The sequence below is a fragment of the Streptomyces sp. NPDC018947 genome, assembly GCF_044390505.1.
In the GTDB taxonomy this organism is placed as follows: domain Bacteria; phylum Actinomycetota; class Actinomycetes; order Streptomycetales; family Streptomycetaceae; genus Streptomyces.
Window position 1 is genome coordinate 1 of record NZ_JBIRZD010000024.1, and the last position, 56,126, is coordinate 56,126.

Here is a 56,126-nt window from a genome sequence, read left to right on the forward strand (position 1 = left end):
GTCCAGGCCCAGAAGGTCAGCGCGGCGCAGTTCGGTCAGCAGGGCGGCATGCAGACGCGGCCAGACGCCGGCCTCGGTCCAGTCCCGCAGCCGGCGCCAGGCCGTCACCCCGGAGCAGCCCACGGTCTCGGCCGGAACATCGCGCCAAGCGACACCAGTCCGCAGCACATACATGACGCCCGCGAGGGCCGCTCGGTCCGGAACCCGAAGTCGACCCGGGTGGCGACGGCGCCGTTCGGGAACGGACGGCAACAGCGGAGCCACCCGCTCCCACAAGTCATCTGGAACAAGATCAGCACGCACTCGGAACACCCTGCCGATCAAGATCACCGAGCACAAGATCCACAGCTCAACTCATTCTGAAACGATCAGTAAGTCGTTCCTGAGCGGCGCGTCCCGCCTGGTAGCCCTGGGCGGCACGACCGACGAGCCGGAGGAGTGGTTCGGCCTGTACGAGTCGTGCGACGACGTCACCGCAGCACCCCGCCCGCACAGTGGTCGACGTCTCACCGGCTGACCTGCGGTCCCACCGGACGTAAGGCCCACGCCGTCTGCAGGGTGCCCGCTCGCCTGCGCCGCGCCCCCTCGGCCGCCCCACGGCCCCGCGCCCGGACTGACCGGGAGGTGAGGTGACGTGGTTCTCTGGCCCGATCCACGTCACCTCACCTGTCAGCGCCGCCAGCATCCTCGGCCTGACCGCCCGGAGGCCGCCCTCGCCGACTGATCAAGGCGGCGACGATCGTCCCGGCAGCCGTGATGACGGCCGGGACGGTGACCACGACGATGGTCTGCATGAGGTTCCCCCTCCGATCTCAGGGCGCGGTGTTGCGCTCCGAACGGCATCTTGCACGCTCCGGCGAGATACCGGGGGACGCTCCCTGTTCAGTTATTTGCCCAGGTCAGGGCGTAGAAGATGGGTTGATCGGGCGGCGTTTCCTGGTGGAAATCCCCGCAGATTCCGTACAGGGATGAGCCCCTTTTCCGCACGGGTCCGGGACGGCGGAGGACGTGACCAGCCCGGACACGGAGGAGCGTCGTCGGCGGCCGCCGTGCCGTCCTACGAGGTTTCGGTGGCCGCCGCTGCATGGTTCCGGTCCGGGCATGCCCTGTGGTTCCGGGCCCGCCTTTCCCGCCCAAACTTTTTTGAGCGACGTAGCTCACAGCGCGACGCAAACGGCGGCCGCTTACGGTCCGCGCCCATGGTCACGACTGCCGCACGCCCCCGTACCCGGCTCGCTGGCCTCGCCGCCCGCGCGCTGAACATCGTCGACAGCGGGCTGTGCACCTGCACCTCGGCCGCCCCTGCCCCCCGCGCCTCGCCGCGCTCCGCAGCCCCGGCCCTGTCCTGCGCCCGCAGGGCAGGGCCGGGGCGCACGCCCACCCCGCCCCATCGCACAGCGCCCGGACCGGACTGGACCGTTCTCGGTACCGGTTCCGGTTCCGGTCGGGCTTGTGCCGCTAACTGGTTGCTGTCGCATGCTGCGTTCAGCCGGAGTGCCCCTGCACGAACCCTCTTCTCGTGTGGCGTGTGCGCCTGGCGCCGCTGGGTGAGAGCAGCGGCCACCGTGACCCCCTCGGTCGGCCGCGCCGCCCGGCACTACCGGGCCGCGCCGGGTGCAGCCCCCTCCCAGCCCGCGCGCGGCCCGGCCCCGCCCCGGCCTCTCCCGCCCTCACGGCACCCCACCGGGGACTGCGGACGCCTGCCGGGCCGTCCCGAGCAACCTCTACTAGAGGAGCACTCGTTGGCTTCCACCGACAACCCCCTGTACGACTGCGTCGAGGAGTTCCGGACGACCGCCCACTTCCTCAAGGCCATGTCAGCCCAGCCGTACGACACGGCGGGCATCGATCAGTGGACTGTCGTCTTTGCCGACCTCGGCCATGACCTGATCATCCTCGGCACGCTGCCAACACCCCATGAGCAGGAAACCACTGACGAAGACCTGTCCATCTTCCTCGAGGACAACGGCATGTCCTCCTACCGGGTGACCGCCCCCGACGCGGCCACCGCCGAGCACATCGCCCGCAGCCACTTCAAGACCGAGCGGGCCGACACCGAGCCGTGGACCGACACCGTGCCCATCGTCACCCCCGGCACGACGATCCCGCCGCAGCACTGACCCACACCAACATCCACACGCTCGAGGCCCACCCGCCCACCGGGGTGGGCCTTTCGCGTCCGTCGACCCGGCCGCGCACCGCCAAGGCACCTCGCTCCCGGCCGGGTGTTGCGGGGCTTGCCTCCGGCTGGGGGAGTGTCGGGGTGCCGGAAGGCGCTCCCGCCCCCTCACCCGGGTGCGGTCGAGCCCCCGGCCGCCGGACCGCCCCTCCCCCCGGGGCGGTCCGGCACCCGCCATCGGCCCGCTGAAGGGAACCCCTACTCATGCGCACCTACGCCACCGCCCAGCACACCGGAACCGACCCCGGCCAGTGCGACGCCACCGCCGTCCGCACCTCCCCGGACGGAACCCGCGCGTACGTTCTCCTGGACGGCATCGGCCGACGCGAGACAACCCATCGATGGGCCCTCGGCGCCGCCCGGCAGATCGCCCGAACCGCCGCCCACCGGGGCAGCGCGGAGTCCGGACTGCGGCACGTGTACAACCTGTGCCGACAAGACGCCATCCACTACGGATACAGCGACAAGGCGGCGGCCGTGGTCGCCGTCAAAGCCCCCGGCAAGCCGTTGACGGTCGCCTGGTGCGGCGACTCCCGCGCGTACCTGATGGAGCGCGGGATCGCAGTGCGCCTCACCGACGACCACAACAAGCGCCGCGTCTACCCCCCCACCGCCACCTATCCGTACGGCGGCAACCGGAACCACATCACCTCGTTCCTCGGCTCCGACGCCACCGACGAGGACAGACAGCGCCAGTACGGCCACCCCGCGATCGAGACCACCACCCGGAACATCACCGGCCCCTGCCGCCTGCTGCTCGCCTCGGACGGCGCGTACGAGCCCCACGAGGACCCCCGACACTGCCTGTTCACCGAGTGCGACGGCGACGACCTGATTCGCACCGTCCGGGACCTGGTGAACCTGGCTGTCGACGCCGCCGTCAAGACCACCCGCGCCCTGGACCCGAACCAGGTCTACGCGGACAACGCGACCGCCCTCCTGGCCGACCTGGCCCCTTGACCACCCGCCGCCGCATACTCCGCATCCGCGAACCGGCCCTGTTCTGCACCCACAGGCGGGGCCCTCCGCGTCCGCGCTCCGCCCTGGCCGCCGGGCCACGCCCAGCCCAGTCCCGCTCTTCCGGTTGCTGCTCTAACCCCCGGCACCCGGAAGAAGCAGCCCATGCACCCGATCCCTCATCTGCTACTGCACGCCCGCCAATTGAGATGACCTTGGAACGAACCGAGAACCACTCAAGAACCCCCTTCGCCTGCACCAACGCGGCCGACCGGAACAGTCACACCGACTCGGCAACTCTTGGCAAGCCGGCGACCCGAGTGTGTTCGGTCCTGCCCTGCCGAGGTGGTAGCGGCTGCATGGACTGGCCGCGCAGCAGGTCTTTACGATCACTCGGTACGGTCGGGGATGGGGGCAGGGATGCGTGAGGATACCGTGGACGCGAGGGTCGTAGCGGTGCGGCTGGCGGAAGGTGCGCCCCTGTGCAGCGCGCTCGATGTCACCGACCCTGACCACTGGCTCGCCCTGGACACAGCAGTGCGTGACGTGGCCTGGTACCACTCGCACCTTCTGCCGCAGTGGGAGCACACCGCCCCGCTGCCTGCCGATCTGACCCAATTCGGCGAGTCTCGGCTCGCCCTTGCCCTCTGCCACCGCGACGGACGCATCCGCCAGGAGGCGGTGCCGTGCGCGGCCCGGTACCCAGGCCTGCTGCAACTGATCGTCATCCGCTGCACCGACTGGGCCGGCCCCGTACGCCAACGCGCCCGGCAACTCCTGCGCGAGACCCTTCACGCGGACACTGCCGTCACCCTCGCGCCCTTGCTCCTGCGCGTCGGCCGCAGAGACAGAGGCGCCTTCGGCATCGAGCTGCTCGAAGAGGTCCTGCGCCGGGCACCCCGCGAGCAGCTCACAGCCCTCCTGTCTTGCCCCGACCGCATCGCACGGCGATTCGCCTACCGGCTGGCCGTCGAGACCGGGCTGCTCCACCCCGCCGAACTGGCCCGCGCAGCCGCACAGGACAAGGACACCGTGATCCAGGACCTGTGCGCCACAGCAGCGCTCACCGCCCTGTCCGACGTGCAGACGTCCGAAGACGTCCTGCCGCCGCTGCTGACCGCACGCAATCCGCGCACCCGCTCGGCCGGCGTGACCGCACTGCGCCGCGCGGAACGCCCACAACAGGCAAAGCCTTTCCTCAGCGACCGGTCCGCACTGGTACGCGCCTGCGCCCGGTACGTCGTACGACAGCACGGAGGCGACCCGGCGGCCTGGTACCGGCAGCAGTGCACGAGGCCCGACACTCCCCTCGTGCCGCCCGGTGCGGTCATCGGGCTGGCCGAGTGCGGGGACTGCGCGGATGCGGGACTGCTGTGGCCGCTGCTGGCGCACCCGGCGCCCGGAGTACGAGCGGCGGCGGTAGCCGGACTGCGGACACTGGACTGCGCGTGCGCCGAGCGTGTGCGGCCGCTCCTCGACGACCCCGCCGCCGGGGTCGTGCGCGAGACCGCCCTCGCCCTGCTGCCGTCGGCGAAGGCTCTGCCCGTCGACTGGCTGCTGGAACGCGTCGGCTCCGAGCGGCCGCGGCACGTCCGCCTCGCTGCCTTCCGGCTGCTCGCTGCGCACGACGGGGCCGTGGCACGACAAGCGGCCGTCGGGCTCCTGAAAGACCCGGACGCGAAGCTGCGCACCTGGGCACAGCAGTCCCTCCAGCGCTGATGTACGAACCCTGCACGGGAAAAAGTGCGACGCGGCTGCTGAACAAGCTCGCGGAGCTCTACCCCGCGCCCCACTGCCGCTTCAGCCACGATGCCGGCCAGCATCCCGGCCGCCCCCGCTTCTGCCGATCCTGCCGAGCAGGTCGCACTGCGCCCAGAGACGGTGCACGGAAGGAAGCCCGGGCCGCGGGCCGCTGGCAGTCGTCGACGTCGATGTCGAGGACGGGCAGGTGCTGGCGTACTGCACCGGCGGTGCCCGCCAGGAATATGCCGACCCTGATGGAGTGGACGCTGAGAGAGTCCGCAGCGCAGGCGTGCCCGCACGAGGAGAGCTTGCCGGCCCGAGGCCAGCCGTCGCCAGCGGGTGTTCGGCGACTCCTTCTTCGTGCGTCCCGGGCGGGTCACGGCCGGAAGGCGGGCACCTGCTGGAACACTTTCTCCAGCAGGTCCTCGGTCGGCTTCCACGGCCCGAGCTGCCCGGAGGCGGGGACCGGCAGCGGCAGCTCCTGAACGTCCTGGAGGACCAGGTGCCAGGCGCCGACCTGCGCCCACGGCGCGCAGGGCTCGGAGCCCTCGAGGTCCTGGTGGCAGTCGACCAGGCGGGCGACGCCGATCACGGCTCCGGTGGGCAGCTCGCGGCCGCGGATCGTGCGGGCGATCAGCGGGACACGCAGGGCGGGCCGGTCGATCCGCCGGCCTGCGTGCAGGAGCATCCAGCCGCGCCAGCTCCAGGGCTTGGGGCGGTTCTCGATGCCCTTGGCACCGGTCAGGATGCAGGTGGCGTGGGGCTGCTGGACGCTGATGCCGCGGATCCAGTCGCCCTCGGGCAGGTCGTTGGCCGTGCCTGTGCCGGTCAACGGCGCGGTGGCGGTGGTCAGTCGGGGTGCGCGTTGCCCCTGGGGGGCCTGTCCGCGCGGGGCGGAGTCCATACTGAGGTCTCCCTCTCGTCTCGTACGGGGTGGGTGACCCGCGACGGTCGACGTGGTTTCCAGGCCGATGACGGCCGTCCCGGGGCGTAGAACTAGCGGGTCGAAGGCGTTGATGCGGAGCGAGCCGCGCGGGGTCGGCAGCCCGAGCCCCGCCTCGGCCGCCGCCGTGTCCCCGGCGGTCTGCCTTGGCTCAGAGTCCGGTCCGGCTTGGAGCCGGGTTCGGGGCGGGTGGCCGTCCGCGCTGCTTCATGCGGCTGCCCGTGAGGTCTCCCGTGGGGCTGCTGTCCTGAGGACTGTGAAGGACGGCCCGCAGCCGAGCCCCGATCCAGGCGCCGACCCCGGGGGAGACGGCGTTGCCGAAGCCGTCGACCTGGTCTTTGGCACTGCCCCAGACCTTGAAGGTGCCGCGGTAGTCGTTGATGTCGACGTCGAAGCCGCAGCCGCGGCCGATCTCGTGCGCCGCCATCATCCGGTAGAAGCAGTCCTCAAGCGGCAGTTCCGCGAGCGTTGCCTGCCACTGGGCCATGAGCAGCGCGGTGGTGTCGCGGGGGGTGATGGTGCCGAGCGGGTCCGTGACCGGGTGAGGCGCGGTCTCGTCCCCCATGGGGCCGTTCTGCTTGTACCAGCCGGCCGCTGTCAGCACGGCCGGGATCTGCTCCGCAGTGACGGTGGGCATCGCCTCCTTGTGCATCGCGGGCAGCGTGTTCTTCTGGTACGGGATGACACCAGAGGACAAGACGGCGAGGGTCTCCGGTCCGACCTGGGTGGGCAGCGGTTCCCCGGCGCCGCGCGCCGCGCCCTGGAAGTTGTCCACCGCGAGCGCCATCGCCGGGACGGTCAATGCGTCAGCGGCGCCCTGGGCCCACAGCGGCTGGACGACCGGCCCGTTCGACGGAACCGCGGTCTCCTGCGGGCTGGTCTGCGTTGCCATCGGCTGCGGCAGACACGCCCCTGAGCCGTGCACACCCTTCGCTGGCGTGAGGATCGCGGGGAGGTCGGCGAAGCGGCGTCGGCACCGTTCGGCGCGTGCCATCGACGACCGCGCGAGCGGACCGACGAAGCCGTCCGCGAAGGTTCTGACCGGCTTGTCACCGATGCGCGTGCCCAGATCGGTGAGGTCCAGGGCTGTCAGTGACGGGGTCGTCGGCGGGACGACCGGGCGGCGGCAGGACGGGCACCGGTACTCGTACTGTTTGCCGTACATCACGGTGCCGGAAGCCGGGATGCCGGTCTTCCACGTCCACACCGCCTCGACGTCCTTGTCGCAGGGATGGCAGCGCGACACCGGCCGGTGCTCCAGGTCGGGCGCGGGCAGCGACCTGTCCCAGAACACCCAGTAGCCGCGGTCACGGGACTGCGGCACCCCGAAGAACTGGCTGTTGAGGTACAGCACCTTGTGGTCGTAGCCGAGCAGGTCGAACTGCTTGAGCCACCACCGGTAGGTCGAACCGTCCCCGACCTTCTTCCGGCCGGGCAGCGCCGTTCCCCAGGACGTGAGCTGGGTCGTGCACTCGACGAGGATCAGCCGCGGGCGGTGCTGCTGTGCGTAGTGCAAGACACAGTTCGCGGTGGCCCGGTCCCGCTCCGAGCGGGTGACCTGCGCTTCGTAGTCGGGGTCCTCCAGCTCGAACAAGGTCGCGCCCTGCTCGTAGGCCCGGATCGTGTTGGCGAGTGAGTGGTTGATGCAGCTCACGCCCGCGGCCAGCAGGTCGGCTGGGGGAAGGTCCCGGGCGGAGCGATAGTCGGCGGCCTCGGGATCGACCAGGTCAGCGATCCAGTGCTCGGCGTCGGGATGGTTGGCCTCGTGGACCTCCACCTTGTACGCGTTGTGGTTTGCGGCCATGATCGTGGTGAAGCCCGCGTCCTCGATGCCCTTGGTGAGGCCGCCGAATCCGGAGAACAGGTCGACCGCAACGTATTCGTCGTGTCGGAAGCGTCGCTGTCGGGTCGCTGGCCGGTGCGTCGCGGTGCGGGGCTTCTTTCGGGATGGGCCGGGCATCAGAAGGCGACCTCTCGGTGAGCGGCACGGGTGCTTGGGTAGCCGCCGCAGCGGGCGCAGGTGACGCGGACGGCTGGCGCAGGGTGGGACGGCCGATCGGTCGGCCTGCGTCCAGCAGGGGCCAACCGCCAGGACCGGGGCTGAGGGCGGCCACTGAGGCCGCCGGCCCGGTCACCCTTGGGCAGAGTCACGGTACTCATGCGGCTCGCCCCCACAGGCTTGTGCCCGGGCGGCCGGCCCGGCGTCCGTTCACGGACGGCACCGTGACGTGCGCGGCGGTGGCGACGACCGCGCGACCGGAGTGCTTGCCGTCGTACAGGGCAGCGTCGGCCGCCCTCTGCAACGCCGACAGATCGCGTACGCCGACCGTGTCCGGGCTCGCCGCACCGACGGAGGCGGCGACATCGACGGAGCGGACGTCGTCCAGAGCGACCGGCGTGTGCAGCATCCGCATCAGCTGCGCCAGGCGCTGCTCCCGGCGCGTGGCGGGGGGCTCCAGGACCACGGCGAACTCATCGCCCCCGAGGCGGCCGGCGGCGGCGCGCGGGCCCGCCCACGCGGTGAGCCGGGCGCCGAACGCGGAGAGCACGGTGTCCCCGGCCGGGTGCCCGAAGCCGTCGTTCACGGCCTTGAAGTGGTCGGCGTCGACCATGACCACGGCCACGCCGTCACCGTGTCGGGACAGGAGCCGGCGGGCGCGTGCGGTGTAGGCGTCGCGGCGCAGCAGGCCGGTCAGCGGATCCTTACGGGTGGCGGCGAGCTGCCTGTGCAGAGCGACGGCGTGGACGGCCCAGCCGGTCAACGGCAGGGCGGCGGTGGTCAGTAAGAGTGCGCGCTGCCCGATTCGGGCCCGGGTGTGCAGGACGGAGTCCATACTGGGGGTCTCCCTCTCGTCTCGTACGGGGTGGGTAGGCCCGGGGCAGGCGAACTGGTTTGGACGCCGTTGTGCGCCTGTCCCGGGGCGGAGCTACAGCGAGAAGTCGCTGTGGGTGGTCCAGCTGTGGGCTCTTCCAGGGGCTGGCCTTCGCGGCGGGCCACTCCAGCTGCCAGCCGGGCCTCAGCCCGCGCGCTCCCCAGCTGTCGGGCTGCTTGCCGGGGATTTCGAGTCCGGCCGTGTGCGCGGCGAGCGCGGCGTCGTACACCTCGTGCGCGCGGCGCAGGGCCGTGGTGAGGGAGTCCGCCTCGCCGGTGAAGACGTGCAGACCCCGGCGGTCCGGGTTGGCCGTGTCGTGTATTGGGACGTCTACCTCGTAGAACTCGCGGTTTGGCATGACGACCCACTCCTTCCTTGCCTGGTGCGTGAGGGGCCACCGCGCCGTCCCGGCCTCGGTGGCTGGGGCCGCGTGGAAGCCCGTCGCGGTCGCGGCGGAGGTGGTGCCGCCGTTCCGGCCCAGAAGGCGGGCCGGAACGGCGCGCGGGTTCAGCCCTGGTCGGCGGACCGGTAGCGCTTGGTCTGCCGGAGGATCTGGTTGCGCTTGACGTCGAGGGCGTCGGCGATGTCTTGCTGCGCGCCGTGGCGGCTCTGGAGGCTGTCGATCAACCGCATCCGCGCAGCGATGGACCGCATCTTGGCCGGCCACCCCGAGCACTCCAACCGCGCCCTGACCGTCATCGCTCTCGCGCTCGAGGCCCAAGTCCCCCGCAACGCGCTCACCCAGCGGCACACCGACCTGAAGGCCGAGTTCTACGAGCAGGTACGGGCCCGGGGAGGCACGCCGGACAGCGAGCGGCGTCTGCGCCAGCAGCTCCGGCGGCTCAAGGAGCTCAGGGCAGCCGACGCAAAGGAGATCACCCAGCTCAAAGCTGACCTCGAGGCGCTGGCGGGTGCCTTGCATCAGGCCACGGTGAAGAACGGTCGCCTGCGCCATGAACTGGCGGATCGCGCTTCATTGGGCCGCACGCTCCCGGTGCAGGCGCCCTTTCTCAAGTAGCCTCCGACATCGGCCTGGACTCGTTCCTGGCTCAAGGAGTTCGTTGTCGACCCGGAGCTGAAGGCGCTGCTCGACGAGGGCATCAAGCTCGACACGGAGAACTACCGCCTCCTGGTCAACCCCACCAGCCGCCACGAGATCGGCGGCCCGATGAGTGACGTCGGCCTGACCGGCCGCAAGATCATCATCGACTTCTACGGCGGCCCGGCCCGCCACGGCGGCGGCGCCTTCTCCGGCAAGGACTCGTCCAAGGTCGACCGCTCCGCCGCGTACGCGATGCGCTGGGTCGCCAAGAACATGGTCGCCGCGGGTCTCGCCACCCGCTGCGCGGTCCAGGTGGCGTACGCCATCAGCAAGGCCAAGCCGGTCGGTCTGTTCGTCGAGACCTTCGACACCGCCAAGGTAGAAGGGGCCCCCGGGCTGCACTACATCACGCTGAACCGCTCGACAGCGACACTCGAAATCCACCGCAACGCAGTGAACTCAAGAAGCACGCTCTCGCGGCTCCCCGCCGAGTGCACGTCGAGGTCGCCTGCCCGGGTAGCCGGGGCGGCGACCTCCCCGTCATTTGTCATCGACCGAGATGCCGAGGATGGCGAGGAAGGCGGTGGCCGCAGGCGTGCTGTTGTCGCGGCTCCAGATGATGTACTCGACGCGGGTCGGTGCGTCGGTGACCTCGATGGTGATGACGCCGCTGAGTTGAGCCACGTAGGCGGAGGGGAGCATGGCGACGCCGAGGCCCTGTCCGACCAGTCGCGCCAGGAAGTCTGCGTTGGTCACCTCGAAGGCGACGTCGCGGTGGACACCGGCGGCCGAGAAGGCCAGGTCGGACTGGACACGTCCGGCTGTCTTGGCCGGCAGGTCCACGAACACCTCGGAGGACAGCCTGCGCAGGTCGACCGCCGACTCCTGGGCCAGCGGATGGTCCGGCCCCACCACCGCGACCAGCCGGTCACGGGCGAGTTCGCGGGAGTTGACGCCTTCGGGACGCACCGTCGTCGGCAGTCCGAGGAAGGCCACCTCGATGCCTCCCAACTTCACCTGCTCGACCAGTCCGTCGCTCGCGCCCACACTCAGGCTGATGCGCACGTTCGGATACTGCTGGTGGAAGTCGCGCAGGGCGCCCGGGATATCGACTGCGGCGACGGACGGGATGACGCCCACGGCGAGCCGTCCGCGTACCTCGCCGACGGCTGCGGCGACCTCGTTGGCCGCACGCTCGGCGGCATCCAGACACTGCCGAGCTGCGGGAAGGAAGGCCGCACCGGCCGGCGTCAGCCGTACCCGGCGGCTGGTGCGCTCGAAGAGTCTCGCGCCCAGTTCCTTTTCGAGGCGGGCGACTTGGTGGCTGAGGGCGGACTGGACGACCAGACACCGTTCGGCGGCCCGGGTGAAGCTGTTCGTCTCGGCAACGGCAACCACGTAGCGCATCTGTTGGAGCTCCATACATCTATCGTTGACCACGATAGATGAGCTGACAAGCATGTGTTGGACTCATTGATGGCTGCGGACTGAGACTGTGCGTGTGCCAAAGTCCAGCTGCCGCACCGCGGGCTTTCTGACGGGCCCCGCATCGGTGCTCCTTGGGGAATTCCGCCCTCGCCCGTTCTCACGGTGCTCTCTCCCGAGCTTGAGCAAGCTGGCGGCAACCAGAGTTCAATCGAGAGGACGAGCCGGTCATGAGTCTTACTCCGCCGAGGTCGCAGACGGTCACCGTCGCCGACATGTGGGTCGATCCGCGCTGTCCGTGGGCATGGATCACCTCCCGCTGGTTGCTGGAAGTCGAACAGGTCCGCCCTGTCGAAGCGCGCTTCCACGTGATGAGCCTTTCGGTGCTCAACGAGGGACGGGAAGTGCCGGAGAAGTACAGGAGGGGCATGATCGAGGGCTGGGGGCCGGTGCGGGTCTGCATCGCGGCCCAGCAGAAGGTCGGTTCCGAGGTGCTGCGTCCGCTCTACAGCGCCATGGGAACCCGCATTCATCTCGAGCAGGCCGGACTGGGGCGGGAGATGATGCTCGCGGCCCTTGCCGATGCCGATCTGCCGGCCCACCTGATTGAGGCGGCGGACACGACGGACTACGACGAGGCGCTGCGCGTCAGTCACCACGCCGGCATGGACCCAGTCGGCTCCGAGGTCGGCACCCCTGTCATCCATGTTCCCGGCCCCGACAGCGAGCCCGTCGCCTTCTTCGGACCGGTGATCAGCCCCACTCCGCGCGGCGAGGCCGCTGGACGCCTCTGGGACGGTGTCCTTTCCGTGGCGGGCACCGACGGCTTCTTCGAGATCAAGCGCACCCGCACCCGCGAAGCCATCTTCGACTGAGTTACGTGGGCGGCCTGTCGCCGCACTACCCGGCTGCCGCTCCTTCCCGACGACTGTCTGGTCGCGGGACCGACCTCCTTCATCAAGGAATCAGTTGAACGTGAACGCATTTGTCCTGCCTTTCATCAGCGATGCCGATGACAGGTGTCCCGGTAGGGGAGGCGGCGCGACATGAAGAGCGGGCGGCAACTTCTCACCGCCGGTGTGACAGCACTGGCGCCGGCGGTCTGGGGCAGCACCTATCTGGTGACAACCGAGTGGCTGCCGCCGGATCGTCCCCTGCTGGCCACCACCGTGCGGGCGCTTCCAGGGGGCCTGTTTCTGCTGGCCCTCGCGCGCACGCTGCCAACCGGGGCCTGGCTGTGGCGCACCCTGGTGCTCGGAACCCTGAACATCGGCGCATTCAACTTCCTGCTGTTCGTCGCGGCCTATCGACTTCCCGGTGGCATCGCGGCGGTGATCATGTCGGCGCAGCCGATGTTCGTACTCATCCTGGCGGCGTTGTTCATCGGCGACAGAATCCGGTTCCCCCATGTGGCGGCTTGTCTCCTCGGCGTGGTCGGTGTCGTGTTGCTCGTGTTCAGGGGAACGGTGGAACTCGACTACGTCGGTGTGGTGGCGGCGCTGGGCGGCGCGATGTGCATGGCCACCGGCATCACGCTGACCAAGCGGTGGGGGCGCCCGGACGGAGTGGGGCTGCTTCCCTTCACCTGCTGGCAACTCACCGTGGGCGGAGTGGTCTTGCTGCCGTTCACGCTGGCCATCGAGGGACTGCCGTCCAGCACCACGGGAACCAACCTCCTCGGGTTCGCCTATCTCGTCTCCCTCGGCGCTGTCATCAGTTACATGATCTGGTTCCGCGGGATAGAGAGGTTGCCGGCGCTGGCGGTTTCCTTCCTCGCCCTGGGCAGCCCGATCGTCGCAACAATCCTCGGATACGTCTTTCTCCACGAGACGTTGTCGATTTTTCAGCTGATCGGTGCCGTATCGATTCTCACGGCCATGCTGCTGGCGCAACCACGGCCGGCCAAGCCGCAAAAGCCCGGCACCCACGAGCCTCTTCACCGCGACGAAACCAGCGGTGCCCGAGCTAAGACGGCGCATTGATCCGGTGAAGAACTTTCGAGAAGTCCGTAAGCCTTACAGCCCGAATCTATAGGAGTGACGAAATGGTCACACAGCAGGAAATGATCCCTCAGGAAGAACGCCCGCCTTCGGCATTACGGGCATGGCTCGGTGTCTCCGCCATCACAGCCAGTCTGTTCGTCTTCCTCACCACTGAGCTGATGCCCGTCGGCCTGCTCACCCCGCTGAGCGACAGCCTGGACATCTCCGTGGGTGCCGCCGGGCTGATGGTCACGGCGCAGGGTGTCGCGGCGGGGTTGGGCGTACCCTTCATCGTGGCCTGGACCAGGCGTGTCAACCGGCGCATGCTGTTGTCGACACTCCTGGCGATCTTGGCCCTGGGTAACCTCATCACCGCCATCTCGCCGAACTATCCGCTCATCCTGACAACGCGTCTCATCATGGGGTTCGCCAGCGGTGTGTTCTGGGCGATCGGCGTGAGCATGGCCATGCGTATCGTGCCGGAGCGGCAGGCGACCAAGGCAGCCGCCGTCGTGATGTCTGGCATCTCGATCGCCACCGTGGTGGGCATCCCGCTGGGCACCATCATCGAGAGCTACACCGACTGGCGCACCACGTTCGTCATCTGGGCCGGTCTCAGCGTGCTGGTGTTCCTCGCGGTCGCTGCCACCATTCCGTCGCTTCCGTCAACGAACGCGGTTTCGGTCCGGGAAGTCTTCGAACTCCCGCTCAAGAACGTGCAGCTGCGTACGGTGCTGTTCATCGTCGTCTTCTTCGTGCTTGGCCATTTCGGGGCGTACACCTTCGTGCGGCCCTTCCTGGAAGACAGTGCATCGGCCACAGCCGCCTTCATCACCGTTGTGCTGATCATCTTCGGTATCGGAGGTGCCGTCGGGAACTTCGTCGCCGGATACACGGTGAACAAGAGCCTGCGGGGCACATTCATCGTCGGTGGCATGGGACTCATCGCGGCCCTGCTGTTGCTGCTCACGATCGGCGACGGGAAAGTGGGCGTGCTCGTCGCGCTGATCCTCTGGGGGCTGTCCTTCGGCGCCGTGCAGCTGAGCCAGGTCAACATGACCCTCGCTGCCGCGCCCGAGACCTTCGAAGCCGCGATGTCGCTCAATACCATGGCCTATAACACGTCCATCGCGCTCGGAGCGCTTCTGGGCGGACTGTTCGCCGACAATATGGGTGTCACCAGTGTCGTGTGGTTCGGCGTGGCGCTGACCGGGGCTTCGCTACTCCTCAGGCTCGGCACCGGCCGGAAAGCCGCGAACACGGTCTCCGCATGAACGCGTGGAGCACCACGCCGGACAGCAGTCCCTTCCTTGCGCTGAGCGGCGAGTACGTCGAGGTGGCGGGCGTTGGCGTTGCACCAGCGCAGAGTTGCGGATGTGGACGGTCATTGCCTCGGTACTCGCAGAGTCCGTCAACGTCCTTCGACACGTCCAGCGCACCATCGATTGTCTGGCTGCCGGAGAGACCGCCTCAGCTCAACACGCTGAACTTGACAGAGAAGTCGTCACTGACGACGCCGCGCAGGGCGTCGAGGGAGAGGACCTGGGAGGCCGACCAGGTGCGGGACAGCGTGGACTTGCCCGCACCTGAGGCGCCGATCAGCACGATCAGTCCATTCTCGGGCAGGTCCGGGTACAGCACCGAGGTCATGCGGTATCTCCTTGGGGGGCGAGGGCGCAGGCAGCCCAGTTCAGGCGCTGCCCAGCGTTGTCACTGAGCAGGGCGGCGGCCTCGTGCAGGGGGCAGGAAGCGTCACCGTCGCGGTCCGGCTCGAGCTGCTCCGCCCAGCGCGCGGCGGTGCTGACCACCTGCTCGAGCATCCAAGAGGCCGCCGGGGTGTCGATGCCCTCCTGGAGTTCGCGCAGGATCGCGGCGAGCTCGCGGGCGTCGACGTCGTCGGCGCGAAGGTCGTCCTCGATCTGCTGAAGGGCAAGCGAGGCGATGCCGACCGAGGCGCGGACGCGGTCAAGGCGTGTGCGGCTCATCGGCGGCCGCCGGGGCGGGTGGTGAGCCAGGTGGTGACCGCGGCGGCTCCGATGCCGATGGCGCGGTGCAGGGCCGCGCCCAGCTCCATCCACGCGCTGCCCGGCCCGGTGAGCTCCGAGGTGGCCTTGCCGTCGTCGTCGACGCGGGCGGCCTTGCAGTGCTCGGTGTAGCGGGTCTTGCCGGTCTTCTTCGCCAGCCACAGCAGTATGGCTCCGCGGTCGATCGCGGCGTGCGTGGAGGCGTTGATGGCCGCGCCGGCGAGCAACGCGGTGGGCGTGACGCGGTAGCCGAAGGCGCGGGTGATCGCGACGGTCGCCCCGAGCTGTACGGCGGTGTAGGACGCGACGTGGCAGGCCACGGCTCGCCTTCCGAGCGCGCTGGTGGTCATCGTCGGACGGGTGGAGTCCGGCGTGGCGGGGGGAGCCGTCGGCATGGAACAGGTCCTCGCCGTACAGGCGCTTGCGCATCGCCGTCTTGGATTCCTGGACCCAGTGCTCGCAGAGGGGGTGCAGCTCGCCGAAGGTGGCCAGCAGGGTGCCGAAGAGAGCAAGGCGCTCGGTGGAGCGGGACAGACGGGGCATGCTGGTGGTCTCCTGATCTCGAAGAGGTGAGGGAGCGGGGTGGCCGGCCCTTTGCCGATGCGCGACCACCCGGCAGCCCCGGCCCCGACCGGTGCGGCCGGGGCCGGGTCGTTAAGTACGGAGGTTCTTCCGGCCGGGCCTGGAAGGCCACCGCCCGCGCCCCGGCAGTCGGGCAGGAGCGGCGGGGGTGAGGCTTCAGCTCAATGCGGTGCCGATCGGGCGTCTCAGTTGCCGCTGCTTGTGTGGGCGGCGGCGGTGGTGCGGACGGCGGCGGCGAGTAGCACAGTCATCTCGCGGCCGTGGTCGACGACGTCCTCCAGGCGCTTGACGACCTCGCTCGGCAGGCCGCGGCTGCAGGCCCCGGCCAGGACGCCCTCCAGGTAGAGGACGTCGGCGAGGATCCGGCCGCGGGCGTCCAAGACGCCAGGCTGCACGGCCAGGGCTTCGGTGTTCTGCGCGGTGGCCAGCGCGGCGTGATCAGCGGCCTCGGTGTACGCGGCCTTGGACTGCTCAGTGAGCAGCGCGTCGACCGTGGTGGTGTCGCCGTAGGCACGGCGCCAGCCGAAGCGAGCGGCGGCAGCGTCCATCAGAGAGCGGCGAGAGGGGCACGGTGACCTCCGGGGAGGGCCTATCGCCTGGTCCGGGTGACCGGGCGGACACCGCACGACCCCGGCCCCAGGGAAGGGCGGCGGCCGGGGGCGCACGGAGAACGCCGGTCAGCGCTCCGGGAGGCGGCGCGCGTAGCAGGAGACGTAGTCGCTGTACTGGCTGCGCTCCACGCGCAGGATCCACCCGGGAGCGCCTGTCCCCGGTCTACCAGCGGATCCTGAAGTGCCAGGGGGAGGAAGCCGTATGAACACTTGGGAAGAACGTCTGGCGAGCGCGTCCACGTGCGAGCCACGCCGCCCCTTCGACGTGCCCGCCGGCCTGCGCCGCCTGGCCCAGGACGCCGGGTATCTCCCGGCTCCGGCACCGGCGCCAGTACCGGAACGGCCGGACTGCACATTGGCCCGTCGTCGGCTGACGGCTGGCACCTCTTGGAGCGTCACCCAGGCCGGCGCGGCCTCGCACGTGGAGTACCTCGCCGACATCGTCGGCACTCCCCGCACCGTCTTCGACGGCTGGACCGACGATCTGGACATCGACGGGATCCACGTTCTCGCCTGCTCCCTCTACCTCGCCAACCATCCCGAGAGCGCGCGGTTCTGGTGGGGGTTCGCCGCGGGCGCCGACCACGGCGCGGCCGCCTACTGCCTGTACCTCCAGCACCTCACCAACGGAGAGCTGAGGGAAGCGGACGCCTGGTGGGAGCGGGTCGAGGACGTCCTGGCCGACGCGGAGGGCGAGGACCTGAACGTCGGTGAGAGGGCGACGCTGATCGAGGTGCTGGAGAACTTCGCTGGTTACCGTGCCCACATCGGCGCCCACCGAGTGGTACCCATCGGCGGCTTGCGGGAAGAGGTCGACCACCTGGCCGACCAGTACGACGACGGCCTGCTGGGCCGACCCGACCGCCGCCTCGCGGACCGCCTGCGCGAACTCACCAGCCACTGACCTCACCCACCGCTGAAGGGAGCCTTCCGGGCACCATCCCCACCCGGGAGGCTCCCTTCAGCTATATCCCCAGAAGGGATCCGTTCTGTGACCACTTCTCCTGCTCCGTCGGACGATCAGCGGCCTTCCTCCCGGCGCCGCCCGTGGTCCCGGCCTCAGCGCCGCGCTGCTGCGGGGCACTTCGTGCGCGGTCTCGCCTACGGCAGCGGGCTGGCCATCGCCAGCCTGGTCAGCTACTGGATCCAGCAGATGGTGTGATCCCCAGGCGCTCGAATCGCCGGGTCCGGGTCAGTCGCCGGTCTCGTGGGGGAGACCGTCGTCCAGGACGATGCGGATGGTCTCGCCTTGTCCGGCGATGTCGGTGAGTTCGGCTGCGATGCGGTTGTAGGTGGTCATGGCCAGCGCCCAGTCGCCCTGCAGCGGGGTGGCGGTGGAGCGGGTGTTCCACAGCTCGATCAGCAGGGCGATGAGCGAGCGTCCGGACAGGACGGTGCGGACGCGGCCTTCCTTGAAGTCCTCGACCGAGGGCGGGGTGCGGAAGTGGCTGTGGTCGACGGCCAGGGCGGCGAGCCACTCCCAGGTGTCGCGGTGCGCGATCAGTTCGGCGGAGGCCACACCGGCGGCCTTCAGCAGCAGGACGCCGTGGGCGATGCGTGGGTCATCCGTGCCGACTGAGGCCTGCGGCGCGGCAGCGGAGGGCTGTCCGGCGGAGGGGCCGCTGCCCTGGTAGGCGGCCTCGATGGCGTTCTTCAGCGCGAGGTCCTGGTCCTCGCTCCCTGCCTCCGGCTGCGGCTGCGGCTGGTGCTCGGTGTTCTCCATGGTTCCCCCCTGGGATTTGGTGTCGGACGAGACGGGCGGATGCGCTATGGCAGGGGCGGGCGAGCCGTAGCCGGCCTCCGCCTTGAGCTCGGGTGACTGCGCAGTCCCCCCGGAATGCGCCTGCGTGTCCTCGCCGAGTTTGTCGCCTGCCCCTTCGGGCGGCGCGACGGAACGCAGGACGCCGGCAAGGTCCACGAGCTGCCGGAGTTCGCCCCTCGCCTCGTTCAGGTCGCTGATCATCCGGTCCTGGCGTCGGCGGACCTCCCGGTTCTCCTCGCGCAGTCCGGTGACGCCCGCCTGGATCTGTTCCAGGATCTTCAGGCGGCTCTGCGTGAGGTCACCGTGCAGTGCGGTCAGCCCGACAGTCGGATCGTCGAGACGGTCAAGCTGCTTGCGTACGGCCTCCAGTTCGTTCATCGCGTCACCGAACGCGTCTTTCCACCCCACGTGACCCCCTGATTACTCAGTGCATGTGACCGCCCTTATCTCCCCACGCAGGCCTGACGCGACGCGATCGTTTCCAGCCCTTCCCTGGCCATGACCGACCTCCACGCCACGAACGCTATTTGTACGCAGATTTGTACGCCAGAAGTGCCTGATTCGTACGGTTCTAGGGGTGGGGTGTGTGTGGGGTCAGGAGTGTTCCATCGCCGAGTTGTTCGACGCGTTGGTCGCGTCCCGTGCTCCGCTGCCGTCGGCGGTCACCGGCGCGCTGAAGGTGCGCCAGGCCACAGTGTCCGCCTGGGAGTCGACGAAGAAGCCGACTGAGCCGCGTGGCCCGGAGCGAGGCGTACGCGCGGCCCACCGTCCCGCTCGAAGTCTGGGCACGCCAGATCGGCGCCATCGACCTCACCCGGCCCGATGAGCAGGCCGAGCAACTCGCCCCCGAGCTGGCCGAAGCAATCGACCGGCTGGGGCAGGCAGCAGCTGTACCCCCAGCCCGGGGACCATCCCCGCGGGTGCGGGGAGCAGGCCGCCCGTCAGGTCCCCGATCCTGCCGAGCAGGGACCATCCCCGCGGGTGCGGGGAGCAGGCGCTTGCAGTCCTCCGCCACACGGCCGGCCTGGGGCCACCCCCGCGGGTGCGGGGAGCAGGTCGTCGTGGAGACCGACGAGGACGGGTCGGAGGGACCATCCCCGTGGCTGTGGGGAGCAGGCCGACCAGCCGTGATACCGGCAGACGGCCGCGGGACCATCCCCGCGGGTGCGGGGAGAAGTCGCGGAGTCCCGGAAAGGCGCAGGGGTCTTCGGGACCACGCCCGCGGGGCGGGGAGCAGGTGTGCACCAGGAGCGGCATCGACCTCGCGTCGGGACCATCCCCGCGGGTGCGGGGAGCAGACCGTCCTGAGGTAGGGCGTCCAGGAACGGGCGGGACCATCCCCGCGGGTGCGGGGAGCAGGCTGCCGTGGCGGAACGACGTCGCCCGGCCGGTGCACAGGGGACCATCCCCGCGGGTGCGGGGAGCAGCGGCCCTGTCAACGGAGTTGATTCGGCCGCATGGGACCATCCCCGCGGGTGCGGGGAGCAGGTTGCCAACGGGACGGGCAAGCCGGAGCCGGTGGGACCATCCCCGCGGGTGCGGGGAGCAGATGCCGATGGCGGTGTCGACCTTCACCCAGGCCGGACCATCCCCGCGGGTGCGGGGAGCAGAACCTGTCGGCCGTGAACTCCAGTCGGTGGACGGGACCATCCTCGCGGGTGCGGGGAGCAGGCCAGGTCGCGGTGGACGGCGGGAGCGGGCCGGGGACCATCCCCGCGGGCGCGGGGAGCAGCCTTCATCCTGAGACTTGAACTTCGGCTTATGGGGACCATCCCCGCGGGTGCGGGGAGCAGAGCCACACCGTGGCGCGGCTTCCCGGCACACCGGGACCATCCCCGCGGGTGCGGGAGCAGCCGCTCGAGCCGCTCCATCGACTTCAGGAGCCGGGACCATCCCCACGGGTGCGGGGAGCAGATGAGCACCTGCGCTGTCTCCTCATCGTTGGGTGGGGGCCATCCCCGCGGGGGCGGGGAGCAGGTGGCCGTCGCCGTCGTGATCGGCCTCGTCCTGGGACCATCCCCGCGGGTGCAGGGAGTAGCCGCAGGGCTTCAAGAGTGGCGCGAAGGTGCTGGGACCATCCCCGCGGGTGTGGGGAGCAGCACGGCGTCTTCTGATCACCGAGGCCGAGCCAGGGACCATCCCTGTGGGTGCGGGGAGCACGCGTTGGCAAGCATCATTCTGCAACCTGCATAGGGACCATCCCCGCGAGTGCGGGGAGCAGCGGTCGTCGACGTCGAGGTCGATGTCTGGCGGGGGACCATCCCTGCGGGCGCGGGGAGCAGGTCCTCGTTCTTGGCGAGGGCCTCCACCATGATGGGACCATTCCCGCGGGTGCGGGGAGCAGCCAACCTGGTTGCCGCGCTGCCGCCTCAGGCGGGGACCATCCCCGCGGGTACGGGGAGCAGACGACCAAGGTTATCGACAGCATCAGCAACCTGGGACCATCCCCGCAGGTGCGGGGAGCAGGCGGACGCTCTGACGGACGACCGTCGGGACCTGGGACCATCCCCGCGGGTGCGGGGAGCAGGTCGAGAAGCGGCTCGGCACCGTGGCGGGCATGGGACCATCCCCGCGGGTGCGGGGAGCAGCGCGGCATCAGCGCCTCGATGTTGCGCACGTAGGGACCATCCCCGCGGGTGCGGGGAGCAAGCCGATAAGGCCACCAAGGCTGAGCTGCAGACGGGACCATCCCCGCGGGTGCGGGGAGCAGTTCCGGGCGAACTCCCTCTCGGCTGCCGCGGTGGGACCATCCCCGCGGGTGCGGGGAGCAGGCCGCCAGTTAGGGCTTGCCGCCCTTCACGAGGGGACCCTCCCTCGGGCGGGGGAGCCTGACCGTCTTCTGCCGTCGACGGCTTACGCCTACTGGCCGGGGTGGACGGCCTGGACGCCAGTGCCGGCGTAGGCCTTGGGGGTCAGGGTCAGAAGAAAGCGCCCGGCGGGGTGGGCCGCGGATGGGCGGGCGGCGTGGATGGCGTGGACAGCGGCCCAGGAGTGCCCGAAGCGCAGCAGTTCGGTGGCAGTGACCGCTGCGTCGGTGTCGAACACCTCGATCCGGATGAACCGCAGCCCCTTGATGTAGCCCAGCAGCCCAGGCCGCTCCGCGTCACCGGCCGTCAGCGACAGCACCGGCGCATACAGATCACCGAGCCCGCCGGAGGCCTGCACGTAGAACGCGGCGACCGCCTCGTTGAACGGATCCTTCGGGTCGTACAGAGCAGCGGCGGCCGTGTGGTCCAAAACGACCGAGATCGCCGCCACTACGCGGCCGTCTGCGAACCGTGATGCGCACCGCCCAGGCGCTCCAGCAGCGCACGGGCCTTCGCCTCGGCCTCCGGACTCGGAGCGTTGCCGAGGGCGGAGGCGAGCTCGGCGCGGGCCAGCTCGGCACGCTCCGCGTACTCGGCCTGGGTCGGAGTCCCCTGAGCGAGGTCCTCCACCAGGCCGCGAATAGTGGTGCCGTGCTCGGCCGCCAGCTGCGCGAGCCTGTCCCGCGCCGCCGCGCTCACCTTGATGCTCGTCTCGTCTGCTGCCATGTTCCTCACTCTACCGCGCCCCTCTACTGCTGGTAGAGGAAACGTGGCCGTGCGGTGGTAGCCGTCACTGGCTGAGGTCAGGCAGTGATCACCCCTTGGCCCACGCTCGGGGCCGTGGGACCATCCCCGCGGGTGCGGGGAGGACTCCACCAGGTGGATACGCCCCGTGTGCTTGGGACCATCCCTGCGGGTACGGGGAGCAGAACGGGACTGCGCCGCCGGGCGGCGGCCGGGCGGGACCATCCCTGCGGGTGCGGGGAGCCGCGCGTCGCACAGGGCTTGGAAGACGACGCGGGGGGACCATCCCCGCGGGTGCGGGGAGCAGTTGTCCAAGCTCGTACGCACCGCCATTCACGCGGGACCATCCCCGCGGGTGCGGGGAGCAGACCCCGAAGGTGATCAATGCCTTCACGGGCCTGGGACCATCCCCGCGGGTGCGGGGAGCAGGCGATGAACCTCATCCTCCGCGACGGCAACGTGGGACCATCCCCGCGGGTGCGGGGAGCAGCACACCGGCTGGGCCATCAACATGGGCAGCCCGGGACCATCCCCGCGGGTGCGGGGAGCAGGCATTGGCGGACTCCAGGTTAAGAGTGCCCTGGGGACCATCCCCGCGGGTGCGGGGAGCAGCTATGCGGTCCGGCGGTTTCCCGGGTGCCACGGGGACCATCCCCGCGGGTGCGGGGAGCAGCGGAACAAAGCCGCCATCGAGGACGGACGCACGGGACCATCCCCGCGGGTGCGGGGAGCAGTCGCCCGCAACGACCTGGTTGGACGTCTCGACGGGACCATCCCCGCGGGTGCGGGGAGCAGTTCAGCTCGTGCATCGCCTCGGTGACCGTGATGGGACCATCCCCGCGGGTGCGGGGAGCAGTCACAGCGGGGCTCCTCCTCGATGTAGCGGGGGGGACCATCCCCGCGGGTGCGGGGAGCAGATTTCGTCACGTGACGAATCTGGAGCATGTCGAGGGACCATCCCCGCGGGTGCGGGGAGCAGACTGGGTGACCTGCGGGTTTATCGGTGTGGTAGGCGGTTTCCGAGCACTTTCCCTGATTCCCGCAAATAGGGCGCAAGCAGTTTTATGCGCATTAGCCTCTCCCGTAGCGTCGGCGTTTGGAGGCTCTGCTCCAGCCGGCTGGCGGGCCGGTTCGGGGTGTTGGGCGGGGGGCAGGTGTGTTCGGGTTGGGGCGGTGGATGAGGGTGACGCCGTCGTGGTCAGTCGGGTGCCAGGCATGGTCGTGGGTGCGGAAGGTGAATCCCTGTTCGTTGTTGGTGGTGTGTGCCAGGAGGGCGCGCCCTTGGCCTGCGTACTGCTGAACCTCTTCCCAGAGAACGTCGCGGATCCGGGCTGATGGGTTGCCCACGAATACGCCGGCGGAGATTTCCAGCATCCAGCGGGTGAGGAAGCCCCGTAGTCCGGCCGGGCAGTTGGTGAGGACGATGACGGTCACCAGAGCTCGCCCCCGTAGTCCTCGGGGCCGTCGTAGTTGACGCCGGAGACGACATGACGGTCGTGGTCGCTTTGGAGTGTGACGATGTCCTGGTCGCTGCTTGGATCGGGAGAGGTGCGTGTCTGCGGCAGCAGGAGGTGTTTGATGTCGTCGACGCACCGGTTCAGCAGGGACGTCTCGTTGATGCGGTCCCGCAGTGCACGGCGGGTGCGGGAGCCGATGTCCTCCTCGTCCTGCGCGGCCATGTCGAAGGCGAGCGGGATGCCGATTTCTGTCTTGTAGAGGTCGGCGATGTCCAGGACGAAGGACAGTTCGTGGCCGGAGTGGATGAAACCGAGGGCAGGGCTGCAGCCCAGGGAGGCGACGACGGCGTGGGCGATGCCGTACATGCACTGGGCGGCGGCGGTGATGGCCTGGTTGACGGAGTCGCCGCTGTTGAAGTCACCGGGGGTGAAGCGGCGGCCTCGCCAGGGGACGCCGGTGCGGGCTGCTTCGGCGCGGTAGCAGTCCTTGACCCGTCGTCCTTCGCGGCCGAGGAGCTCATGTCGGGTGAGGCCGGCCGGGTCTTCGTCCGGGAAGCGCAGCCGGTACATAGCGCGTGCCACCGTGAGGCGGCTGCGTGGGTTGGCCCACTGCCGGGCCTGGGCTTCCATGAGGGCGGAGGAGCGGCTGAGCGCACGGCCGGAGGCGTAATAGCGCACGCCGTGTTCACCGACCCAGCACACGGCCGCGCCGGTCTCGCCGAGCACGCTCATGGCCTGGTGGGTTATGCGTGTGCCGGGGCCGAGGAGGAGGGTGCCGATGGTCGCCGACGGGATGTGGGTGGTGCCTTCCGCGTCCTGGGCGGTGATGGCGTTGGCGTCGCGGTGGACCGTGCAGCGTTCCAGATAGACGAAGGACAGGCGTTCACCGGTGCGGGTGAGCTGCCTCGGGGTGAGTGCCGTACGCCGGGAGATCGTGCTCATGGTGTCTGCCGGGCGGGCGGGGCGAGGGTGAGGAGGCCGCAGCCGTAGGCACGGGCCCGGCCGGCGCCCTGGGTGAGGGTGCGGCGCAGGGCTTCGGGGTCGGTGACCTCGAGCCGTCCTTCGAAGGTGACGGCGACAACGGTGACCGGCTTGTCCCGTGGGCCGTCAGTGTTCCGGGTCTTGTTGAAGGAGAGGGACCGTGTGTCCCGTACGGTCAGCTCGTACCGGTCGCCGGGATGAGGCCGTTTGTGGTGGGTGGTGCCTTCTGGCAGGAGTCGCCGGTCCGCGGGTTTTTCGCAGACGCGGAAGCCGAGGCGTTGTTGGCGTTCTTCGTCGAGCAGCCAGCCCATCTGGTGAACGGGCGTCAGGTGGGCGGTCAGTTTGCGGGGTTCGCCCTCCTTGCGGCGGATGGTGTGCACGGGGTTCGCGGTCAGGCGGAACGCCCAGCGGTCACCGGTGGTCAGCCGGTCCAGGAGGGGGGCGTAGGGCCGGGTTTGCCAGCCGGGGTTTTCGGCGTCGGCGACGGCGGGCCATCCGGCCTGCTCGACCAGGTGCGTCAGGTCGGGACGGTCGGGGCTGACGATGTACAGCAGGACCTCGGCGCGGGCCTGCTGGTCCAGACGCCACAGCACCCGGGGTGCGCCGGGCGCCGGGCTGTCGGAGGGCAGGATGTGCGGGAACGATGACATGACGGCCGCGTGCATGGTCTGGGGTGAGGACAGCAGGCGTCGGGCTGTGGGCCGTGCGGTGTTGACCCGGAAGCGGGAGATGTACATCAGGTGCTCTCATCCTCCAGGACGTCGAGGGCGGCGAACGGATCGTGTGTGCTGTGCGGGCTGCCGCCGCCCGCCGGGTTCGGGGTGGGTACGGCGGTGGTGACGACGGTGCGCAGTGCGTGCCGGCGGTGCGCGGTGTTGAAGCTGACCGGCTGGTCGCGCAGAACGTCTGCCGTGCCAGGGTCCTCGCCGGTGGTCGATTCCCGCAGCACGGTCAGGGTCTGCGGGGTGGGGTGGCGTTTGCGGTACCAGGGGGACGCTTGCCAGGGCAGGCTTTTCAGGACGTCCTCGAGGCGGGTGTCCTGGTGCAGGCCGAGTTCGACCGGTTCGGAGGGCGGGCACGAGCGCCGCCCGAGGTAGGGCGGGTAGGCGGGGGTGCGCAGGGCGTCGTGCAGGCCGGCGAGGAGGGTGTGGTCGCCTTCGAGGGCGGCGACGAAGACGGCGTCGGCGAGGTAGAACCGTTCGGACAGCGGCATGGACGTGCCGGTGTCGCCGTGGTGGGCGGTGTGGAAGTCCCGGATCCGGGTGCCCGGCTGGTCGATGCGGACAGCGAATCTGAGGGCCGCCAGGGCAGCGAGGCGGGCGTCGTCGCCGCGTTCGATGCCGGCCGCCGCGGCGAGCAGGCCGACGACGCCGCTCTTGGTCGGGGCCGGTTCGGTGGTGCGGCAGGTGAAACGGGAGGAGGCCCCCCAGGACTGCAGGGGGCCTGCCAGGCGGAGGGCGAGCACGCTCATGCGGGCTTCTCCAGGCGTTCCGCGACGGCCTGGCCGACGGCGGTGGCGAGTTCGCGCAGCGTGCCGGTCTCGGTGCCGAGACCGGCAAGTTTCTGCGTGGCGGGGCCGACGCGCAGGACCCAGGTGAGGGTGCTCTCGGGGTCCGCGTAGGCGCGTTCGACGTCGGACGCATAGTCGGCGAGCCGGTCGGCGGCCTCGCGCAGGTGTCCGCCGCCGTGGCTGCGGACCGGGTCCTCGAAGGCGGCGACGTAGCTGATGGGCCGGGTGGTGCGGAGCCTGACGATGACGGCGTCGGGCTCGGTGTGGTGCCCGAAGGTGTTGATCTTCCCGGTGGGCAGGGATTCCGCAAAGGCGCGCACGAACGCCTCGACGGCGCGGCGCACGGGCTCGGTGCGCGGTTCGTCCTCGCGCAGGCCCTGGCCGAGGTTGGCGGCGAGCTGGTGCACGCCGAGGGCGGCGTAGCGGTAGAGGGTCGCCGAGTTGAAGTCGACGGTGCCGATCATTCCGGCACCGGTCTCCTCGTCGGTGTTCTCGTCGTCGACGGCGGTGTAGTAGTCGGACTCGGTCTCGACCCGGTGGACGCTGAGGGCGTGTGCGACCTGGACGGCGGCGTCGACGTTGATGTCGGCGATGTCGGCGACCATCCGGCCGAACAGGGCGATGTCCACGGAGTGGCGGGTGTCCGCGAGCTCCTTGGCGCGGGCCTTGTTCTCCTTGGTCTTCAGGAATGCCGTGATGTCGGCGGCCCCGTCGAGGGCGAGGCGGGCCAGGCCGTCGAGCTGCCGGGAACTGAGGAAGACCAGGTACTTGCTCTCGGGGGCCGGGGCAGGGCTGCCGTCCTTCTTCGCCTGGTCGGCCTTCCGCTTGGGGATTTCAGTCTTGAAGCCCGCTGCCTTGACGGTCTCGTCGGCGAGTTCCAGCGCCCTCTCCCGCCCGACGGACTCGTCGAGCCCGGTGATCCGGTCGGCCAGGAGCTCCACGATCTTCTTGGTCCGCACGCCCAGCTCGGCGGGGTCGAGCAGATGCTCGTCCCCGAAGTAGGTGCGGATGGCCCGCTTCCACGCCTGGCTGGAGACACGGGCGCGGGGGACCCCGCCGTAGACGGCTGTCTTGGGCGCGCCCGTGTCGTCCCGGTTGAGGTTGCTGGGCGGGACGGTCTGCAGGGCGTGCACGTCCAGGAAGATGCGGTTCACGAGGCGTCCTTGTCGGTGTCCGGGGCGGTGTTCTCGTCGGGGGCTGGCTGGTCGCGCCGCTGCTCGTGGAAGGAGCGGCCCCAGCGGCGGCGGACGGCGGCGGGGCCGTCGGGCCACTGCCAGAGATAGAGCTGGCCGGCCAGGAGGGCGTAGTCGAGAGGGATGTCCTCACGGCGCAGCAGGGCGACGATGTCGCGCAGCCTTTGGGTGAGGGCGATGAGGTCGGGGGCGGTACCCGCGCGGACCAGCCGCTTGCGGACGGGTTCGTCGACGCCGTCGGCCGGCATCAGCCGCCGGACCGCCGCACCCAGGCCGCCCGGCCGCTCACGGCTGTGGCGGCGGTGCATAGGGGTGCCGCGGGACTGCTGGTGGAACGCCCACAGAGTGAGGGCTGCGTGCAGCGCGTTCTCGGCGCGGTTCAGCTCCTGCTCGCTCAACGGCCGCGCCCCGCCGGGTGCGTGGAACGGGCCGGTGTCGATCAGCTGCCACAGGTCGGGCGTCTCGCCCGCCTCACGGCCCGCACCGCGGCGCAGGCGGGCCAGAGCGGCGACCGCCGGTGGCCTGTCGTTGAGATATCCCTCCTGCCAGGAGCCGATGAGCGCGGCGGCAAGCTCCGCCACCCGTTGGTCGACCGGGACGGTGACGGGCGGGGATGATGCGAATGTAGTGGTCATAAACGCACCTTCGGTTCGGTCGCTGCGTGATCGGATTCCTGCAGACCGGCCGGGCCCGGCCCGAGCGGACCATCACCGGCCGAGGCGGCGGCATCGCCGCCGCTGCTCCCGGCACCCAGGGGGCCCGGGTCGCCGAGGACCCCGGCCAGTCGCCCCCGGAACCACACGTCGGCCAGGCCCGCGTTCAGCCAGCGGGTGACGCCCTTGTGGTCGGTGTCGACCCGTCCCTCCCAGGCCGTATCGCCCGCGGCGGCGATGAGACGGTCACCGAGGCGGCCCACCGCCTGCCGGACCTGCCGCTGCCATGCGTGCCGGTGCTCGAAGGGATCCGGGGCCGTGGCCATGGCGGACAGCCAGCCGCGGTACGGCTGGTCCAGCGCGTCGAACCCTTCGGCTCGGGCTGCGGCCTTCGGCCCCTCCTGCTCGGCTCCGGCCGCTCGGGCCAGGTCGGCCGCCAGGTCACCCAGAACCCGCACCGCCCAGTCGGCGTCCTCGGCCGCGGAAATGGCCTGCCGGGCATACACAGAGTCCTGCCCGTGCAGCAGGACGACCGGCATCACCAGACGGTCGTCGATCACCTCGTCGATCACGGACTGCTGGGTCCCGTAGCTGACACCCACCACCCGGGCACGGACGAGGAAGTGACGGGAAAGGTGCCCCTCGGTCACCAGGCGGGCCACCCATTCGAGGTTCCTCGGCCGCAGACGCGACGCACCACCGGCTCCCTGGCCGTCCTCCAGCCGGTCGGCGAGGAGCGCGGCGATGCCCCGCCACGCCAACCGGGCCGGATCGTGCTCCAGGGGCAGGTACACACGTGAGAGCCCCAGCTTCTTCTCCTGCACCTGGCTGCGCCGCCACGGGGTCATCGGCTCACGGCGGTGCATGTTCCTCGAAGGGAGCGGATCGCCGTACCCGAGGACGACGCCGTGGACGCCGTCCGCATCGTGGTGCAGACGCACTCGCCGGGATTGCCAGGTGTACAGGTCACGGACGCCGGTCACCGAGCGCCCGTCGGCACCCGGCCCGCAGGGTTCACGGCGCCAGGCCGGCCGGTCGCCGGGGGAGAAGTCGAGCACGTCGGTGTCCGCCGCCACCAGATTCAGCAGCAGGGTCTCACGCAGCGTTGCGCCCTCCACGAAGACACCGCCGAGACCGCCCGCCCAGCCGGTGCCGAGCGGATACACCTTGCCGCCCTTGACCCGCTCGTCACCGGCCATGCCGGTCTTGATGCCGGAGGTGTCAAAGGCGTGGACGTGCACGACCCAGCGGGCGGCCTCGGCGAACGCCAGCCGTTTGACGTCCGGCATCCGCGCGCTGAAGAACGGCTCACCGGCGGGCACGTCGGCCACGATCCGGTTGAGGGAGAACACCTCGTCCTTCGCCGTGCGAAGCCCTGCGGTCTGCAGGAAGGGGGTGACCGGGTGGAGAAGGTCGAACCGGCCCCGATGCTCCTCGAGGTACGACTGGACGGGGGAGAAGCAGTCGGGGTCCTCCCACAGCTCCGCCCACTCCTCGATGTCAGCGGGCCCGTCCAGAGCGTCGTGCACGAGGGCCAGCAGGAGACGCATCAGGGCGAACTCCTGGGTGGCCAGGTCACCCACGACACGTAGCAGCTGATCGGCCTGTTCGAAGACCTGGCCGAGCGACAGCTCGTCCTGGGAACCGTCGACCCGGAGCACGCCGATCCATGGCCGGCTCGTCAGGTCGAAGGACACCATCTCGCCCGCGCCCTCCTCGCTGCCGGTGGAGGGTGGTTCAGTCGTCTGCGTCACGGGTCACCTCAAGACCGTCACTCGGGCTGTAGCGGAGACAGAAGCCTGCCAGGTGGGTCTGACAGTCCTCGTCGAGTGCGAGGATCAGCTGGTCGGAGAGCCAAGGGCTGTCCTTGCCCTGCCACTTGGGCAGATACAGCCGCTCCAGCTCCTCGATGGCCCGGTCCATGACCTCGCCGGAGAACTGCAGGGGAAGCCGCAGTCCGCAGCTCGCGGCCGTACGGGCTGCGAACCACGCGGGCGTCGCGTCCTGCGGCAGCTCGATGCCAGCGCGCTGCCGACCGGTGCCGTCCCCTGGCAGCCACGGCAGGGTGGCGAGGCTCCCGTCACCGCGCCGCTGCACGACGACGACCTCCAGACTGTCCCGGCTGTCGCGGACCTGGGCACGCCCGGCGGGGGTGTCGTCAGTGTCCCCCACACCGGCGGCAACCCAGCCGAACAGAGGCCGCCCCGTTTTGCCGACCTTGCCCAGACGGAACACGGCGGCGCGTTCGGCCTGGTCCTCGCGGTGCCGCTCGAACTGCTCGCGCGCCTTCTTCAGCGCGTCCTGCCAGTGGTCCGGCCCGACCGTTCCCTCGCCGTAGGCGCTCTGCACGAGGGTGCTGATGTCCGTCGGGAGTTGCACCAGCCGTCGGGACCCTCCGTCGAGGTTGGGCAGGAGCACCGCAGCCGACCGCAGCAGGGCATACCTCCCGTACACGGCGACCGACCCCCGCACCGGGGCAGGCACGTCCGCTGTCCAGTCGGTTCCCGTCACCAGGCAGCGCGCGGTCCGCAGCCGCTCGGGCCGCTCGTCCTGGCCCGCACCGCGCAGGTGGCGGTGCAGGCGGCCCATGCGCTGCAGGAGCAGGTCGACCGGGCACAGGTCGCTGACCAGCAGGTCGAAGTCGACGTCCAGAGACTGCTCGGCCACCTGACTGGCCACCACGATGTGCCGGCCGGTGGGTCTGTCGTCCGTCTTCTCCGGGGGACCGAAGAGCCGCAGCAGTGCGCTGTCCTTGTCCGCACGGTCGAGGTCGACGAAGCACGAGTGGGCAACGGTCACGTTCTCGGCGCCGAACCGGTCGCGCAGCGCGCGAGCCGTCTCCAGCACCCGCTTGACTGTGTTCCTGATCACCAGGACGCACCCGCCGTCGGCCAGCTCGCTCTCCAGCCGGTTGGCGAGAACGTCCAGGCCGTCGGGGAGACGCTCCAGACACACCTGCGCCGACCGGGCCGACGCCTGCGGGCGGCGGACCAGCGGAACACCGCCCGGACAGACGGCCGTCAACAGCGGGTACGCGTCCGTCGCGGTCACGTTCAGCGCGGTCGTGTCCCCGAAGGCGACCGCTTCGGACCGGTCGGCGTACGCCTCGACGAGTTCGCGCCTGCGCGACGCCGGCAAGGTCGCGGACAACACCACCACCGGAACCCGGTACGCCCCCAGCCAGGCCAGCACCCGGTCCAGATACACGCTCATGTAGGTGTCGTAGGCATGCGCCTCATCGATGACGACGACCTTCCCGGCCACGGCAAGATGACGCAGCGCCAGATGCCTGCTCTTCAGCCCGGCGAACAGCAACTGATCAATGGTGCCCGCCACGAACGAGGCCAGCATCGCCTTCTTACGCCCGCGCAGCCACGCATGCGCCACCAGCTCCGCACCCGCCCGACGCCCCACATCCGGCTGCCGCCCGGACGCAGGCGCCGCCCCGTCCACATCGACGGCCGCGACCCGCCCCGCGCGCGCCATCAGACCGGCGAAGTCCTCATTGAGAGCCGCCTTCGAATGAGCCAGGTGCACCGAGCGGCGGGAGCCCGCCACCCCCGGCAGCCGGTCCAGCCAGTCCAGCAGGCGGGGGAACATGGCGTTGCCGGTGGCCATGGTGGGCAGGGCGAAGAAAACCCCACCCGCGCCGGAGCGCGCCGCGAAGATCTCGGCCACGGCGAGCGCCGCCTCCGTCTTGCCCTCGCCCATCGGGGCCTCGACGACCACCAGACCGGGCGTGTCCATCTCCCGGGCGAGTTCCACGGCCGCCTCCTGAACGGGGCGCACCTTCGCCCCCGCCGGCAGCCCGAACCGGGCAGTGAACAAGTCCTGAGCGACCTGAGCAGGCTCCTCGGCCTGCCAAGGCGCCGGCAGGTCCAGCCCCTGCCAGGCCGCGACAAGACGCTCCTGACCGCTGCGCGACGCGCCGTCGGGGAAGTAGGGGAAGAGGTCCGGATTGCTGGCGATCCAGTCGGAGACGATGACCAGCGCGGTCAGCAACACCTGCACCGGCTGCGGCAGTTTCACCGCCCGCCACGCGCCCAGCCGCCCGGCCACCCCGAAATGGCCTGCGCAGGCGTCGAGCAACTCGGTCTGCACCTGCCGCCAGACACCACTGCTCGCACCGGGGGTGCGCAGCAGCTCCTCGTGTCCGTAAAGGGCTTTGATCTGCCCGTGCTCGGGCGGCACACCGTGATGTCCGCCCACCACCACCGTCAACTGCCCGGTCCGGGCCGGCCCCCACCCGTGCCGCTCCTCCAGCCACTCACCCAGCAGCACCTGCCCGGCCAGGCCGTGCGGCGCGATCCGGCGGTCCGGCCCCACCGCCCTCGCCGAGCGCATCTCCAGTCCCTGGCCGCGCATGGCGTCGGCGAGTTGGTCGACCTGACAGGCGAACGCGGGGGTCGCTTTGCCGATGTCATGCACTCCGGCGAGCCACACCGCGAGCGCGCGGGCGTCCGACTCCCCCCGCGGCAACGCCTCCGCCACCAGCCGCCGCACCCCTACGGGCAGCCACTGATCCCACAACAGACCGGCAACCGCGGCACTGTCCTCCATGTGCCGCCACAACGGCAGCCACCCATCGGTGTCACGGTCATGCTTGGCCCACACCGACCGAGCCGGCCCCCCGAGCCGGCACAGCAGGCTGGCACGGGCATTCCCCCCAATGCTCATGAGGGATTGATACAGGCAAAACCCGCCCTCAGGCGCCAGAATGGCTAAACACGGTGATCCTCAAACAGGAGAGCAGACAAGCCATAGGGTGTTCCGTTCACACCCTCGTCTCGGAGACTCACAGAACCCCGAAATGTTACTGATGACCTTTTCGCCGGAATCTTTGATTCTTGCTAATAGTGCCACCGTCCAGCACTAAAGTCGCAGGTCAGGGAGTCTACTCCCCGCACCCGCGGGGATGGTCCCGGGGGAGGGGACGGGAAAGCGAAGTCGGCTCCCTACTCCCCGCACCCGCGGGGATGGTCCCGGGCCCCCCAGGTCCATGGACGGCACGTCGAACTACTCCCCGCACCCGCGGGGATGGTCCCCAGGTGCCGCGGTCGCAGTCCGTGCAGCGGGTCTACTCCCCGCACCCGCGGGGATGGTCCCGCGACCAGCAGCTTCAGCGCCGTCTCGGCGAGCTACTCCCCGCACCCGCGGGGATGGTCCCCGTCCCTGCTGACCGTCACCTGGCGCGACACCCTACTCCCCGCACCCGCGGGGATGGTCCCTGGGTGCTGCGGTCGGTCTACAGGCTGACGAACTACTCCCCGCACCCGCGGGGATGGTCCCCGATAGCTGCGAGGGCCTGGAGGCGCCTCCGGCTACTCCCCGCACCCGCGGGGATGGTCCCTTGGGGTTGATCTTCTGGAGAGTCCGTACCCACTACTCCCCGCACCCGCGGGGATGGTCCCCGGGCCAGGTAAAGCCCGGAGACCTCGTCTTCCTACTCCCCGCACCCGCGGGGATGGTCCTGAGGCACGGGGTGTCCGCCCCGGGGGGTGACGCTACTCCCCGCACCCGCGGGGATGGTCCCGGCAGCATCGCCCGGACAGTCTCCGCGCCGATCTACTCCCCGCACCCGCGGGGATGGTCCCACCGTGATGCGGGGGCGCTCCGGGGTGACCTCCTACTCCCCGCACCCGCGGGGATGGTCCCTCGCTCGCCCTGGGCGGTCTCGGCTCCGGCAACTGCTCCCCGCACCCGCGGGAATGGTCCCGGCCGCTACCCCGTCGCCGTCGACGGGAAGCCCTGCTCCCCGCACCCGCGGGGATGGTCCCGCGTCCTGGGCGAACCCTTCGGCTTCGTCGAGCTGCTCCCCGCACCCGCGGGGATGGTCCCGATGTCGTTCAGCCAGTGGTAGAAGATTTCCACTGCGACCCGCACCGTGCCGGATATCGCCCGGCGCCGGGCCGCGTCTTCGACTGCAGCCTCGCCGACCCGGCGTGTTCCGCCGAACTGTCGGCGGCCGGGGAGACAGGGGGCCACCATCGCGGGCCACACTGGGGCCGTCCCCGCAGGAGGTGAAAGTGACCGTGACCGTTGCCCACACCCACGTCGGGACTTGAACGCTGGACGACGTCCTGGCACTGCCCGAGGACAGCACGCAGCGCATTGAGCTCGTCGGAGGGCGGCTGATGATGAGCCCCGCACCCGGGCTGGCGCATCAGCGTGCCTCGCACTGGCTGCACAACCTGCTGGAGAAAGGCTGCCGAGGCCGCTGGCTCCGATGTCGAGATCTACGAGGGGATCAACGTCATCGTCCCGGACGGGCTGCTCATCCCAACCTGACTGTCGTGGACGCCGCGGCCGCCGAGGAAGCGGGGGCGACGGTCTCCGCTCCCGATGTGCTCGCGGTGGTCGAGGTCGCGTCCCCCTCGACCCGGGTCACCGACCGCAAGCTCAAGCCCGCGCTGTACGCGGCCGCCGGCATTGAGCACTACTGGCGCGTCGAGCTGGAGCCGGCCCCGCGGTTTGTGGCCGGGCGCCGCCAGGGCGGCTCGTACACCGGTCGCGAGTTCCTGGCGGGGGCCATCGCCAGGATCGAAGATCCCTTCTCGCTCGACTTCGACCCGGCAACCCTGGTCCGCAGGTAGTACAGGAGCAGTCAGCCCCTTTCCGGCGCGCCAGCAACGTGGAACTGGCAGCCCGGGCGTGGACGGATACCTAGGTGGCGAAGACCCTGGAATCGTCCCTGGTAGCCCACGGAAGAAGGCAGGCCATACACCCCGACCGGTACTTGATCTGCTGGTCGCCGAGGGTGTCGAGCAGGCCGAGCGCGAGGCGCCACTTCTCCTGGTGGACGGAGTCGTCCGGCACTCCTGCCTTGCGGCATCGATCGGCGCACTCGTGCACTCACGCGGCAGATGAAGTTCCCAGTTGAGTGGGCAGGACGCGGCGTCGGTGGCGGCATGGACACTCACCGCGACCTGGCAGTTCGCCCGTTTCCCGACCGCACCGCAGCACTGCCGGGCCGCCCCGGCCGACGCCTTGCCGCACTTGGGGAACGACACGCCGACGCACCCGCGGCGTCACGCGACGGCCCACCTCGAACGGTCCGAGGACATTACGAGCGAACTGGCGCGCAGGTCAGCTACCGGATCTCGCTGACGAATCGAGCGTACAAGGACACATCACCTAAACGACGTGACTCTGGCCACGGCCCGACCGGCAGCCCACACGCCCTTGGCGCACATGCTCAAGCATACGGCGCGCATGAACAAGGATTAATGTCCTCACCCTTGCAATACTCAACGGGCCAAAGCTGGAAGCTCTTTCGGTAACGCTTGTAACGCGGATCTCAAGAGAGACCGACAAGGAAGATCGCTGTGCGACCAATGATCCGGATCGGCCTGTTCGTTAGGGGCACACTCGGCAGTGCGGCCACGGTTATCGTCACGGCGATTATCGCCCTCGGTGCGTCCGGCTGCACCACGAACAAGACGCAGTCGAACTCCGCACAATCATTGGCGCGGCAGGGGCGGGAGTTGACGAATGCCGAAGAATTTCAATTGGATGCGGCTCTCGAAGTACTCGTCAAGAAATGTGCAAACGAGGCCGGCTTCCCGTACTGGGTGGGGCCAGTAGCCAGTGTCACGGAGCGAAAGGGGTGGGGCTACGTTCTTGACGATGTTGCCTGGGCGAAAAAACACGGATACGGCGGCCAGTTCAAGCAGCAAGCAGAAAAGCTTCGACTGAACGACCGAAATATTGCCTACGCGAACACCCTCCCGCACAAGGAGCGCATTCGGTATATCAATGTGCTTGATGGTGGCCCTTCGGGCGGCATGCTATCGACTGAACTCCCCAGCGGAGGCACCCTCCGGACGCCTCGCGAAGGCTGTCGAGCCAAGGCGAAGGGGCAGCTTTATGGAAACTTCGAGACATGGTTTCGCGTGGAGTCAATTTCCACAAACTTGAACCCTCTATATTTGCCTTACCTTGTCAGGGATGAGGATTTTATACAGGGGCTTCGAGATTGGTCATCGTGTATGCGGGAGAAGGGGTACGACTATGCCAGCCCCTCCGATATACGGACAGAACTGCCCCAGCTCACCAAAGATCTAAGCAAGGGTGAAGCGCATTCTGTCGAGGTGGAAATCGCGGTCGACGAGGCCATGTGTGCAAGGGTGACGTCCTTCGCTGAAACGGCCCGGACGCTGGAAGGTGAGTATCGCGACAAATGGACTCATCGATATCGCGAAGATACTTCCCTCTATCAGCACATGCGACTAGCGGGATTGACGCAAGCCAAGGTCATCGCAGCGGAATATCCAAATGTGCGAAACCAAGCATGATGGTGCAGGAATCCGTCTCTTCTCGATGAATCTTCCGCAGTTGCCCGGCTGCGGGATGTCAGCAACGACTACAACTGGAGTGGAACCCGTGCGAAAATTGTCCGCCGTATTTGCAACCCTCGGCCTCGCTACTGTCGGCGTGCTTGTGCCTACAGGCACTGCTCAGGCCGAGACGAACTGCGACAGCCAATACTGGCGCGCGGCCCTGGGCTACATGTATGCCTACGAGTACCTCGACTGCCATACCGCACTTGGCCTCGCGAGCGGCGACGACTCCAACTGGGGCAACGACCTCGGCGCCTTCCAGGGCGGTGACACCAACCGGGCGAGCTCGGTCTTGCACAGGGGCACCTCGGGGATGGCCGTCCAGTTCTTCAACGGCACCGGCACTGACTGGGCAGGTGGGCACAGCTGCCTCAAGAAGTCCGAGCTCTACGCCGACGACTTGAACGACAACTACTTCACCTCTGGTGTTCCGGTTGGCCAGAACATCAGCTCCCACCGTTGGGTGTGGGAAGGTGAATGCGACAGGTTCATGACCTGACCGCGACCGAGCGGACACTGCGCCCTTCAGTCTAGGGTGAGGGTGGCTGGTGCACGATAGAACAAAGCTCCTGGACGGAGAAGCTATGCCGGCCAGGAGCTATGTTTTCGTTGATCGCCGTGAGCGGGCCAGATCTGAGCGCCTCGGCGTCACCCGCACCTGGTCGGCGGGATAGAGCTCAAAGCCTGCTCTGCGGGACATCGAGATTACACAGTATGTTCCCCTCCCTGTGCGAGACGCCGGTATGCGCTGGGCGGTATGCCAAAGGCGGTGCGGAAGGCCCGACTGAAGTGGGCGGGGTCGGTGAGCCCCCAGCGCGCAGCGATGGCGTGGAGAGGGCGGTGGTTCTGAGGGTCGGCCAGGTCCTGGCGGCAGCGTTCCAGGCGGCGTTGTCGTATGTGTCCGCTGAGGGTGAGACCTTGCTCTTGAAAGAGCCGCTGTAGGTGGCGGGTGGAGGTCTGGCATGCTGCGGCGACCGTGGTGGGAGTCAGTTGGGGGTCGCTGAGATGTTGATCGATGAACGCATGCGCCCGCATGAAGAGCGTGAGCTGGCGTGATTCCGGTGACATCCCGGACTCGCAGTCGAGGAGATGTGCCAGCATGGCCGTCGCCAGATTGAGTGCTGTGTCCCCCAGCCGGTTCAAATTTCGTGGAGTGTAGCCGTCATGCTCTCTGATCAATCCGGTCAAGTATTGGGCCAGCAGACGGCCGATCCCCACCCGCCCTTGCAGAGGTACCGCCAATAGCTGGGCGATTTGGCGACCAGGAAGCGGGAGGAGTTCCTTGGGGAACTGGAGAACCACGGAATCAGCGCTGGCTCCATCAGATCTAACAGACGTATGGAAAGGACGTGAACTGTCGTACAGGACTAGATCGCCTGCGCTGAGTACCGCACTCCGCCGTTCCTGTTGAATGACCTGCCGCCCGGCTGTCACTAGGGCGATCTGATATAGCTCCGGATCGCTCTGCCTGATGAGCGCAGGGGTGCGTTGAGAGCGCAGCGCGGTGTAGGACATGGAGGAGATGTGCGCCGCTCCGAGCGACATTCCTTGCAGCCGCGCCTCGAAGGTCGCTGGCTCCAGGGGAATAATTGTCGAGGCCACCAGGGATGTTGCAGTAATCTCCCTGAATGCATCGACCCGCTCCGGTGATGGCACATCAGCACTGTTGAAGATGGTGTGCATAACCTTTGCGGCTTCTGCATTCATTAAGCTAACCTCGATTCTTCAGCGTCCGTGAGCGAATGACCGCCAGGGGCTCCGTCGTTCTAGCGGTCGGATGCAGAGTCACGGGTACTGAGAAAGCCCCAAGTTGGCGGTGTGGACCGTTGTGACGGGAAGTAGATGCACCTGCAGGACGGCTTTCCGCTGATCATAAACCCTGGCTATTCAACGGAATTGAGCGGTCTGGCGCTCTGACAGCAGAAAGGTGCCGTTGACCTGCAAGGATGTGAGTTTCTACCTCCTGTCCGCTGCAGAAAGCAAGGCACCTTTCCGGTGGTCGAGAGTACAGGGTGGGACCGTCGGCTGTAGGTGGCGGCTGACGGGAAGCGGCTGGTCGGGCATGCCGGGGCGGTGCCGCTGCGCCGGCGCGCGGAACGGACTGGGCTGGCCGGGGCGTTGGCGACAGTGCTGCCGTCCAGTCTGATGGCCGACTGGCGGGACTGGGCGGGGGTGCTGGCGCACCTGGCGGTCGCGACCGTGCTCGGGGCGGCGAACCTGTCGGAGGCCGAGCAGCTTCAACTTCACCATCGGCCGCTATTCGGGCCCGCGGCATCGGACTCGACCGCCCGCCGCACTGTTGCCGCGCCTGACGAGGCCACCCCCTGGCGCAGGAGCACGGCCAGGGCAGCCAGCTCAAAGGCCGCTCTCTGACCTTTGGTCAGTTCGTGGACCAGGGCGCTGCCCCCCATGCAGCTTGAAGATGGGTGGGAGTAGTCGATCTCGGCGAGCAACAGGAGGTAGTCAGGCTGGAGGCCCCACGGCGCTCGGGGCCCGGCGGGTGAGGTCGCCGTCGTCCAGAGTGAGTCGGCCGCAATCACAGAACCCCACGCGCTTTGCCAGAGCGAGGGATTCCTCCTGGGGGAGGCCGGCGAGGGCAACGAAGCCGAAGTCGAGCGCGACCTGGTAGGCCAGCGTTACGCCAATGCGGCGCCGGACGCATCTACGGGAGGCGGCAGGGTGCGCAGGCGTTCGCGAAAGTCAGCGACGTATTCGGCGGGGCGGGCGGCGAGTAGTCCCTCCAGCCGCTGCAGCCGGGTGCGGGAGGTGGCGCGCAGTCGGCTCGGCGGTACCCGGTCGAGTACGTCCAGGGCGCGTTGTGCGGCGTCGGACGGCTGGTCGGGGGCTTCGGCCTGGGCGAGGACGAGGGTGGCGGCGGCCCATCCGGCGGTGCCGGGGGTGCAGGCGGCCGCGGAGGCCTCTGCGCGGGTACGGGCCTGGTCGGTGCGGCCCAGCACGAGGCGGGCCTCCGCCTGGTGCAGGGCGAGTTCCGGTTCGTCGAAGCCGAAGCGCCCTGGGGCCTGTCCGGCCGGGTCTGCTTCGAGTTCGGTCAGTGCCACGTCGAGGGCTGCGGTGGCTTCCCGGTCGCGGCCCTGCTCGGCGAGGGTCCGGAGCAGGGCCCAGGCATGGAGTTGGGCACGGACCAGGCCGGAGGGGCGGCGGCCGCGCCACGCTCGGCGTACGTGAGCGCGGCGGTCAGGTTGCCGGTGTGGCGGGCGACCATGCTCTGCGCCCCGTACGCCCACGCCAGCAGCGCGGCGTCGCCGCATCGGTTGGCATACGCCACGGCGGTGCCCAGATGGGTGCGGGCGCCGGCGGCGTCGTCCAGGTGAAAGGCCAGGTTGCCCAGCAGCCCGGACAGTCGGCCGACCTGGCGGTGCAGCTCGGTGCCGTCGGTGTCGGCAGGCAGTACTGAGGCCAGCAGGGAGCGGGTCGCGCGGACTTCCCGGAACAGCACCGGGAGGGGATGCTTGCTGTAGTTGAGGTGGTAGTGGTCGGCGGCGAGTTCGTCGATCAGCGGGCCGCCTGAAGGCTCTGCCAGGATCGCGAGCTGAAGGGACTCTCTGACCGAGGGGACCCCAGCATCGGTGGTCATCGGATCCGTCCCTTCCTGCCGGCCGGATGCGGCCACGCCGGCGTCGCTGCGACCGTATCCGATCAACTCCGCGGTCCACGACGACAACTGCCGTACTCGAGGAATCTTGTGCAGTCCCAGCTGTTGTGGGCTGGCCCGGTAGGCGCGGCACAGCATGACCGTGTAGTCCTGGCCGGGCCAATCTTCGGGATCGTGTTCCCAGCGGCACAGCATCGACTCGGATAACCCGGGCAGCAGCAGACCGTCCGCGACGTACAGCTCGCCGATCTGAGCAACGGTGTCGGCCCGGGACCATCCCAAGGCCAGCCGCCAGGCTTCCAGCTCCGTGACCTCGGCAAGTTCCTGACGGATCGCCGCAGCGATGTGCTCGGTGGTGAAGCCGGTGCGCTGGCACCGTCTGCGGATCAACGCGGCCTCCCGCGCGATGGCGGCACGGCGCGAGCGGGTGATTGCGGCGGTCATGGGCGCCCCCGTCAAACCAGGTTTGAGCCCTTCACGTTATCCCAGGCGCTGCCGCTCAGGCAGGACGAAGTCGCGTATTGCGGCAAGCCGCAATACGGCCTCTGAACAGGCGCAATGACCCCGGTGCTGGCTGCGGGCGACGCTGTCTGGACCCGGCCGGTTGTGGCCGGGACACCTCCGGATGAGGGGAGGGGCGCCATGGGCTACGACCACTGATCTCCTCGCTCGGCGAGGCCCGTTGTCCGCATCCCGGCCGCCGGCATCACCGGCGGCCGGGACCGGCCCACCCTGCTGTAAAGGAGACCCCCTCGATGGCCACGGGACCGATGACTCCGGTGCGCTACCACCCCTTGGACGAGGCGACGCTCGCCGACCCCTACCCGGTGCTCGCCGCCTTGCGCGAGCAGACGCCGGTGGCCTGGCACGAGACGATGCAGTCCTGGCTGACCTCCCGCTACCACGACTGTCTGCGCGTACTGCGGGACCACGAGAGGTTCGCACGGGATCCGCGCCGCCTCGGTCTGAAGGTCCCGGACGCGCACCTGAGCGTGCAGGTCCTCGACCCGCCCCAGCAGGCCGGGGTGCGCAGCCTGTTCATGAGCGCTCTGCACGCGCAGGACCTTGACACTCTCCAGCACTCGGTCGGCCATCTGGTCCGCGAGCGGCTGGAGCAGTCGGGGGCCCACCCGGTGGAGGCGATGAGCCAGCTCGCACAGCCCGTCGCCTTGGCCGCCACCACCGGCCTGCTCGGTGTCACACCCCCGCCGCTGGCCGAATGGGCGGCCACCTCCGACACGATCATGCGAAGCATGGACGCGGGCCTGGACCCGGAACTCGTCGAGCCCGGCCGGCACGCCCGCACACAGCTGAGTGACCTCGTAGCGTCCTGGTTCACCACCACGGGCCGGCCCACCGGGCTGCTCGGGCATGTCCGCACGCGTGCCGCGGCCGCCGGCCCCGAGCAGGCGGCCTACATGCGGCACACCGCCCGCGTGATGTTCCAGGGCGGCTACTCCACCCTCACCGCCGCGCTCGGCAACCTGCTGCACGCCCTGGCCCACCATCCCGAGCTCCGGTCCGTGCTGCGCGAGAACCGGCATCTGGTGCGTACGGCCGTTGACGAGCTGGTCCGCTACGACGGCCCCGTGCAGGGCACCACCCGCCTGGCCACCGGCGACGTCACGATCCGCGGCGTGCGGGTGCGGCGCGGCCAGAAGGTGACCGTGCTGTTCGCGGCGGCCAACCGCGACCCCGACGCCTTCGCCGATCCCGACCGGATCGTCGTGGACCGTACGCCCAACCAGCACCTCGGCTACGGCTGGGGCACCCACGCCTGCCTCGGCACGGTCATGGCCCAGCGCGTCCTGGCCGTGCTCGTCGACGCGCTACTCGACACCCAGGTCTGGCCGTGCCCGGCCGGGCCCGCAATCCGCCTACGCACGGCCACGATGCGCACCTTCGCTCGTCTCCCGCTCTCCCTCCACTCCCGCCCCTGAACCGCCGCTTGGAGCTGCCGTGAGGATCATCGTCGCCAACCACATCGACCCGGCCATCCGTCATCGCACCGACCTGTGGGCGTGGACGCAGCGCGCGCTGTGGGGCGCCCGCAACGGCGACCTCGTCCTACTGTGCGCCCCGCCCGACCCTGGGTTTCTGCGCTACGCGACCGGCCTCACCGGCACCGACCCGAAGCAGTTGCATCTGGTGACGGTGCCGCCCGGCCAGTTCGGCGGCCGTCTACTCGACCCGCAGATGCTGACCCACCCCGACCTCGTCGCCCAGGTCCGCTCCGTGCTCGCCGACGTCGGCGGTGCCCAGGCGGTCACGCAGGTGTGGGCGTTGTGGCCGTCGGCGTCCGTCGCCCGCTTCGCTACGGCCCTCGGCCTGGACGAGAAGCTGCCCGGTGCCGGATTCCTCACCCAAGGGGGTGGCGAACTCGTCAACAACAAAGCCGCCTTCAGGATGCTCGCGGCCGCGGCCGGGGCTCCCGTCCCCGCGGGCACCGTCGTCCGCGACCCGGGCGAGGCCGCCACCGCCACCTGCTCCCAGCTCGCGAGCACTGGTGCGGTCGTGGTCAAGCAGGCCCACAACGGTGCCGGCGTGGGCAACGAGCTGCTCGTGGCCGATCCCTCACTGGCCACCGGCCACGCCGGCGCCCGCCACCTGCACCAGCTGCAGCGCACCGACCCGACCACGGCGATCACCGCGTACTGGTCCGAGCGCTGGCCGTGGGCGAGTGCCCAGGGCCGCTTCCCCGTCGTCATCGAGGAGTTCATCCCCGACGCGCGGACCGTGTACTGCGAGCAGCACCTCACCGACACCAGCATCATTCCGACCGAGATGGGCGAGCTGCGCTACACCGGCCGGCGCCTGAGCCACGAGAGCGTGCCCCTGCGTGACCTCACCCCGGCCGTCCACAAGCAGCTGCTGGACGGCTCCACACGTCTCGCCGCTACCTACCGGGACGTCGGCTACCGCGGCCGCCTGAGCACCGACGCGATCGTCACCCCCGACGGTCAAGTGCTGTTCACCGAGGTCAACGCCCAGGTCACCGGGTCCTGGCACATCTACGAGGTCTTCGCCCACCACATCGTGCACGCGAATACCGGCCCCGAGCGCACCGTCACCGAAACCCACGTCCCCGCCCACTGGACGGTCCCGGACGGCGCCACCTTCCACCGCACGCTGACCGAACTCGGCCTCGGCTACGACCCCGCCACCCGCACCGGAGTGATCGTGTCGATGCCCATCGTCGACCCACCCCCCGGCACCGGCAGGGGCGCTCAGTTCACCTTCTCCACCGTCTACGACACCCCCGCCAGCCGTGACGCGATCTGGAACGCCCTGCAGACCCGCTTCGCCGCACCCCGCACGGCGGCCTGACGAAAGGCACACCGATGAGTACCGCGACACCCGCGCGGCCCGCACCTGCGGCCCGCCTCACCCCCGTCTTCGACCCGGCCCGCCTCGCCGCCGAACTGGCCACTGTCACCGACCACGAGTGGGAACGCCAGCGCACCCACCACACGGCCGGCCGTATCGGCCCCGACACCCCGACCGACTGGCGTGTGCTGCCGCTGCGCAGCCCCGGCGGGGACCCCACCCGCACCGACCCCGGCGGCCCCGGCCCCCACGACTACGCCGCCACCTGCTGGCTTCAACAGCTGCCCTACCTGCAGCAGATCCTCGACACCATCCCGGCCCCGCTGAACGCCGTCCGGCTGCTCGCTCTCGGCCCCAGCGCCGCCTCCCAGCCACACCGCGACCCCAAGTACGCACTCATCCGCGGCATGGTGCGCCTGCACATCCCGATCACCACCCACCCTGGCGCGGTCCTCGTCCTCGACGGCACCGAGCACCGCTGGCAGCCCGGCACCTTCTGGTACGGCGACTTCTCCCGCGAGCACCTGGTGCGCAACACCGGGCCGCTACGGCGCGTCCACGCGGTCATCGACGCACTGCTCACCCGTGAGCTCGCCGGACTCTTCCCCGCCCCGTGGCAGGAGAAGCTCGCCGACGCCGACGTGCTGTTCAACCGACAGCCCGACCCCGCACAGCGGCCGCCCGCCACGCTGCCGACAACCCTGGCCCTGCCGTCCGGGTTCATGGACTTCGCCCACGACACCCCGCTGGAGGGCCCCTCCACGACCATCCGGCTCGCCGCACGCGGTGACGACCTCGCCCTTCAGGCCGGGGAGCACCGCTACGCCCTCGCGCCCGTCGCCGACAGCGAGTACCGCTACGCCGGCTGGAGCGAGCAGCGCACGCTCCAGCTCCGCGGCGACCACGTCGTGCTGCATGCCCGGCACGGCCGCGCCCTGACCAGCCAGCACTTCCCCCTCCCGGCCGCCGACGGCAGCCAGGCCCACACCTGACGAAACGAGGACGCACCCATGCTGAACAGCTACGACGACTTCACCCCACTGCGCGAGATCATCGTGGGTTCCGCGGAGAACTACGTGGGCCACGACCGTGACCTCACCTTCGAGTTGTTCTTCCACGAGGCCATCGGCGGCTACCGCTCCGACTGGGCCTACCCGCGGCTGGCCGCCCGCGGCAGCGGCGGGCAGGCCCAGACGTGGAAGATCAGCAAGCGGTACACCGAGGAACTCCACGAGGACGTCGAGAACCTCGCCGCCCTGCTCGCCTCCCTCGGCATCACCGTGCACCGGCCGCTGCCGCTGCCCGAAAACGCCGCACCGATCGCCGGGCTGGGCTGGCAGGCCGCCCCCACCCCGGCACTGAACATCCGGGACAACACCCTCATCCTCGGCGACGAGATCATCGAAACCGCACCCGCCGTCCGCAGCCGCTACCTGGAAACCCGGCTGCTGACCCCCGTCTTCCACCACTACGCAGACGCCGGCGCCCGCTGGTCGACGATGCCCCGGCCCACCCTCACCGACGCCAGCTTCGACCTCTCCTACGCCCGGGACGCCGCCACCACCCTCGGCGGGCCGACCGAACCGATCACCGACCCGCAGCCCAGCCCGTACGACGTCGGCCTCGAGATGATGCTCGACGGCGCCCAGGTGCTGCGCCTGGGACTGGACCTGATCGTCAACATCGCGCAGGACAACCACCGGCTCGGCGCCGACTGGCTACAGCGACAGGTGGCAGGACGCTTCCGCCTCCACCGCGTGCACCGCATGGCCGACAACCACATCGACTCCATGCTCCTGGCCCTCAAGCCCGGGGTGTTCCTCGCCCGGCACGCCGGGCTGCGCGAGATGCTCCCGGACGCCTTCCAGAGCTGGAAGTTCATCGTGCCGCCCGAACCCGCCCCCGGCAGCTTCCCCACCTACGACGACACCGACCTGGTCCTCACCAGCCCCTACATCGACATCAACGTGCTGTCCCTGGACGAGCAGCGCGTGCTGGTCAATGCCGACTGCACCGGCCTGCTCAAGACGCTGGAGGGCGAGGGCTTCACCGTGATCCCGGTCCGCCACCGCCACCGCCGCCTGTTCGGCGGCGGCTTCCACTGCTTCACCCTCGACACACGCCGCACGGGCGGGCCGGAGGACTACCGGTGAGCGTGCCGGTCCTGCTGCTGGAGGCGGCCGGCCCCGAGTCCGAGCAACTGGCCCGCGCCGCGGCCGCCGCCGGCCACCCCCTGCATGCCGTCACCGACGCCGCCACCCTCGCCACCTACCCCCGCGAGCTGCGCCAGCTCCTGCAGGGCCATCTGGTCACCGACTTCGCCCGGCCCGGGCAAGCCCTCAAGGACATCACCGGCTACGGACGCCGTATCGGCGCGAAGGCCCTGCTCACCGTCAACGAGTACCTCACCGACCTGGCCGCCCGGGCCTGCGCGGCTCTCAGCCTGCCCGGCAACAATCCCGAACGCACGGCCGCCGCACGCAACAAGGCCCTCATGGCCGCCGCGTTCGACGCCGGCCACGTCTCCACGCCTCGCACCGCGATCGTCGCGGACCCGCGCGAACTGCGGGCCGCGGCCCGCGCGGCCGGCTTCCCCTGCGTCGTCAAACCGGCCGACGGCGCCGGATCAGCCGGCGTCACCGTGATCACCAGTCCCCAGCAGCTGACCCCGGCCTGGCACGCCGCCCGCCAGGCACAGGTGATGTACGGGATGCCACGCGACGAGCGCCTCCTGGTCCAGGAACACGTCGGCGGCCTTGAGGTCAGCGTCGAGTCCGTCACCCAGCACGGTGTCACCACCCATCTGTGCATCACCCGCAAGCACACCACCGGCGGCATCCACCGCGTCGAGCTGGGCCACACGCTGCCCGCCCGCCTGCCCGCGGCCGCCGAGCGCACCCTGCTCGACCAGACCGACCGGGCGATCGCCGCGGTCGGTGTCCGCAACGGCGCCACCCACACCGAACTCGTCCTCACCCCCCACGGCCGGTGCACCGTCCTGGAGATCGGCGCCCGACTCGGCACCGGTCACATCGGCGTCCTGATCCAGCACGCTCTCGGCATTGACCCGTGGCGCACCCTGTGGGACATCGCCCTCGGCCACCCGGCCACACTCCCCCCGGCAGGCAGCGGCTACGCCACCGTCCGGTTCCTGACCACGCCCCACGCGGGCCGCCTCGTCGCTGTCACCGGCCTGCCAGAGGTGACCCCCACCATCCCTGCGGCACGCGTGCGAACGGCCACGGATACGCACGTCGGCCCGGCAACGTCCAACCGAGGCCGCCTCGGCCACGTCATCGTCACCGGCCGCGATCCGCACACGGTCGACGAGCAAGCCGACCGCATCATGCGCCAGATCACCGTCACCGTCGACCCAGGGACCGCGACGTGAGCACCCCACGAACGGCCGACACAGCCGGCCACCAGACCACCAGGGCCCCGGAGTTCGACCGGCTCTTCACCAGCGACGGACACACCGGCGACAGCACCTTCAGCGCGATCGCCCACATGGTCGACCCCGACCTGCCGCCCGGCCTCGACCTGTTCTCCTTCCTCTGCGCCGACCTGCTCCACCACATCGCCGACCGGCTCGACCTCCACCCACGGCAACTCCTGGCCGACCTCGGCTGCGGCCGCGGAGGCCCTGGCCTGTGGCTCGCCGGCCAAGCACGCGCGAACCTGATCGGTATCGACTTCTCCCCGGTCGCCGTCTCCCACGCCCACCACCGGGCCGCACGGTCCCCTCACATCGAGGCAGCGTTCGCCGTAGCCGACCTCGCAAGCCTCCCCCTGGCCGACGCGAGCGTGGACCGGGCGCTGTCGCTGGACGCCCTGCAGTACGCCCCTGACCGGGTCGCCGCAGCCCGTCAGGCCCTGCGCATCCTCAAGCACGGTGGCCGCCTGGTACTCACCGGCTGGCATCCCCACATGCCGGGCGATACGCGCCTGCCTGCGCGTCACCAGCACACCGACTGGGTTCGCGTGCTGCGCGCAGCGGGCTTCACCGACGTGCACTGCACCAGTGCGCCGGCATGGGACGCCGCCTACCAGTCGATCTATCGGACCGCGCTCACCGTGCCGGCCGAGCCGGGCACGGCACTGGCCGGACTGCAGGGCGAAGCTCGACGACGGCTGCCCACCGCGCACCTGCTGCGCCGCGTGGCGGTCACCGCCGTACGGAGATGAAGACGCCCCGCCCGGCGGGACCGGTCACAGCCAAGACGGTCAGGTCAGCTGGGCCAGGACGTCGGCCAAGGCGCTGTAGGTGTCGCGGACGCCCTCGTCCTTGCGGAGACGGTGACGCTCCAAACGGATGGCGCCCAGGTGGCGGGCCTCGTAGACAAGGGACCGCCAGAGAGCGGCCGGGGAGGTGTCGCGGGGGCCGTAGGTGTCCCAGAACGCGGTGCGCTCGTCCTGTTTGGCGCAGGCCATGCGGATGGTCCAGTCAGCCGCCGGATCACCGAAGAGGGTGCGGTCCAGGTCAAGCACGCCGGTGATCACCGGCGTGGGGGCCTCAGGGTAGAGCATGGTGTTGACGGTCCACAGATCCCCCGTGAGCAGACGCGCTTCGGTGATCTCGTCGAGGACAGCGTGGTGCTCGCCGGCGAGGTCGGCGACCTTGCGTACGTCGGCGGCATCCAGGCCCACACGGCCCAGGTCGTCGGCGATGGCACGGAGGGAGGCGATCACGGCCGCGCTCCAGGTGCCATGGCCAGGCCCCGCGACCGGCCCGAAATGCCCGCCCCGGACGGCGTGAACGCGGGCCGTGATCTCGCCGAGCTGGGCGAAGAAGCCCAGCCACAGGTCCCGGGGATAGGCGCCAAGCCGTTCCGGGGCGGGCACGCCCGTGAGGTGGCTCTGCACCATCCAGTCCCGGCCGGCGACCTCCTGCGACCAGTCGGCGAACAGCACGCGCGGGACGAGACCGGCGATGGGGGAGAGGTAGGGGACGGTTGCGTACTCGTTGCGCATCAGCTCCCGCTCGGAGCTGAACTGCTGGACGGAAGTGGGGGCGATGCGCAGGATGACCGGCTCTTCCAGGCTGTCCACAGCGATCCGGAAGGTGGTGTTGTACATCCCGCCACCGAGTTCCACAGCAGAGGTAACTTGTGCTGCGGACCCGAAGGCACGCCGCCCGATCGCCTCGATGTCCTCCGGGGTGACGGGCTGCTGGAAGGCGTGCGGGTCGCGGGAGATGGATCGGAAGTCCATGAGGCTCCTCAACGGAGGCGGGAAGGCGGCTGGTCAGAAGTAGGCGACGGAGTTACGGGACCGATGCGGGGTGGTGGTGGGCTTCCCGACCCGCGCGTCGCCGTACAGGAGGGTCCCCTCGAGGGCGTACCGGGCTCCATGCTTGCTGATCCCCGTAATCGTGGCGACGGCCAGCACCAGACCCTCGGGGTTGACGATCTGCACTTCGTCCTGGGCCAGAGCCCGGTCAGCGTTGAACTTCCAGATGCCGCGGCCGGCCATCCACGCCTCGTCCTCTGTCATGCCCGGGCGCCACCCAATCGTGGACCGGCCGAGATGGTCGCCTGGTTCGGCGGGCCGCTCCGGGCCCAGCTGGATCTGAAGCACACCCACTCCTCAACTTACTGACTTGTTTGAAAGTTACGACTAGACCTTAACTTGTCAACAAGTTAAAAAGTTGCTTCGGACACGGCTGCCGACGTCTCCCACGCCGCGGCGCTGCGCCGGGCCCGTGCGGAGCGCGCGGCGAGGGAGTCGCGGACGGGGGCGGGGGGCTGTGTCCCAGCCCTGGTGTCCTGTCACCTCGATCTTTGAGCGTGTGCCATCAAAGTTTGAGTGGCGTGGAGCACGGTAGGTCAGGGGCGTCGTGCGAGGAAGACGAACTCTTTGCCTGGCCGGTCAGGCGCATCGCGGACGTCTTGCACCACGTAGCCATGGGCGACCAGGTCCGTCTCGACCTCGTCACGTCCCCGGAAGCGCAGCGTCGAATCCGACGTCAGAACCTGTCCGTCCGCTGCGAAGACGTAGGTCCAGCGGAAGGTCACGAGAGACTGGCTCACCTCGAGCAGATGGACCCAGTTCTCGACGGGGCCGACGCCCGGGATCTCCGTCACGCGGTAGGAGTGCTCGCGGGTCCATTCTTCCCAGGCGCGTCTGGCCGGATCACGGGTCTCGAAGACCAGGTGCCCGCCGGGCCGTAGTGCCTCGTAGGCTCCCTGCAGCGTCTTCTGCCAGGTGTCCGGATCAACGATGGCCTGGGCGACGTTCGCTGTCATCGTCGCGAGGTCGACCTGCAGTGACGGGAGGGCTGTGGCGTCACCGCAGATCCAGCGCACTCGGTCACTGCCCGGTTTGGCCCGGGCGACGTCGACGGATGCCTGGGCGGGATCGATGCCGACGACGTCGATCCCGCGGTCGGCCAGGAGAAGTGCGAACACCCCGGTGCCGCAGCCGATGTCCAGAACTTGGCGCGCCCCGAACTCTTCCGTCATCCGGAGGTAGGCATCGAGATCGCTGCGGTCGGGGTCGAGCGGATCGTAGATCGCGGCGAGTCGTGGATGCCCGAAGCAGTCGTCAGCCATGCGGCCGAACGTATGCAGAGCCGACCTCGAAGAGCTACTGAGTTTCGCCGGACTCGGCTGGCTGGGGTTTCTCGGGCGAGGGAGTCGCCTCACCACTAGTGACCTGAGTCGGAGATTCATCGTTGGTTCGGTATGAGTCGTCCGGGTCCGAAGATTCCGCCGTTGTTGGTGACCGATGCCCAGCGGGCTGTGCTGGAGGGGTGGGTGCGTCGCCGCACGACGGCTCAGGCGCTGGCCCAGCGGTCGCGGATCGTGCTGGAGTGCGTCGACGGGCACTCGATCATGGAGGTGTCACGCCGGCTCGGGGTCGCTCCCGACACGGTCCGCACCTGGCGGCGCCGCTTCCTCGAACGCGGCCTGGACGGCCTGTCTGACGAGCCGCGGCCCGGCGTCCCGCGGAAGATCACCGACGCGGACGTCGAACGGGTCATCGTCAAGACACTCGAGGAGAAACCGAAGAACGCCACCCACTGGTCGACCCGGTCGATGGCGGCGGCCACGGGTATGTCGCAGTCGGCGATCTCGCGGATCTGGCGGGCGTTCGCCCTGGCCCCGCACCGGTCGCAGACGTTCAAGCTGTCCACGGACCCGCTGTTCATCGACAAGGTCCGCGATGTCGTGGGCCTGTATCTCGACCCGCCGGAGAAGGCCTTGGTGCTCTGCGTGGACGAGAAGTCCCAGATCCAGGCTCTCGACCGGTCCCAGCCTGTGCTGCCGATGGTTCCCGGCGTTCCCGAACGCCGCAGCCACGACTACGTCCGCTCCGGCACCACCACCCTGTTCGCCGCACTGGAAGTCGCCACCGGCAAGGTCATCGGCTCCCTGCACCGACGCCACCGGGCCATCGAGTTCAAGAAGTTCGTGACCAAGCTCGACAAGGAAGTCCCCGCTGATCTAGACGTGCACCTGATCCTGGACAACTACGTCACCCACAAGACGCCTGCCATCAAGCAGTGGCTGCTAACGCACCCTCGTTTCCACCTGCACTTCACACCGACGAGTTCGTCCTGGCTGAACCTCGTGGAGCGGTGGTTCGCTGAGCTCACACAGAAGAAGCTCAAGCGAGGCGTCCACCGCTCCGTCCAGGCTCTCGAACGCGACATCCGCGCATGGCTCACCGACTGGAACGAGCACCCGCGGCCCTTCATCTGGACGAAGACCGCCGACGAGATCCTTGACAAAGTCGCCGCCTACTGCCGACGAATCTCTGACTCAGGTCACTAGAGTTCGTACGGTATTTATGCGGTCAAAGTACGCTGAAGTTACGGTCCAAATGACAGACTGCGCGGCAGGAGGTGTTCCATGTCCGAGTTGTTCGACGCCGTCGACGCCCTGGTCGCGTCCCGGGCTCCGCTGCCGCCGGCGGAGGAGCGCAAGCGACTGCGGGTCGCGCACGGCCTGACCCTGGACGACGTCGCCGGCGTGCTGAAGGTGCGCCGGGCCACGGTGTCCGCCTGGGAGTCGATAAAGAAGCCGACTGAGCCGCGCGGCCCGGAGCGTGAGGCGTACGCGCGGCTGCTCAAGCAGCTCGGCGAGCTCTATCCGGCCCCGGTCCCCGCCACGTTCACTGGCGCCACCGCTGCGGCGGAAGCGCAGCCTCTGCCTACAGGCCCGGTCTCGAAGGCTGCGGACATGGCTGCAACCGATAACACCCAGACCCCCGACCCGGCGCCCGTCGCTGCTGCCCCAGCCACCGCGCCCCGCCCGGCACGCACCACCAAGCCGTCCACGTCACGCCGTCCCAGCGCTCGGAAGGCGGCCCCGATCGATGCTCCTGCGGGCGGCACCGACCCGCGGTTCGAGAACGGGCCGCTCGCGGTCGTCGACGTCGACACCGACGGTCAGGTGCTGGCGTACTGCACTGGTGGCCTGGTCCTGGATGTGCCCGCCAAGTCTCTGCCCTCCCTGGTGGAGTGGACGCTCAAGGAGGCGAGCTTGGGCAGCCGAAGCTGTCCGGGCCGGGCAAGGACGCCGACCCGCTGCTCGTACTCACCCAGGCCGCCCTGGAACGCTACGGCCTCCCCGTCGCCCTCACCGACAAGGAGCGGCTCGCCGGGCGGATTCCAGAAGGGCACAAGGTCATCAAGCAGCTGGCGCGCGCGGAGTGGAAGCTGACCAAGCGCGGTTTCGGGCCGTGGGCGCGGATCTACCGCCCCGCTCAGGGTTCGGAGCGGGCCTGCGTGCAGCTGTGCATCCCGTCCTGGAACGCGCTGGACACCCGTCACTGGGGCAAGGCCGGGCAGCTTCCGCCAGCCGAACTCGCCCGCGTGCTGGGCGTGTACGCGTCCCGGGTGATGACGCCGCGCGGCTCCACCGCTGTGACCGGCCTGGAGCTGATGACCGCGCTGCACCCGCCGACCCGCGCCTCCGAGCCCGACTCAAGCGATACGCAGTCCGCGAGGTTTTCAACCTGGTCAGACCGGTTTCCCGCACCCCCGCGTTAAAGGGGCGTCCCTTCGAGATGTCCGGCTCGCCGGCAATGATCAGGCCGCGCCCACTTGGCTCGTGTCTCGCAGCAGCATTGCCCGTAATCAAGGAAGCGCGTCTCCAGGATCATCGGGGCGGTGGCCGTGAACGCGGTACACGAGCTCGTCCGGGTGGCGCATGACCCTGGCCAGTCGCCACGCCGCGTCATACGGCCTGCGGCCGCGCTCCCGGGACCACAGGCGTAGGGCGAGCAGACTGGTGAGCGGGTCAAGCAGCCAGCGCAGTAGGGAGGTCTTCACTGCTCATCCTCCGCTGCTAAGGGGACGGTTGCTGGGGACGGCGCCACGGGCTCTAAATCGCCGGACGGTGACGGCCAGGGGAATCCGTCGGCCCAACCCATCTGCTCGAAGAGCGTGCGGGTCGTGGCCATGAACCGCGCTTGCCGTCCCGGCATGTCGTCCAATCGCTCCCAGACGTAGAGGAGGGTGTGGGCGAGCCGCTCGGCTTGGGTGCGCTCGGTGACCGACGTCCCCACCAAAGGGAGGATGGTGTCCCTGAACGATGCCCAGTTGAGGGCCGACAGGTCGTCCAGATGTTGCTCCAGCCACCAGAGGCGGGCGCTGTCCCCGTCGGTGCACACGGTCCGAGCCAGCTCCTGCCGACGCAACCGGTCCTGCGCGAGCTGGAGTTCAACGTCGCGCAGGGTGTTCTGGTGCTTCTGGGCCCGGTCGGCGTCCTGCTGGGGGAGCAGCAGGGTGAGTCGTGCCCTGAGCCAGAGGCCGGGATAGCCGTCGGGGCTGTGCCACGGCGAGACCGCCAGGGTGAGCCTCTGCTGAGCGCATTCCAGTTCCTCGGGCTGGTGCTCCCCGGCGATGCCGCGGCCGAGTTCGTCCAGGGCCAGGCGGGCCGCCGCTCGCGCGGCGACCCCGTGGTGGGTCCCGGTCGCCCTGGGCGGGATCTGATGGGTGAGAGTGCCGCGCGCCAGGAAGCGGACGCCCGGCAGGCAGGTGGGCCAGTACGCCGTGAACCGGCCGACCCGCCGTCTCCACCAGGGACCGGGACGATCGGTCATGCCTCCGACGCTTTCCGGACGAGGCTGTAGTGCTGCATGGCGTGGCCGAGGATGTCCCGCCAGAACGGCCGGACTACCGCTCCGTCGGCCACCAAGAGCCGGTCGAGCCGCAACCGCAGCCGTGGCGGGGCGAAGACCTCCGCAAGCAGGGCGATCACCGCGTCCCTCTGGTCGGAGTCGTGCTCGAACCGCTCCTGCCACCGGGTTAGTTGATCGAGCACGGCGTCCACGGCGTCGTTGGTGGACAGTAGCGTCTGCCAGGCATGCACGAAGTGCTCCCTGCTGGACGCGTCGCGGGCCGAGGCGAGGACCAGGTCCGTACCCGTGTCACTGGAGACGAGTGCGAGGAAGGCCCCCAAAGCTTGGCGGTGCGCCTTTCCATCGGCCTCGACCCCATGCTTCTTCAGCCACTGCACGACCGTCTTGTCCACGAGGCCAGGAGCGTGCCGGACGAGCTCCCGGAAGGCATCGACCAGCTTCTCGGCGCCGAACTCCTTTCCGCCCGCTGCCTTGCCCAGGCGGGTGAGGGCGAGCGCCGGCTGCTCAAGACCCCAGGGCCCGCCACAGACGTCGATGACCAGATCGACCTTCTCGGCGTTGTTGGACTCTGCCCAGTTGAGGAGTCGGTCCCGGACGTAGCGGCCGAGTTCGGCGTCGGTTGCGGCCTTCGTGAGCGCCTCGACGGCCAAGATGCGCCGAGGGCCGGTGAGCCCCGTCGCGAGAGCGTCGAGCACCTTCCTGTCGTGCCGACGTACCGCCAGGCGCAGGAGGGCTTCGCTTGCCAGACGGGCGTCGTCCTCCGGGACGGACCGATTCGCGGCGACACCGACCGCCCACGTCGTCAGCAGGTCATGCTGGGTGGGGAACTCGTCCCACAGATGACGCAGGACGGCAGCAGGCAGCCCCTGACACGTGCGGTCGTGGTGGGCACGTTCGCCGACGGGCTCGATCTCGGCTGCTTGGAGCCGACGGGACGACGTCGCGTCGGTGAGCACATCGGCCGGCCCGCGGGGCTGGCCCAGCGAGGCGAGCAGGTCGTCGGACGCGCGGACGATGGAACCGCGCCGCCCTCCGTCGAGCAGCGCTCCCGCCCATACCGTGACCCGAGTGGACAGCAACGACGGACTCCCGTCCACCACACCGCGCTTGTTGAGCAGCTTCTCCACCGTGGTATGCCAGTCCCCGAAACGGTCCACGGCTTCCTTGAGCTGTTCCCTGCCGTTGACCGCACTGAGGAGTACGGCCAGCCGGCACGCCTCACGGGCGGACGGGTCGGCTTCCCAGATCGGGGAAAGTTTCTCGTCCGTCAGCCAGGCCAGCCGGTCCCCGTGACCGTGCGCGTCGAGCTCGGCCTCGACCAGGCGCCGCGCACCGGGGGACTCCAGCCGTACGGCGACGTCGCCAGTGGCATCCGCCCATGTGCCCTGCCAGTCGCCCGGGGTGGCGAGCACGACCAGGAAAGACCCCTGTTTACGCAGTGCCGCTCCATGACGGACCAAGTCTTGGCCGAAGCGGGCGGGCGGCTCGTCCGGGAGGTCGGAGAGGTCGAGCAGGTAGCCCGTCGCCGAGCGCACCGGCAGGCACTGGGTCCCGGGCTTGGTCCACTCCGGTTCCAGGTCGAACAGCTCTGGCTCCTGCGGTCCCGCCGTATGGCGCAGGAGCCGTACCGCCGCGGTCCGCCGGCCGCTGCCAGCGGGGGCGCACAGCACCACGACGCCGTGCGCTTCGAGGATCTTGGCGGCGTCGGGCAGACGGTTCGGTTCCCGGGGCTCGACGAAGCGCCCGTCTTCGCTCGCACGGTAAGCGGGGTCGCGGCCGTCGATGGGCAGGGGGTGAACGTAGTCACCGTTCAGGTGTACGGCGTAGTGGACCGCCTGGACGCTGTGGTCGCCGTATTGGTGGAACTCCGACGCGTTCGACGGCGGCGCGCCGGCCGGATCCTCGTGTGCCTGGGGCCCCACCGGCTCGATTCCGTGGTACGTCGGGTCGAGTGCTTCACTGCTGCGGTCGCTCATTGCCGCCCCCGCTTGTCGTAGAAGTTGTAGCCCTGCTTGCCGTGCTCGCCGTACTGGTGGAAAGTCACCGCGCCGGGACCCGCCGGAGCCGTGGGCGCCGACGTCACGAGCGCCTCGGCTCCCGGCTCCTCCTCACCCCCCGCCGTTGTGGACGGCTCGAAGATGTCCGGATCCGCGAGCCCCCAGTCGAAGCCCGGGAGGTGCAGATAGGCCGGCTGCTCGAACTTCTTCACCCTCACCAGATGCCGGTGGAAGTGCGCCGGCAGTACGTCGCCGTTGACACAGCCGCTGTCGAAGACGTCCTCGTACACCCGCTGGGAGACGATCACGGCGGTGTTGGTGATCTCGGGATGGCCACGTTCGAGCACCGCCCGCAGCGCCTTGTCGTCCAGGAGTCGGTGGGTGTGCACCATGGGCACGCCGAGACCGCTTTGAGGCAACGGGCCGACGTGGATGCTGACCCGCAGCTGCAGGGGCTTGAGGTGCGGGTTCTCGGCCCGCCGACGGGAGAGCGCCTGGCGCAGTGCGTCGGGGAAGTGTCCCACCAGCGCGGGTAGGACCTCGGGGTCCATGCCGGCGACGTAGCCATCGCCCGTGTGCTGGCCGAACACGCGCCGTTCCCAGTGCGCGCTGACGTTGCTGGCGCTCAGCGCCTGGGCCAGCAGGGGTGGGATGTCGGCGTTGACTCGCTGCATCCCTTTGCTGTCGAGTGATCCGAAGTCCCTGGCGTCGACGGCCAGCACGGCCCGGTAGGGCCACAAGGGCTCCCATGACGGCAGCATGCGCCGCTCCTCTCGTAGCTCTCCCCGCCCATGCGGTGGGGAGAGCACCACCCTGTTCGAGGAGCGGGGAGCCGACCGTCCAGCGCTGGACGGTACGGGCGTGCCGCACGTCACATCACAGGAGCTCCGCGCGGCGGTCGGTCGCCGTCACCCACCCCGTCGTCCTGGGCTGCGGCTCTCAGCAGGGCAGGATCTCTGACAACGAGCCGCCGACGGCCGAGCGTGACAATGCCGTCGGACTGGAGACGCGCGAGGGCGGCAAACGCTGATGACCGGCTCATGCCCGCCATCGTGGCCAAGTCCTCTCTGGGTATGCCGAGTTCGACGACAAGACCGCCACTACTGTCGCGGTGACCCACCTCGTCCGCGAGATAGACGACCACCCGTGCCAGGCGCGCCGGCGGCGGCAGATGAGCAAGGTCGGCGCGCAGACGCTCCTGGCTGTTCAGCCGTTCCACGCTCAGCCGGTACACGACCGGCTCCAGGCGATGCCGGGTCACGAATCTACGGAAGGCGTGTGCGGCCATGACGA

At 69.6% G+C, this 56,126-nt stretch carries 51 protein-coding genes, 4 pseudogenes and 2 CRISPR repeat arrays (1 of these 57 running past the window's edge); of the genes and pseudogenes, 22 read left to right on the forward strand and 33 right to left on the reverse strand.

Features of this window, described 5'->3' with window-relative positions:
• Together ACH499_RS32610 and ACH499_RS32615 are read right to left on the reverse strand one after the other, a co-directional pair.
• A partial coding sequence (locus ACH499_RS32610) for a transposase (RefSeq protein ID WP_399020576.1) occupies window positions 1-303 on the reverse strand: 303 nt, incomplete at its 3' end.
• 359 nt (window positions 304-662) lie between these two features.
• Window positions 663-794, reverse strand: a complete 132-nt coding sequence (locus ACH499_RS32615) for a hypothetical protein (RefSeq protein ID WP_399020430.1) — start codon at window positions 792-794, stop codon at window positions 663-665.
• 948 nt (window positions 795-1,742) lie between these two features.
• On the opposite strand from ACH499_RS32615, the gene ACH499_RS32620 reads away from it, so the two are divergent.
• From ACH499_RS32620 to ACH499_RS32630, 3 genes are all read left to right on the forward strand, one after another.
• Window positions 1,743-2,120: a hypothetical protein gene (locus tag ACH499_RS32620; RefSeq protein ID WP_399020432.1), complete on the forward strand. Its 378-nt coding sequence runs from the start codon at window positions 1,743-1,745 to the stop codon at window positions 2,118-2,120.
• A 263-nt stretch (window positions 2,121-2,383) separates the two neighbouring features.
• Entirely contained in the window at window positions 2,384-3,139 is a 756-nt protein-coding gene (locus ACH499_RS32625) for a mucin-2 (RefSeq protein WP_399020434.1), read from the forward strand.
• Window positions 3,140-3,556: 417 nt separating this feature from the next.
• Window positions 3,557-4,855 (forward strand): hypothetical protein, encoded by a 1,299-nt coding sequence (locus tag ACH499_RS32630; RefSeq protein ID WP_399020436.1) that lies wholly within the window; start codon window positions 3,557-3,559, stop codon window positions 4,853-4,855.
• 400 nt (window positions 4,856-5,255) lie between these two features.
• Here the strand turns inward: ACH499_RS32630 and ACH499_RS32635 are convergent, their stop codons facing one another.
• The 4 genes from ACH499_RS32635 to ACH499_RS32650 all read right to left on the reverse strand — a co-directional run bounded on the left by ACH499_RS32635 (window position 5,256) and on the right by ACH499_RS32650 (window position 9,349).
• Window positions 5,256-5,783: a hypothetical protein gene (locus ACH499_RS32635; protein ID WP_399020438.1), complete on the reverse strand. Its 528-nt coding sequence runs from the start codon at window positions 5,781-5,783 to the stop codon at window positions 5,256-5,258.
• A 190-nt stretch (window positions 5,784-5,973) separates the two neighbouring features.
• Window positions 5,974-7,782 (reverse strand): DNA cytosine methyltransferase, encoded by a 1,809-nt coding sequence (locus ACH499_RS32640; RefSeq protein WP_399020440.1) that lies wholly within the window; start codon window positions 7,780-7,782, stop codon window positions 5,974-5,976.
• Between the two features lie 196 nt (window positions 7,783-7,978).
• A complete protein-coding gene (locus ACH499_RS32645; protein ID WP_399020442.1) occupies window positions 7,979-8,656 on the reverse strand; it encodes a GGDEF domain-containing protein in 678 nt (225 codons plus the stop codon).
• Window positions 8,657-9,202: 546 nt separating this feature from the next.
• Window positions 9,203-9,349 (reverse strand): hypothetical protein, encoded by a 147-nt coding sequence (locus ACH499_RS32650; protein WP_356205730.1) that lies wholly within the window; start codon window positions 9,347-9,349, stop codon window positions 9,203-9,205.
• Between ACH499_RS32650 and ACH499_RS32655 the strand changes: the two genes are divergently transcribed.
• On the forward strand, window positions 9,339-9,713 hold the full coding sequence (locus ACH499_RS32655) for a hypothetical protein (RefSeq protein ID WP_399020444.1): 375 nt from the start codon (window positions 9,339-9,341) through the stop codon (window positions 9,711-9,713). The two genes, ACH499_RS32650 and ACH499_RS32655, sit on opposite strands and share 11 nt — an antisense overlap.
• A pseudogene (locus tag ACH499_RS32660) lies at window positions 9,704-10,121 on the forward strand (methionine adenosyltransferase domain-containing protein); the annotation flags it as partial. The gene ACH499_RS32655 and the pseudogene ACH499_RS32660, both read left to right, overlap by 10 nt.
• Before the next feature lie 156 nt (window positions 10,122-10,277).
• On the opposite strand, the gene ACH499_RS32665 reads toward ACH499_RS32660, so the two are convergent.
• Window positions 10,278-11,159, reverse strand: a complete 882-nt coding sequence (locus tag ACH499_RS32665) for a LysR family transcriptional regulator (RefSeq protein WP_399020446.1) — start codon at window positions 11,157-11,159, stop codon at window positions 10,278-10,280.
• Window positions 11,160-11,392: 233 nt separating this feature from the next.
• Here ACH499_RS32665 and ACH499_RS32670 point away from each other — a divergent pair, with 233 nt between their 5' ends.
• The 3 genes from ACH499_RS32670 to ACH499_RS32680 all read left to right on the forward strand — a co-directional run bounded on the left by ACH499_RS32670 (window position 11,393) and on the right by ACH499_RS32680 (window position 14,418).
• The gene (locus tag ACH499_RS32670) at window positions 11,393-12,037 is read left to right on the forward strand and encodes a disulfide bond formation protein DsbA (RefSeq protein WP_399020449.1); all 645 of its coding nucleotides are present in this window, start codon (window positions 11,393-11,395) and stop codon (window positions 12,035-12,037) included.
• Between the two features lie 171 nt (window positions 12,038-12,208).
• The gene (locus ACH499_RS32675) at window positions 12,209-13,144 is read left to right on the forward strand and encodes an EamA family transporter (protein ID WP_399020451.1); all 936 of its coding nucleotides are present in this window, start codon (window positions 12,209-12,211) and stop codon (window positions 13,142-13,144) included.
• Window positions 13,145-13,206: 62 nt separating this feature from the next.
• Entirely contained in the window at window positions 13,207-14,418 is a 1,212-nt protein-coding gene (locus ACH499_RS32680) for an MFS transporter (RefSeq protein ID WP_399020453.1), read from the forward strand.
• Window positions 14,419-14,644: 226 nt separating this feature from the next.
• On the opposite strand, the pseudogene ACH499_RS32685 reads toward ACH499_RS32680, so the two are convergent.
• The 3 genes and pseudogenes from ACH499_RS32685 to ACH499_RS32695 form a co-directional block, all read right to left on the reverse strand.
• Window positions 14,645-14,794 (reverse strand): annotated as a pseudogene (locus ACH499_RS32685) (AAA family ATPase); the annotation flags it as partial.
• Window positions 14,791-15,129 carry a hypothetical protein gene (locus ACH499_RS32690; RefSeq protein ID WP_399020455.1) on the reverse strand — a complete coding sequence of 113 codons (339 nt, stop codon included), beginning with the start codon at window positions 15,127-15,129 and terminating at the stop codon, window positions 14,791-14,793. The gene ACH499_RS32690 and the pseudogene ACH499_RS32685, both read right to left, overlap by 4 nt.
• On the reverse strand, window positions 15,126-15,563 hold the full coding sequence (locus ACH499_RS32695; protein WP_399020457.1) for a hypothetical protein: 438 nt from the start codon (window positions 15,561-15,563) through the stop codon (window positions 15,126-15,128). The genes ACH499_RS32690 and ACH499_RS32695 overlap by 4 nt, the downstream gene beginning before the upstream one ends.
• Between ACH499_RS32695 and ACH499_RS32700 the strand changes: the two genes are divergently transcribed.
• Window positions 15,562-15,741, forward strand: a complete 180-nt coding sequence (locus tag ACH499_RS32700) for a hypothetical protein (RefSeq protein ID WP_399020459.1) — start codon at window positions 15,562-15,564, stop codon at window positions 15,739-15,741. The genes ACH499_RS32695 and ACH499_RS32700 overlap by 2 nt on opposite strands.
• Window positions 15,742-15,935: 194 nt before the next feature.
• Here the strand turns inward: ACH499_RS32700 and ACH499_RS32705 are convergent, their stop codons facing one another.
• Entirely contained in the window at window positions 15,936-16,298 is a 363-nt protein-coding gene (locus ACH499_RS32705) for a hypothetical protein (RefSeq protein ID WP_399020461.1), read from the reverse strand.
• Window positions 16,299-16,563: 265 nt separating this feature from the next.
• Between ACH499_RS32705 and ACH499_RS32710 the strand changes: the two genes are divergently transcribed.
• Both ACH499_RS32710 and ACH499_RS32715 read left to right on the forward strand, forming a co-directional pair.
• Window positions 16,564-17,265: a hypothetical protein gene (locus tag ACH499_RS32710; RefSeq protein ID WP_399020463.1), complete on the forward strand. Its 702-nt coding sequence runs from the start codon at window positions 16,564-16,566 to the stop codon at window positions 17,263-17,265.
• 87 nt (window positions 17,266-17,352) lie between these two features.
• Window positions 17,353-17,523, forward strand: coding sequence for a hypothetical protein (locus ACH499_RS32715; protein WP_399020465.1), 171 nt, complete (start codon window positions 17,353-17,355; stop codon window positions 17,521-17,523).
• Window positions 17,524-17,553: 30 nt separating this feature from the next.
• Here the strand turns inward: ACH499_RS32715 and ACH499_RS32720 are convergent, their stop codons facing one another.
• The 11 genes from ACH499_RS32720 to cas3 form a co-directional block, all read right to left on the reverse strand.
• Window positions 17,554-18,501 (reverse strand): hypothetical protein, encoded by a 948-nt coding sequence (locus tag ACH499_RS32720; RefSeq protein ID WP_399020467.1) that lies wholly within the window; start codon window positions 18,499-18,501, stop codon window positions 17,554-17,556.
• Between the two features lie 2,481 nt (window positions 18,502-20,982).
• On the reverse strand, window positions 20,983-21,381 hold the full coding sequence (locus ACH499_RS32725; protein ID WP_399020469.1) for a hypothetical protein: 399 nt from the start codon (window positions 21,379-21,381) through the stop codon (window positions 20,983-20,985).
• Window positions 21,381-21,656 (reverse strand): hypothetical protein, encoded by a 276-nt coding sequence (locus ACH499_RS32730; protein WP_399020471.1) that lies wholly within the window; start codon window positions 21,654-21,656, stop codon window positions 21,381-21,383. Before ACH499_RS32730 ends, ACH499_RS32725 begins: the two co-directional genes overlap by 1 nt.
• 116 nt (window positions 21,657-21,772) lie before the next feature.
• Window positions 21,773-22,653: a CRISPR direct-repeat array (repeat unit 29 nt; unit sequence GGGACCATCCCCGCGGGTGCGGGGAGCAG).
• A 92-nt stretch (window positions 22,654-22,745) separates the two neighbouring features.
• Entirely contained in the window at window positions 22,746-23,108 is a 363-nt protein-coding gene (cas2e, locus tag ACH499_RS32735; protein WP_399020473.1) for a type I-E CRISPR-associated endoribonuclease Cas2e, read from the reverse strand.
• On the reverse strand, window positions 23,105-24,073 hold the full coding sequence (gene cas1e, locus ACH499_RS32740; RefSeq protein WP_399020475.1) for a type I-E CRISPR-associated endonuclease Cas1e: 969 nt from the start codon (window positions 24,071-24,073) through the stop codon (window positions 23,105-23,107). Before cas1e ends, cas2e begins: the two co-directional genes overlap by 4 nt.
• Window positions 24,070-24,849, reverse strand: a complete 780-nt coding sequence (gene cas6e / locus ACH499_RS32745) for a type I-E CRISPR-associated protein Cas6/Cse3/CasE (protein ID WP_399020477.1) — start codon at window positions 24,847-24,849, stop codon at window positions 24,070-24,072. The genes cas1e and cas6e overlap by 4 nt, the downstream gene beginning before the upstream one ends.
• Window positions 24,849-25,583: a type I-E CRISPR-associated protein Cas5/CasD gene (gene cas5e, locus ACH499_RS32750; protein ID WP_399020480.1), complete on the reverse strand. Its 735-nt coding sequence runs from the start codon at window positions 25,581-25,583 to the stop codon at window positions 24,849-24,851. The genes cas6e and cas5e overlap by 1 nt, the downstream gene beginning before the upstream one ends.
• Entirely contained in the window at window positions 25,580-26,776 is a 1,197-nt protein-coding gene (cas7e, locus tag ACH499_RS32755; RefSeq protein ID WP_399020482.1) for a type I-E CRISPR-associated protein Cas7/Cse4/CasC, read from the reverse strand. Before cas7e ends, cas5e begins: the two co-directional genes overlap by 4 nt.
• The gene (casB, locus tag ACH499_RS32760) at window positions 26,773-27,450 is read right to left on the reverse strand and encodes a type I-E CRISPR-associated protein Cse2/CasB (RefSeq protein WP_399020484.1); all 678 of its coding nucleotides are present in this window, start codon (window positions 27,448-27,450) and stop codon (window positions 26,773-26,775) included. Before casB ends, cas7e begins: the two co-directional genes overlap by 4 nt.
• On the reverse strand, window positions 27,447-29,222 hold the full coding sequence (gene casA / locus ACH499_RS32765; protein ID WP_399020486.1) for a type I-E CRISPR-associated protein Cse1/CasA: 1,776 nt from the start codon (window positions 29,220-29,222) through the stop codon (window positions 27,447-27,449). Before casA ends, casB begins: the two co-directional genes overlap by 4 nt.
• Window positions 29,206-32,028 carry a CRISPR-associated helicase Cas3' gene (gene cas3, locus ACH499_RS32770; protein WP_399020488.1) on the reverse strand — a complete coding sequence of 941 codons (2,823 nt, stop codon included), beginning with the start codon at window positions 32,026-32,028 and terminating at the stop codon, window positions 29,206-29,208. The genes casA and cas3 overlap by 17 nt, the downstream gene beginning before the upstream one ends.
• A gap of 334 nt (window positions 32,029-32,362) precedes the next feature.
• Window positions 32,363-33,306: direct repeats of the CRISPR family, unit length 29 nt; unit sequence CTACTCCCCGCACCCGCGGGGATGGTCCC.
• Window positions 33,307-33,548: 242 nt separating this feature from the next.
• Between cas3 and ACH499_RS32775 the strand changes: the two genes are divergently transcribed.
• The gene (locus ACH499_RS32775; protein WP_399020578.1) at window positions 33,549-34,061 is read left to right on the forward strand and encodes a Uma2 family endonuclease; all 513 of its coding nucleotides are present in this window, start codon (window positions 33,549-33,551) and stop codon (window positions 34,059-34,061) included.
• A gap of 142 nt (window positions 34,062-34,203) precedes the next feature.
• On the opposite strand, the pseudogene ACH499_RS32780 reads toward ACH499_RS32775, so the two are convergent.
• Window positions 34,204-34,478: pseudogene (locus ACH499_RS32780) on the reverse strand (transposase); the annotation flags it as partial.
• Between the two features lie 315 nt (window positions 34,479-34,793).
• Here ACH499_RS32780 and ACH499_RS32785 point away from each other — a divergent pair.
• Both ACH499_RS32785 and ACH499_RS32790 read left to right on the forward strand, forming a co-directional pair.
• On the forward strand, window positions 34,794-35,762 hold the full coding sequence (locus ACH499_RS32785; protein ID WP_399020490.1) for a hypothetical protein: 969 nt from the start codon (window positions 34,794-34,796) through the stop codon (window positions 35,760-35,762).
• Complete coding sequence (locus ACH499_RS32790) at window positions 35,743-36,306, forward strand: hypothetical protein (protein ID WP_399020492.1); 564 nt, start codon at window positions 35,743-35,745, stop codon at window positions 36,304-36,306. The genes ACH499_RS32785 and ACH499_RS32790 overlap by 20 nt, the downstream gene beginning before the upstream one ends.
• A gap of 206 nt (window positions 36,307-36,512) precedes the next feature.
• On the opposite strand, the gene ACH499_RS32795 is transcribed toward ACH499_RS32790, so the two are convergent.
• The 3 genes from ACH499_RS32795 to ACH499_RS32805 form a co-directional block, all read right to left on the reverse strand.
• A complete protein-coding gene (locus ACH499_RS32795) occupies window positions 36,513-37,514 on the reverse strand; it encodes a helix-turn-helix domain-containing protein (RefSeq protein ID WP_399020494.1) in 1,002 nt (333 codons plus the stop codon).
• Between the two features lie 929 nt (window positions 37,515-38,443).
• Window positions 38,444-38,866, reverse strand: a complete 423-nt coding sequence (locus tag ACH499_RS32800) for a hypothetical protein (protein WP_399020496.1) — start codon at window positions 38,864-38,866, stop codon at window positions 38,444-38,446.
• Window positions 38,857-39,864 (reverse strand): hypothetical protein, encoded by a 1,008-nt coding sequence (locus tag ACH499_RS32805; RefSeq protein WP_399020498.1) that lies wholly within the window; start codon window positions 39,862-39,864, stop codon window positions 38,857-38,859. The genes ACH499_RS32800 and ACH499_RS32805 overlap by 10 nt, the downstream gene beginning before the upstream one ends.
• Window positions 39,865-40,175: 311 nt before the next feature.
• Here ACH499_RS32805 and ACH499_RS32810 point away from each other — a divergent pair, with 311 nt between their 5' ends.
• The 6 genes from ACH499_RS32810 to ACH499_RS32835 are packed head-to-tail and all read left to right on the forward strand — an operon-like array spanning window position 40,176 to window position 46,932.
• The gene (locus ACH499_RS32810; protein ID WP_399020500.1) at window positions 40,176-41,360 is read left to right on the forward strand and encodes a cytochrome P450; all 1,185 of its coding nucleotides are present in this window, start codon (window positions 40,176-40,178) and stop codon (window positions 41,358-41,360) included.
• 19 nt (window positions 41,361-41,379) lie between these two features.
• Window positions 41,380-42,747, forward strand: coding sequence for a hypothetical protein (locus ACH499_RS32815; protein WP_399020502.1), 1,368 nt, complete (start codon window positions 41,380-41,382; stop codon window positions 42,745-42,747).
• A gap of 14 nt (window positions 42,748-42,761) precedes the next feature.
• Window positions 42,762-43,739 carry an aspartyl/asparaginyl beta-hydroxylase domain-containing protein gene (locus ACH499_RS32820; protein ID WP_399020504.1) on the forward strand — a complete coding sequence of 326 codons (978 nt, stop codon included), beginning with the start codon at window positions 42,762-42,764 and terminating at the stop codon, window positions 43,737-43,739.
• 18 nt (window positions 43,740-43,757) lie between these two features.
• On the forward strand, window positions 43,758-44,900 hold the full coding sequence (locus ACH499_RS32825) for a glycine amidinotransferase (RefSeq protein ID WP_399020506.1): 1,143 nt from the start codon (window positions 43,758-43,760) through the stop codon (window positions 44,898-44,900).
• Window positions 44,897-46,138, forward strand: coding sequence for an ATP-grasp domain-containing protein (locus ACH499_RS32830; RefSeq protein ID WP_399020508.1), 1,242 nt, complete (start codon window positions 44,897-44,899; stop codon window positions 46,136-46,138). The genes ACH499_RS32825 and ACH499_RS32830 overlap by 4 nt, the downstream gene beginning before the upstream one ends.
• Complete coding sequence (locus tag ACH499_RS32835; protein ID WP_399020510.1) at window positions 46,135-46,932, forward strand: class I SAM-dependent methyltransferase; 798 nt, start codon at window positions 46,135-46,137, stop codon at window positions 46,930-46,932. Before ACH499_RS32830 ends, ACH499_RS32835 begins: the two co-directional genes overlap by 4 nt.
• A 39-nt stretch (window positions 46,933-46,971) precedes the next feature.
• Here ACH499_RS32835 and ACH499_RS32840 read toward each other — a convergent pair whose 3' ends face one another.
• The 3 genes from ACH499_RS32840 to ACH499_RS32850 form a co-directional block, all read right to left on the reverse strand.
• Window positions 46,972-47,958, reverse strand: a complete 987-nt coding sequence (locus ACH499_RS32840) for a phosphotransferase family protein (protein WP_399020512.1) — start codon at window positions 47,956-47,958, stop codon at window positions 46,972-46,974.
• Window positions 47,959-47,991: 33 nt separating this feature from the next.
• On the reverse strand, window positions 47,992-48,240 hold the full coding sequence (locus tag ACH499_RS32845; RefSeq protein WP_399020514.1) for a hypothetical protein: 249 nt from the start codon (window positions 48,238-48,240) through the stop codon (window positions 47,992-47,994).
• Window positions 48,241-48,572: 332 nt separating this feature from the next.
• Window positions 48,573-49,298 carry a class I SAM-dependent methyltransferase gene (locus ACH499_RS32850; RefSeq protein WP_399020516.1) on the reverse strand — a complete coding sequence of 242 codons (726 nt, stop codon included), beginning with the start codon at window positions 49,296-49,298 and terminating at the stop codon, window positions 48,573-48,575.
• Between the two features lie 132 nt (window positions 49,299-49,430).
• Here ACH499_RS32850 and ACH499_RS32855 point away from each other — a divergent pair, with 132 nt between their 5' ends.
• Window positions 49,431-50,522, forward strand: a complete 1,092-nt coding sequence (locus tag ACH499_RS32855) for an IS630 family transposase (RefSeq protein ID WP_399020518.1) — start codon at window positions 49,431-49,433, stop codon at window positions 50,520-50,522.
• Window positions 50,523-50,600: 78 nt separating this feature from the next.
• Window positions 50,601-51,679, forward strand: a pseudogene (locus tag ACH499_RS32860) (helix-turn-helix domain-containing protein); the annotation flags it as partial.
• Window positions 51,680-52,020: 341 nt separating this feature from the next.
• Here the strand turns inward: ACH499_RS32860 and ACH499_RS32865 are convergent.
• The 4 genes from ACH499_RS32865 to ACH499_RS32880 form a co-directional block, all read right to left on the reverse strand.
• Entirely contained in the window at window positions 52,021-52,797 is a 777-nt protein-coding gene (locus tag ACH499_RS32865) for a hypothetical protein (protein WP_399020520.1), read from the reverse strand.
• Window positions 52,794-54,812, reverse strand: a complete 2,019-nt coding sequence (locus tag ACH499_RS32870) for a hypothetical protein (RefSeq protein ID WP_399020522.1) — start codon at window positions 54,810-54,812, stop codon at window positions 52,794-52,796. The genes ACH499_RS32865 and ACH499_RS32870 overlap by 4 nt, the downstream gene beginning before the upstream one ends.
• On the reverse strand, window positions 54,809-55,594 hold the full coding sequence (locus ACH499_RS32875) for a hypothetical protein (RefSeq protein WP_399020524.1): 786 nt from the start codon (window positions 55,592-55,594) through the stop codon (window positions 54,809-54,811). The genes ACH499_RS32870 and ACH499_RS32875 overlap by 4 nt, the downstream gene beginning before the upstream one ends.
• A 110-nt stretch (window positions 55,595-55,704) precedes the next feature.
• Window positions 55,705-56,126: the 3' portion of a Crp/Fnr family transcriptional regulator gene (locus ACH499_RS32880; RefSeq protein WP_399020526.1), read on the reverse strand. It continues 283 nt past the right edge of the window; 422 of the gene's 705 nt are visible here — the last part of the coding sequence; its start codon lies off the right edge, out of view; it ends in the stop codon at window positions 55,705-55,707.

Coding starts and splice junctions, on each gene's coding strand:
- ACH499_RS32850 (WP_399020516.1), bottom strand. CDS start 49,298: ATGGCTGACGACTGCTTCGGGCATCCACGACTCGCCGCGATCTACGAT.
- ACH499_RS32865 (WP_399020520.1), bottom strand. CDS start 52,797: ATGACCGATCGTCCCGGTCCCTGGTGGAGACGGCGGGTCGGCCGGTTC.
- ACH499_RS32795 (WP_399020494.1), bottom strand. CDS start 37,514: ATGAATGCAGAAGCCGCAAAGGTTATGCACACCATCTTCAACAGTGCT.
- ACH499_RS32655 (WP_399020444.1), top strand. CDS start 9,339: ATGGACCGCATCTTGGCCGGCCACCCCGAGCACTCCAACCGCGCCCTG.
- ACH499_RS32645 (WP_399020442.1), bottom strand. CDS start 8,656: ATGGACTCCGTCCTGCACACCCGGGCCCGAATCGGGCAGCGCGCACTC.
- ACH499_RS32680 (WP_399020453.1), top strand. CDS start 13,207: ATGGTCACACAGCAGGAAATGATCCCTCAGGAAGAACGCCCGCCTTCG.
- ACH499_RS32690 (WP_399020455.1), bottom strand. CDS start 15,129: ATGAGCCGCACACGCCTTGACCGCGTCCGCGCCTCGGTCGGCATCGCC.
- cas5e (WP_399020480.1), bottom strand. CDS start 25,583: ATGAGCGTGCTCGCCCTCCGCCTGGCAGGCCCCCTGCAGTCCTGGGGG.
- ACH499_RS32640 (WP_399020440.1), bottom strand. CDS start 7,782: ATGCCCGGCCCATCCCGAAAGAAGCCCCGCACCGCGACGCACCGGCCA.
- ACH499_RS32695 (WP_399020457.1), bottom strand. CDS start 15,563: ATGCCGACGGCTCCCCCCGCCACGCCGGACTCCACCCGTCCGACGATG.
- ACH499_RS32870 (WP_399020522.1), bottom strand. CDS start 54,812: ATGAGCGACCGCAGCAGTGAAGCACTCGACCCGACGTACCACGGAATC.
- ACH499_RS32670 (WP_399020449.1), top strand. CDS start 11,393: ATGAGTCTTACTCCGCCGAGGTCGCAGACGGTCACCGTCGCCGACATG.
- ACH499_RS32855 (WP_399020518.1), top strand. CDS start 49,431: ATGAGTCGTCCGGGTCCGAAGATTCCGCCGTTGTTGGTGACCGATGCC.
- ACH499_RS32625 (WP_399020434.1), top strand. CDS start 2,384: ATGCGCACCTACGCCACCGCCCAGCACACCGGAACCGACCCCGGCCAG.
- ACH499_RS32845 (WP_399020514.1), bottom strand. CDS start 48,240: ATGACAGAGGACGAGGCGTGGATGGCCGGCCGCGGCATCTGGAAGTTC.
- cas6e (WP_399020477.1), bottom strand. CDS start 24,849: ATGTACATCTCCCGCTTCCGGGTCAACACCGCACGGCCCACAGCCCGA.
- ACH499_RS32840 (WP_399020512.1), bottom strand. CDS start 47,958: ATGGACTTCCGATCCATCTCCCGCGACCCGCACGCCTTCCAGCAGCCC.
- ACH499_RS32615 (WP_399020430.1), bottom strand. CDS start 794: ATGCAGACCATCGTCGTGGTCACCGTCCCGGCCGTCATCACGGCTGCC.
- ACH499_RS32705 (WP_399020461.1), bottom strand. CDS start 16,298: ATGGACGCTGCCGCCGCTCGCTTCGGCTGGCGCCGTGCCTACGGCGAC.
- ACH499_RS32820 (WP_399020504.1), top strand. CDS start 42,762: ATGAGTACCGCGACACCCGCGCGGCCCGCACCTGCGGCCCGCCTCACC.
- ACH499_RS32805 (WP_399020498.1), bottom strand. CDS start 39,864: ATGACCGCCGCAATCACCCGCTCGCGCCGTGCCGCCATCGCGCGGGAG.
- ACH499_RS32790 (WP_399020492.1), top strand. CDS start 35,743: ATGTGCGAAACCAAGCATGATGGTGCAGGAATCCGTCTCTTCTCGATG.
- ACH499_RS32875 (WP_399020524.1), bottom strand. CDS start 55,594: ATGCTGCCGTCATGGGAGCCCTTGTGGCCCTACCGGGCCGTGCTGGCC.
- ACH499_RS32635 (WP_399020438.1), bottom strand. CDS start 5,783: ATGGACTCCGCCCCGCGCGGACAGGCCCCCCAGGGGCAACGCGCACCC.
- ACH499_RS32630 (WP_399020436.1), top strand. CDS start 3,557: ATGCGTGAGGATACCGTGGACGCGAGGGTCGTAGCGGTGCGGCTGGCG.
- casB (WP_399020484.1), bottom strand. CDS start 27,450: ATGACCACTACATTCGCATCATCCCCGCCCGTCACCGTCCCGGTCGAC.
- ACH499_RS32825 (WP_399020506.1), top strand. CDS start 43,758: ATGCTGAACAGCTACGACGACTTCACCCCACTGCGCGAGATCATCGTG.
- cas3 (WP_399020488.1), bottom strand. CDS start 32,028: ATGGAGGACAGTGCCGCGGTTGCCGGTCTGTTGTGGGATCAGTGGCTG.
- ACH499_RS32650 (WP_356205730.1), bottom strand. CDS start 9,349: ATGCGGTCCATCGCTGCGCGGATGCGGTTGATCGACAGCCTCCAGAGC.
- ACH499_RS32665 (WP_399020446.1), bottom strand. CDS start 11,159: ATGGAGCTCCAACAGATGCGCTACGTGGTTGCCGTTGCCGAGACGAAC.
- ACH499_RS32730 (WP_399020471.1), bottom strand. CDS start 21,656: ATGGCAGCAGACGAGACGAGCATCAAGGTGAGCGCGGCGGCGCGGGAC.
- ACH499_RS32700 (WP_399020459.1), top strand. CDS start 15,562: ATGGAACAGGTCCTCGCCGTACAGGCGCTTGCGCATCGCCGTCTTGGA.
- ACH499_RS32710 (WP_399020463.1), top strand. CDS start 16,564: ATGAACACTTGGGAAGAACGTCTGGCGAGCGCGTCCACGTGCGAGCCA.
- cas1e (WP_399020475.1), bottom strand. CDS start 24,073: ATGAGCACGATCTCCCGGCGTACGGCACTCACCCCGAGGCAGCTCACC.
- ACH499_RS32675 (WP_399020451.1), top strand. CDS start 12,209: ATGAAGAGCGGGCGGCAACTTCTCACCGCCGGTGTGACAGCACTGGCG.
- ACH499_RS32720 (WP_399020467.1), bottom strand. CDS start 18,501: ATGAACGAACTGGAGGCCGTACGCAAGCAGCTTGACCGTCTCGACGAT.
- ACH499_RS32810 (WP_399020500.1), top strand. CDS start 40,176: ATGGCCACGGGACCGATGACTCCGGTGCGCTACCACCCCTTGGACGAG.